The sequence below is a fragment of the Bradyrhizobium sp. NC92 genome, assembly GCF_025200865.1.
Classification (GTDB): Bacteria; Pseudomonadota; Alphaproteobacteria; order Rhizobiales; family Xanthobacteraceae; genus Bradyrhizobium.
The window spans coordinates 7,837,501-7,893,995 of sequence record NZ_CP104171.1; the positions used below are offsets into that span (position 1 = coordinate 7,837,501).

Annotated in this window: 52 protein-coding genes, 1 tRNA gene, 1 rRNA gene and 1 riboswitch (2 of these 55 only partly in view); of the genes, 27 read left to right on the forward strand and 27 right to left on the reverse strand. The window is 65.4% G+C overall.

Features of this window, described 5'->3' with window-relative positions:
* Together N2602_RS36430 and N2602_RS36435 are read right to left on the reverse strand one after the other, a co-directional pair.
* A tRNA-Ile gene (locus N2602_RS36430) sits at positions 1–2 on the reverse strand; it reaches 75 nt to the left of the window's first position.
* A 188-nt stretch (positions 3–190) separates the two neighbouring features.
* A 16S ribosomal RNA gene (locus tag N2602_RS36435) occupies positions 191–1,679 on the reverse strand.
* Positions 1,680–2,791: 1,112 nt separating this feature from the next.
* Between N2602_RS36435 and N2602_RS36440 the strand changes: the two genes are divergently transcribed.
* The 3 genes from N2602_RS36440 (at position 2,792) to N2602_RS36450 (ending at position 6,977) form a co-directional block, all read left to right on the forward strand.
* Positions 2,792–4,855, forward strand: coding sequence for a M23 family metallopeptidase (locus tag N2602_RS36440; protein WP_260381112.1), 2,064 nt, complete (start codon positions 2,792–2,794; stop codon positions 4,853–4,855).
* Between the two features lie 155 nt (positions 4,856–5,010).
* The gene (locus N2602_RS36445) at positions 5,011–6,630 is read left to right on the forward strand and encodes an SMP-30/gluconolactonase/LRE family protein (RefSeq protein ID WP_260381113.1); all 1,620 of its coding nucleotides are present in this window, start codon (positions 5,011–5,013) and stop codon (positions 6,628–6,630) included.
* A gap of 83 nt (positions 6,631–6,713) precedes the next feature.
* Positions 6,714–6,977, forward strand: coding sequence for a hypothetical protein (locus N2602_RS36450; protein WP_260381114.1), 264 nt, complete (start codon positions 6,714–6,716; stop codon positions 6,975–6,977).
* A gap of 189 nt (positions 6,978–7,166) precedes the next feature.
* Here N2602_RS36450 and N2602_RS36455 read toward each other — a convergent pair whose 3' ends face one another.
* Positions 7,167–7,979: an AraC family transcriptional regulator gene (locus N2602_RS36455; RefSeq protein ID WP_260381115.1), complete on the reverse strand. Its 813-nt coding sequence runs from the start codon at positions 7,977–7,979 to the stop codon at positions 7,167–7,169.
* Positions 7,980–8,012: 33 nt separating this feature from the next.
* On the opposite strand from N2602_RS36455, the gene N2602_RS36460 reads away from it, so the two are divergent.
* Positions 8,013–8,453 (forward strand): nuclear transport factor 2 family protein, encoded by a 441-nt coding sequence (locus N2602_RS36460; RefSeq protein ID WP_260381116.1) that lies wholly within the window; start codon positions 8,013–8,015, stop codon positions 8,451–8,453.
* Positions 8,454–8,495: 42 nt separating this feature from the next.
* On the opposite strand, the gene clpB is transcribed toward N2602_RS36460, so the two are convergent.
* A complete protein-coding gene (gene clpB / locus N2602_RS36465) occupies positions 8,496–11,135 on the reverse strand; it encodes an ATP-dependent chaperone ClpB (RefSeq protein ID WP_260381117.1) in 2,640 nt (879 codons plus the stop codon).
* A 242-nt stretch (positions 11,136–11,377) separates the two neighbouring features.
* Here clpB and N2602_RS36470 point away from each other — a divergent pair, with 242 nt between their 5' ends.
* On the forward strand, positions 11,378–12,166 hold the full coding sequence (locus N2602_RS36470; RefSeq protein ID WP_260381118.1) for an MOSC domain-containing protein: 789 nt from the start codon (positions 11,378–11,380) through the stop codon (positions 12,164–12,166).
* Between the two features lie 211 nt (positions 12,167–12,377).
* Here the strand turns inward: N2602_RS36470 and N2602_RS36475 are convergent, their stop codons facing one another.
* On the reverse strand, positions 12,378–13,022 hold the full coding sequence (locus N2602_RS36475; RefSeq protein WP_260381119.1) for a TIGR02594 family protein: 645 nt from the start codon (positions 13,020–13,022) through the stop codon (positions 12,378–12,380).
* A gap of 215 nt (positions 13,023–13,237) precedes the next feature.
* Between N2602_RS36475 and N2602_RS36480 the strand changes: the two genes are divergently transcribed.
* On the forward strand, positions 13,238–14,101 hold the full coding sequence (locus tag N2602_RS36480) for an alpha/beta fold hydrolase (protein WP_260381120.1): 864 nt from the start codon (positions 13,238–13,240) through the stop codon (positions 14,099–14,101).
* A gap of 117 nt (positions 14,102–14,218) precedes the next feature.
* Here N2602_RS36480 and metW read toward each other — a convergent pair whose 3' ends face one another.
* Together metW and N2602_RS36490 are read right to left on the reverse strand one after the other, a co-directional pair.
* On the reverse strand, positions 14,219–14,881 hold the full coding sequence (gene metW / locus N2602_RS36485; protein WP_197950253.1) for a methionine biosynthesis protein MetW: 663 nt from the start codon (positions 14,879–14,881) through the stop codon (positions 14,219–14,221).
* Positions 14,882–14,883: 2 nt separating this feature from the next.
* Complete coding sequence (locus tag N2602_RS36490) at positions 14,884–16,086, reverse strand: homoserine O-acetyltransferase (RefSeq protein WP_260383801.1); 1,203 nt, start codon at positions 16,084–16,086, stop codon at positions 14,884–14,886.
* Between the two features lie 93 nt (positions 16,087–16,179).
* Positions 16,180–16,259: riboswitch (SAM riboswitch) on the reverse strand.
* A gap of 156 nt (positions 16,260–16,415) precedes the next feature.
* On the opposite strand from N2602_RS36490, the gene N2602_RS36495 reads away from it, so the two are divergent.
* Genes N2602_RS36495 through N2602_RS36505 form a run of 3 tightly spaced genes read left to right on the forward strand, consistent with a single transcriptional unit; the run spans position 16,416 to position 19,327 of the window.
* Positions 16,416–17,264: a chorismate mutase gene (locus tag N2602_RS36495; protein ID WP_172789425.1), complete on the forward strand. Its 849-nt coding sequence runs from the start codon at positions 16,416–16,418 to the stop codon at positions 17,262–17,264.
* Between the two features lie 33 nt (positions 17,265–17,297).
* Complete coding sequence (hisC, locus tag N2602_RS36500) at positions 17,298–18,395, forward strand: histidinol-phosphate transaminase (protein ID WP_260381121.1); 1,098 nt, start codon at positions 17,298–17,300, stop codon at positions 18,393–18,395.
* Positions 18,392–19,327: a prephenate/arogenate dehydrogenase family protein gene (locus tag N2602_RS36505; protein WP_260381122.1), complete on the forward strand. Its 936-nt coding sequence runs from the start codon at positions 18,392–18,394 to the stop codon at positions 19,325–19,327. Before hisC ends, N2602_RS36505 begins: the two co-directional genes overlap by 4 nt.
* 117 nt (positions 19,328–19,444) lie before the next feature.
* Here N2602_RS36505 and N2602_RS36510 read toward each other — a convergent pair whose 3' ends face one another.
* Positions 19,445–20,629, reverse strand: a complete 1,185-nt coding sequence (locus N2602_RS36510) for a DUF2125 domain-containing protein (protein WP_260381123.1) — start codon at positions 20,627–20,629, stop codon at positions 19,445–19,447.
* Positions 20,630–20,739: 110 nt separating this feature from the next.
* Here N2602_RS36510 and N2602_RS36515 point away from each other — a divergent pair, with 110 nt between their 5' ends.
* The gene (locus N2602_RS36515; RefSeq protein WP_172789429.1) at positions 20,740–21,351 is read left to right on the forward strand and encodes a gamma-glutamylcyclotransferase; all 612 of its coding nucleotides are present in this window, start codon (positions 20,740–20,742) and stop codon (positions 21,349–21,351) included.
* Here the strand turns inward: N2602_RS36515 and N2602_RS36520 are convergent.
* From N2602_RS36520 to ftsE, 4 genes are all read right to left on the reverse strand, one after another.
* A complete protein-coding gene (locus tag N2602_RS36520; RefSeq protein WP_260381124.1) occupies positions 21,348–22,118 on the reverse strand; it encodes a 1-acyl-sn-glycerol-3-phosphate acyltransferase in 771 nt (256 codons plus the stop codon). The genes N2602_RS36515 and N2602_RS36520 overlap by 4 nt on opposite strands.
* An 11-nt stretch (positions 22,119–22,129) precedes the next feature.
* Complete coding sequence (locus N2602_RS36525) at positions 22,130–22,834, reverse strand: YdcF family protein (protein ID WP_172789431.1); 705 nt, start codon at positions 22,832–22,834, stop codon at positions 22,130–22,132.
* A 71-nt stretch (positions 22,835–22,905) separates the two neighbouring features.
* The gene (locus N2602_RS36530; RefSeq protein ID WP_172789432.1) at positions 22,906–23,874 is read right to left on the reverse strand and encodes an ABC transporter permease; all 969 of its coding nucleotides are present in this window, start codon (positions 23,872–23,874) and stop codon (positions 22,906–22,908) included.
* Entirely contained in the window at positions 23,867–24,526 is a 660-nt protein-coding gene (gene ftsE / locus N2602_RS36535; protein ID WP_018646542.1) for a cell division ATP-binding protein FtsE, read from the reverse strand. Before ftsE ends, N2602_RS36530 begins: the two co-directional genes overlap by 8 nt.
* A 181-nt stretch (positions 24,527–24,707) precedes the next feature.
* On the opposite strand from ftsE, the gene N2602_RS36540 reads away from it, so the two are divergent.
* Together N2602_RS36540 and N2602_RS36545 are read left to right on the forward strand one after the other, a co-directional pair.
* Entirely contained in the window at positions 24,708–25,586 is an 879-nt protein-coding gene (locus tag N2602_RS36540) for an MJ0042-type zinc finger domain-containing protein (RefSeq protein WP_260381125.1), read from the forward strand.
* A gap of 37 nt (positions 25,587–25,623) precedes the next feature.
* Positions 25,624–25,998, forward strand: coding sequence for a response regulator (locus tag N2602_RS36545; RefSeq protein ID WP_025033579.1), 375 nt, complete (start codon positions 25,624–25,626; stop codon positions 25,996–25,998).
* 164 nt (positions 25,999–26,162) lie between these two features.
* Here N2602_RS36545 and N2602_RS36550 read toward each other — a convergent pair whose 3' ends face one another.
* Positions 26,163–28,826, reverse strand: a complete 2,664-nt coding sequence (locus N2602_RS36550) for a TIGR02302 family protein (RefSeq protein ID WP_260381126.1) — start codon at positions 28,824–28,826, stop codon at positions 26,163–26,165.
* 169 nt (positions 28,827–28,995) lie between these two features.
* Here N2602_RS36550 and N2602_RS36555 point away from each other — a divergent pair, with 169 nt between their 5' ends.
* Both N2602_RS36555 and N2602_RS36560 read left to right on the forward strand, forming a co-directional pair.
* The gene (locus N2602_RS36555) at positions 28,996–29,379 is read left to right on the forward strand and encodes a carboxymuconolactone decarboxylase family protein (protein ID WP_260381127.1); all 384 of its coding nucleotides are present in this window, start codon (positions 28,996–28,998) and stop codon (positions 29,377–29,379) included.
* Positions 29,380–29,515: 136 nt separating this feature from the next.
* Positions 29,516–30,424, forward strand: a complete 909-nt coding sequence (locus tag N2602_RS36560; RefSeq protein ID WP_260381128.1) for an NAD(P)-dependent oxidoreductase — start codon at positions 29,516–29,518, stop codon at positions 30,422–30,424.
* A gap of 179 nt (positions 30,425–30,603) precedes the next feature.
* Here N2602_RS36560 and lysA read toward each other — a convergent pair whose 3' ends face one another.
* The 3 genes from lysA to argH form a co-directional block, all read right to left on the reverse strand.
* Positions 30,604–31,869 carry a diaminopimelate decarboxylase gene (gene lysA / locus N2602_RS36565; protein ID WP_260381129.1) on the reverse strand — a complete coding sequence of 422 codons (1,266 nt, stop codon included), beginning with the start codon at positions 31,867–31,869 and terminating at the stop codon, positions 30,604–30,606.
* Positions 31,870–31,892: 23 nt separating this feature from the next.
* The gene (lptM, locus tag N2602_RS36570; protein ID WP_260381130.1) at positions 31,893–32,186 is read right to left on the reverse strand and encodes an LPS translocon maturation chaperone LptM; all 294 of its coding nucleotides are present in this window, start codon (positions 32,184–32,186) and stop codon (positions 31,893–31,895) included.
* 93 nt (positions 32,187–32,279) lie between these two features.
* Entirely contained in the window at positions 32,280–33,677 is a 1,398-nt protein-coding gene (gene argH, locus N2602_RS36575) for an argininosuccinate lyase (protein WP_260381131.1), read from the reverse strand.
* Positions 33,678–33,777: 100 nt separating this feature from the next.
* Here argH and tlpA point away from each other — a divergent pair, with 100 nt between their 5' ends.
* Entirely contained in the window at positions 33,778–34,443 is a 666-nt protein-coding gene (tlpA, locus tag N2602_RS36580) for a thiol:disulfide interchange protein TlpA (protein ID WP_260383802.1), read from the forward strand.
* Between the two features lie 3 nt (positions 34,444–34,446).
* Here tlpA and N2602_RS36585 read toward each other — a convergent pair whose 3' ends face one another.
* The 6 genes from N2602_RS36585 to N2602_RS36610 form a co-directional block, all read right to left on the reverse strand.
* Positions 34,447–34,641 carry a hypothetical protein gene (locus N2602_RS36585; protein WP_172789441.1) on the reverse strand — a complete coding sequence of 65 codons (195 nt, stop codon included), beginning with the start codon at positions 34,639–34,641 and terminating at the stop codon, positions 34,447–34,449.
* A gap of 197 nt (positions 34,642–34,838) precedes the next feature.
* Positions 34,839–35,720: a 3-hydroxybutyryl-CoA dehydrogenase gene (locus tag N2602_RS36590; RefSeq protein ID WP_172785967.1), complete on the reverse strand. Its 882-nt coding sequence runs from the start codon at positions 35,718–35,720 to the stop codon at positions 34,839–34,841.
* 208 nt (positions 35,721–35,928) lie between these two features.
* Positions 35,929–36,873 carry an electron transfer flavoprotein subunit alpha/FixB family protein gene (locus N2602_RS36595; protein WP_260381132.1) on the reverse strand — a complete coding sequence of 315 codons (945 nt, stop codon included), beginning with the start codon at positions 36,871–36,873 and terminating at the stop codon, positions 35,929–35,931.
* Positions 36,873–37,622 (reverse strand): electron transfer flavoprotein subunit beta/FixA family protein, encoded by a 750-nt coding sequence (locus N2602_RS36600; RefSeq protein WP_260381133.1) that lies wholly within the window; start codon positions 37,620–37,622, stop codon positions 36,873–36,875. Before N2602_RS36600 ends, N2602_RS36595 begins: the two co-directional genes overlap by 1 nt.
* A gap of 125 nt (positions 37,623–37,747) precedes the next feature.
* Entirely contained in the window at positions 37,748–38,332 is a 585-nt protein-coding gene (locus N2602_RS36605) for a cob(I)yrinic acid a,c-diamide adenosyltransferase (protein ID WP_260381134.1), read from the reverse strand.
* Between the two features lie 2 nt (positions 38,333–38,334).
* Positions 38,335–38,529: a twin transmembrane helix small protein gene (locus N2602_RS36610; RefSeq protein WP_028178512.1), complete on the reverse strand. Its 195-nt coding sequence runs from the start codon at positions 38,527–38,529 to the stop codon at positions 38,335–38,337.
* Between the two features lie 235 nt (positions 38,530–38,764).
* Here N2602_RS36610 and N2602_RS36615 point away from each other — a divergent pair, with 235 nt between their 5' ends.
* Positions 38,765–39,658, forward strand: a complete 894-nt coding sequence (locus N2602_RS36615; RefSeq protein ID WP_172785971.1) for a YihY/virulence factor BrkB family protein — start codon at positions 38,765–38,767, stop codon at positions 39,656–39,658.
* Here the strand turns inward: N2602_RS36615 and N2602_RS36620 are convergent.
* On the reverse strand, positions 39,585–40,844 hold the full coding sequence (locus N2602_RS36620) for an ATP-binding protein (protein ID WP_260381135.1): 1,260 nt from the start codon (positions 40,842–40,844) through the stop codon (positions 39,585–39,587). The genes N2602_RS36615 and N2602_RS36620 overlap by 74 nt on opposite strands.
* A gap of 100 nt (positions 40,845–40,944) precedes the next feature.
* Positions 40,945–41,814: a tRNA glutamyl-Q(34) synthetase GluQRS gene (gene gluQRS, locus N2602_RS36625; protein ID WP_260383803.1), complete on the reverse strand. Its 870-nt coding sequence runs from the start codon at positions 41,812–41,814 to the stop codon at positions 40,945–40,947.
* A 192-nt stretch (positions 41,815–42,006) separates the two neighbouring features.
* Between gluQRS and N2602_RS36630 the strand changes: the two genes are divergently transcribed.
* Positions 42,007–42,660: a DNA-3-methyladenine glycosylase gene (locus tag N2602_RS36630; RefSeq protein ID WP_172786217.1), complete on the forward strand. Its 654-nt coding sequence runs from the start codon at positions 42,007–42,009 to the stop codon at positions 42,658–42,660.
* On the opposite strand, the gene N2602_RS36635 is transcribed toward N2602_RS36630, so the two are convergent.
* Positions 42,657–43,544 (reverse strand): LysR family transcriptional regulator, encoded by an 888-nt coding sequence (locus N2602_RS36635; protein WP_172785973.1) that lies wholly within the window; start codon positions 43,542–43,544, stop codon positions 42,657–42,659. The genes N2602_RS36630 and N2602_RS36635 overlap by 4 nt on opposite strands.
* Positions 43,545–43,724: 180 nt before the next feature.
* Here N2602_RS36635 and N2602_RS36640 point away from each other — a divergent pair, with 180 nt between their 5' ends.
* The 6 genes from N2602_RS36640 (at position 43,725) to N2602_RS36665 (ending at position 51,312) form a co-directional block, all read left to right on the forward strand.
* On the forward strand, positions 43,725–44,699 hold the full coding sequence (locus N2602_RS36640; protein WP_172785974.1) for a nitronate monooxygenase family protein: 975 nt from the start codon (positions 43,725–43,727) through the stop codon (positions 44,697–44,699).
* Positions 44,700–44,750: 51 nt separating this feature from the next.
* Positions 44,751–45,935 carry an ABC transporter substrate-binding protein gene (locus N2602_RS36645; protein WP_172785975.1) on the forward strand — a complete coding sequence of 395 codons (1,185 nt, stop codon included), beginning with the start codon at positions 44,751–44,753 and terminating at the stop codon, positions 45,933–45,935.
* Between the two features lie 23 nt (positions 45,936–45,958).
* A complete protein-coding gene (locus N2602_RS36650) occupies positions 45,959–47,485 on the forward strand; it encodes an acyl-CoA synthetase (RefSeq protein WP_260381136.1) in 1,527 nt (508 codons plus the stop codon).
* 163 nt (positions 47,486–47,648) lie between these two features.
* A complete protein-coding gene (locus N2602_RS36655; RefSeq protein ID WP_260381137.1) occupies positions 47,649–49,436 on the forward strand; it encodes an NAD(P)/FAD-dependent oxidoreductase in 1,788 nt (595 codons plus the stop codon).
* 137 nt (positions 49,437–49,573) lie between these two features.
* On the forward strand, positions 49,574–50,551 hold the full coding sequence (locus tag N2602_RS36660; RefSeq protein ID WP_260381138.1) for a peptidyl-alpha-hydroxyglycine alpha-amidating lyase family protein: 978 nt from the start codon (positions 49,574–49,576) through the stop codon (positions 50,549–50,551).
* A gap of 203 nt (positions 50,552–50,754) precedes the next feature.
* Entirely contained in the window at positions 50,755–51,312 is a 558-nt protein-coding gene (locus N2602_RS36665) for an HNH endonuclease (RefSeq protein WP_172785979.1), read from the forward strand.
* 21 nt (positions 51,313–51,333) lie between these two features.
* Here the strand turns inward: N2602_RS36665 and N2602_RS36670 are convergent, their stop codons facing one another.
* The gene (locus N2602_RS36670) at positions 51,334–52,215 is read right to left on the reverse strand and encodes a DMT family transporter (RefSeq protein ID WP_260381139.1); all 882 of its coding nucleotides are present in this window, start codon (positions 52,213–52,215) and stop codon (positions 51,334–51,336) included.
* A gap of 177 nt (positions 52,216–52,392) precedes the next feature.
* Between N2602_RS36670 and N2602_RS36675 the strand changes: the two genes are divergently transcribed.
* Complete coding sequence (locus tag N2602_RS36675; RefSeq protein WP_172785980.1) at positions 52,393–52,614, forward strand: dodecin; 222 nt, start codon at positions 52,393–52,395, stop codon at positions 52,612–52,614.
* A gap of 160 nt (positions 52,615–52,774) precedes the next feature.
* Positions 52,775–54,679, forward strand: coding sequence for a diguanylate cyclase domain-containing protein (locus tag N2602_RS36680; RefSeq protein ID WP_260381140.1), 1,905 nt, complete (start codon positions 52,775–52,777; stop codon positions 54,677–54,679).
* 101 nt (positions 54,680–54,780) lie between these two features.
* Here the strand turns inward: N2602_RS36680 and N2602_RS36685 are convergent, their stop codons facing one another.
* Entirely contained in the window at positions 54,781–55,233 is a 453-nt protein-coding gene (locus tag N2602_RS36685; RefSeq protein ID WP_260381141.1) for a YncE family protein, read from the reverse strand.
* Positions 55,234–55,380: 147 nt separating this feature from the next.
* On the opposite strand from N2602_RS36685, the gene N2602_RS36690 reads away from it, so the two are divergent.
* Complete coding sequence (locus tag N2602_RS36690; protein ID WP_246708857.1) at positions 55,381–56,412, forward strand: helix-turn-helix domain-containing protein; 1,032 nt, start codon at positions 55,381–55,383, stop codon at positions 56,410–56,412.
* Between the two features lie 49 nt (positions 56,413–56,461).
* Positions 56,462–56,495, forward strand: the 5' portion of a protein-coding gene (locus tag N2602_RS36695) for an HAD family phosphatase (protein ID WP_311738837.1). It continues 614 nt past the right edge of the window; only the first 34 of its 648 coding nucleotides appear in the window; the start codon lies at positions 56,462–56,464; its stop codon lies beyond the right edge, outside the window.

Genomic DNA, 56,495 nt, shown 5'->3' on the forward strand with positions numbered 1-56,495 from the left:
CCCTAACGCATATCCCGTCAGGGACCGTGGGATCCTGCTCGATGCAGGCCCAGCGCGTGTTCGTCCGCGAAGAAAGAGAAACGAAGACGGCGAAATCCCGCCAATGCAGCTCAACGATCTGGCGATCTGTTGGCCACTGATGTTTCTAAAACGGTTCGATAGAAGCAAGCTTCTGAAGAACCATCCTTAGAAAGGAGGTGATCCAGCCGCAGGTTCCCCTACGGCTACCTTGTTACGACTTCACCCCAGTCGCTGACCCTACCGTGGCCGGCTGCCTCCCTTGCGGGTTAGCGCACCGTCTTCAGGTAAAACCAACTCCCATGGTGTGACGGGCGGTGTGTACAAGGCCCGGGAACGTATTCACCGTGGCGTGCTGATCCACGATTACTAGCGATTCCAACTTCATGGGCTCGAGTTGCAGAGCCCAATCCGAACTGAGACGGCTTTTTGAGATTTGCGAAGGGTCGCCCCTTAGCATCCCATTGTCACCGCCATTGTAGCACGTGTGTAGCCCAGCCCGTAAGGGCCATGAGGACTTGACGTCATCCCCACCTTCCTCGCGGCTTATCACCGGCAGTCTCCTTAGAGTGCTCAACTAAATGGTAGCAACTAAGGACGGGGGTTGCGCTCGTTGCGGGACTTAACCCAACATCTCACGACACGAGCTGACGACAGCCATGCAGCACCTGTGCTCCAGGCTCCGAAGAGAGGGTCACATCTCTGCGACCGGTCCTGGACATGTCAAGGGCTGGTAAGGTTCTGCGCGTTGCGTCGAATTAAACCACATGCTCCACCGCTTGTGCGGGCCCCCGTCAATTCCTTTGAGTTTTAATCTTGCGACCGTACTCCCCAGGCGGAATGCTTAAAGCGTTAGCTGCGCCACTAGTGAGTAAACCCACTAACGGCTGGCATTCATCGTTTACGGCGTGGACTACCAGGGTATCTAATCCTGTTTGCTCCCCACGCTTTCGTGCCTCAGCGTCAGTACCGGGCCAGTGAGCCGCCTTCGCCACTGGTGTTCTTGCGAATATCTACGAATTTCACCTCTACACTCGCAGTTCCACTCACCTCTCCCGGACTCAAGATCTTCAGTATCAAAGGCAGTTCTGGAGTTGAGCTCCAGGATTTCACCCCTGACTTAAAGACCCGCCTACGCACCCTTTACGCCCAGTGATTCCGAGCAACGCTAGCCCCCTTCGTATTACCGCGGCTGCTGGCACGAAGTTAGCCGGGGCTTATTCTTGCGGTACCGTCATTATCTTCCCGCACAAAAGAGCTTTACAACCCTAGGGCCTTCATCACTCACGCGGCATGGCTGGATCAGGGTTGCCCCCATTGTCCAATATTCCCCACTGCTGCCTCCCGTAGGAGTTTGGGCCGTGTCTCAGTCCCAATGTGGCTGATCATCCTCTCAGACCAGCTACTGATCGTCGCCTTGGTGAGCCATTACCTCACCAACTAGCTAATCAGACGCGGGCCGATCTTTCGGCGATAAATCTTTCCCCGTAAGGGCTTATCCGGTATTAGCACAAGTTTCCCTGTGTTGTTCCGAACCAAAAGGTACGTTCCCACGCGTTACTCACCCGTCTGCCGCTGACGTATTGCTACGCCCGCTCGACTTGCATGTGTTAAGCCTGCCGCCAGCGTTCGCTCTGAGCCAGGATCAAACTCTCAAGTTGGACTTGAACTTTGAACCGGCTGATCACAACGTTTGACGAGGTCCCACCATTATCGACCGAAGTCGATGTGCTGCCCGCGATTCACATCGCTGGCAACGATGGTGTTTCCTTTAAAACGTGTACCGCCGAAGTCTTTCGTCCGGTCTCGATCAGAAAAGCCGAAGCTTTTCGGAAGCGAGACCCGCAAGGACTCCGCCGTCCACGTTTCTCTTTCTTCATCTTCACTTGTCAAACAGCCCGAGACCGGAGAGGCCTCAACCTTCCTGAGAGGAAGGGTTCCGACACCCTTACCGACGATGGATGAACTCCAACCGACTGGTGTCGGCTGTTGTGTCACTCAACAAGGTGAGGAGCATCAGTGGCGCGTTCGCTCGCCTTGGTCAGTGACCCGGCGGCGCCGCGCTCAGTGGTTGGGGTTATAGGCCCCACCTTCCGGCCTGTCAACGCCAATCGTCAACAAATCGTCGCACAGTGGAGCAGCGATAAAACATCCACGATTCCAGCCAGTTAGAAGGCCACCGGGCGCGTCGGACGATCCCGCCCGGCAAAAAATCTGAAAAAAGTTTGCCCGCCGGCGGGCTCCGGAAGGCGCCTTGGGGCCCCTCCCCGGACCCCTTCCTCGCCGCCCCCGCAACCCTGGGCAGGCGTGCCCCGTTCCCAGTCTGAGGGCTCCCGGCCAGACGCCCGCTCCCCCGCTGGATGGGGCCCTGTCCCCGCCCGGCCCGAGCTCCGCCAGTGGTCGCACGGAGGGTCTTTACGGCTCGGCGTTCAGGAAACTTTTTCCATATTTGGCGCCGTACTTGAGCCACAATCCCGCGGCGTTCTGATAAGAGACAAGCTTGAATCGCGGGGATGCCTGTGGGGGCTGCCGGCGATTTTCATGGGGTCAGAGGAAGGCGATCTTGCAAATGACGCGACCTTCCTTCGGCATTCGAAAGACATCGAGAGAGCTTTACCCGTCCAGCTGTTCGTAATTCCGGCCGGCCCCATCAAGGGGCGTTCTGGGCGCGGATGGCTGTGCGGCTTGCCTTTTCCGGCGATCCCCGTTCAAGAGGGCAGCCGGGACCAGGTTCGAGAACGGGCATCTTGGGTCGTTGATTGGGGGACTTGGGTTGAACCACAGGACGTCACGCGGCGCTTACGGGCGTGAGACCGGGATCATCGATCTCGGCCACGAGCCGCCGCTGTCCGTCGATGGTTCTGAAGCCGCCGTGATCGACCGCCGCCGCGTCTCGGTGCAATGGTTCAGCGGGACAATTTTGACCGGACTCTGCGGCGCAGCCCTGATCGGCGGCGCCGTTTTCGCTTCTCTCGATGGCGAGATGACCTTCGCCAAGGTGCCGGAGCGGGTCGAAGGCGCGCTGCGCGGAGCATTCGGCGCCGCCGATCGCGCCGCCACGCTGCACAAGAGCGACCGCCTGCCGCCGCCGAGCGAATCCACGGCCTCGCGCAACGTGATGCGCGTCTCGACCGTGGCCCGCGTCGGCAACCGTGACGTGATGCGGGTGCGTCCGTTCGTGCGGATCGCCGGCAATCTGTCGATGACGACGAGCGATCTGTCGGCGAAGATCCCGCCGTTCAACGCCCAGCGCCTGCTGACCGATGTCGGCTCCGACCCGAAGACGGCGTCCGACGATCCCAACAATCCCGAAGCCGTCGAGCCCGACGCGGAAGTGTCCTTCGTCACCAAGGACCTGTCGCCGGTGCTGCCGAAGGCCAAGATTTCCGCGGTGGTGGCACTCGACGACATCCTGATGCGGGTGCGCGATGCCGCCAATTGGCGCGGCAATGGCGGGGTGCGCTACGCCTCGCTCGCCAATGCGGCCGCCGACATCTCCGGCGCGACCGGTCCCTCCGAGATCAGAACCGCCTACGCAGCCGAGGTCTCGGCGTCGGATCCCTATGCCGGCTTCGAGACGCGCGTGGTGCCGGAAAACGTCACGCTGCTGCCCAAGACCAAGGAGCAGATCACCGGCGGCAATCCCAACGGCGAACGCGTCCACATGGTCAAGAAGGGCGACAGCGTCGCTTCGGTGCTGCGCGATCTCGGCGCCAATGCCGACGAGATCAAGGCGATCACCGCGACGCTCGGACCGCGCGGCCGCGACGGCGGCCTGAAGGAAGGCGAGAAGCTTCGCATCCTGATGGCGCCCGCGAGCCCCGGCGCCCGCCTGCAGCCGTATCGCGTCGTGGTTGCAAACGACACGATGGTGGAAGCGATCGCGGCCTTGTCCGACCTCGGCAAGTACGTCGCCGTCGACGTCTCCAGCATGAACACCGTCGCCGATACCGCGGCCAACGCCAGCAGCGACGACGACGATGACGATGACGGCTCCGGCGTGCGGCTCTACCAGAGCATCTACGAAACCGCGATGCGCAACAAGGTCCCGATGCCCGTCATCGAGGACATGATCAAGATCTACTCCTACGACGTCGATTTCCAGCGCAAGGTGCAGCCCGGAGATTCCTTCGACGTGTTCTACGCCGGCGAGGACGAGGGCGTGACGTCGAGCGAAAAGAACGAGGTGCTGTTCGCCTCGCTCACCGTCGGCGGCGAGACCAAGAAATACTACCGCTACCAGAGCCCCGACGACGGCCTGGTCGACTATTACGACGAGACCGGCAAGAGCGCGAAGAAGTTCCTGGTCAGAAAGCCCGTCAACAACGCCATCATGCGCTCCGGCTTCGGCGGCCGTCGCCACCCGATCCTCGGCTACGTCAAGATGCATACCGGCGTCGACTGGTCCACCAGCTACGGCACGCCGATCTTCGCCTCCGGCAACGGCGTGATCGAGAAGGCGGGCCCCGAGGGCGGCTACGGCAAGTACATCCGCATCAAGCATTCCAACGGCTACGAGACCGCCTACGGCCACATGTCGGCCTTCGCCAAGGGCATGGAGGTCGGCAAGAAGGTGCGGCAGGGCCAGGTGATTGGCTTCGTCGGCTCCTCCGGCCTGTCGACCGGCCCGCACGTCCATTACGAGATCCTGGTCAACGGCCGCTTCGTCGATCCGATGCGCGTGAAGCTGCCGCGCGGCCGTTCGCTGGAGGGCCCGATGCTGGCAAGCTTCGAGAAGGAGCGCGACCGGCTCGACGGCATGATGAGCGGCCGCGGCGGCGCTATCGCCCGCATGTCGGACGCGACCGGCGGGCCGCTGCAGGTCACCAACCGGTAAATCGGCAGCCCGCCGGTATCGGCCGGCATTTTCAAACGGAATTTCAAACAAGAAGGCTGCGCAGCCGGGCCGCTTTCGCGGCGTTTCAACGTCAAGTTTCGTTTGCCAAAGCCGCAGGACGGGCGAATACTTTCCAAAAAGCGGGAGGTCACGCCATGAAGAGCAGGCTCGCCTGCGCAGCCTTGGTTGCTGCGCTGTTCTCCACAACGAGCGCATCGGCCGACGGCTGGGAGGTCACGAGGCTGGTGCCGGGCTCGGCGTTCCACGGTGTGCACGGGCTCGGTGTCGACAAGGCCGGCCATTTGTTTGCCGGCAGCGTCGCTGGCGCTGCGCTCTATGAGGTCGACATCGCCGGCGGCAACGCCAAGGTTGCAATCCCAGCACCGGTCGGGATGGCCGACGACATCGCATTCGCACCCGACGGCACCATGGCCTGGACCGGCTTCCTCGCCGGCGATCTCTACGCGCGCAAGGGCGACGGACCGATCAAGAAGCTCGCGTCCGGGCTTCCCGGCATCAACTCGCTCGCCTTCCGCAAGGACGGCAGGCTCTACGCCACCACCGTCTTCCTCGGCGATGCGCTCTACGAGATCGACGTCGAGGGCGTCAAACCGCCACGCCAGATCATGGAGAAGATGGGCGGCCTCAACGGCTTCGAGTTCGGTCCCGATGACAAGCTCTATGGCCCGCTCTGGTTCAAGGGGCAGGTCGCAAGGGTCGACGTCGACAAGGCCGAGCTGACCGTCGTCGCCGACGGCTTCAAGGTCCCGGCCGCCGTGAACTTCGATTCCAAAGGCAACCTCTTTGTGATCGACACCGCGCTCGGCCAGCTGGTCCGGGTCGATCCGAAGTCCGGCGCCAAGACCATGGTCGCGCAGCTGAAGCCCTCGCTCGACAATCTCGCCATCGACGACAAGGACCGCATCTACGTCTCCAACATGGCCGACAACGGCATCCAGGAGGTCGATCCCGCGACCGGCCAGGCCAAGCAGATCATCATCGGCAAGCTCGCTTTGCCCGGCGGCATCGGTGTCACCTCGGAGAACGGCAAGGACACCATCCACGTCGCCGACTTGTTCGCCTATCGCACGGTGGACGGGGCGACCGGCGAGGTCACCGAGAAGGCGCGCATGCACGCTGCCGGCGTCACGCTCGAATATCCGATGAGCGCGACGGCAAAGGGCAACGACGTGGTCCTGTCGAGCTGGTTCACCGGCACCGTGCAGGTGGTCGACGGCAAGACCGGCGCGACGCGCGAGATGCTGCACGACTTCAAGGCGCCGCATGACGCGGTCGTGCTCGCCGACGGCAGCATCCTGGTGGCCGAGCTCGGCACCAAGTCGCTGGTCAAGGTGAGCGGCGAGCACGGCAAGGACCGCACCACGCTGATCGGCGCGCTCGAAGGCCCGGTCGGCCTCGTTCGCGGGAAATCCGACGAGGTCTACCTGACCGAGGCGTTTGCGGGCCTCGTCTCCAGGATCGACAGCAACGGTGAAAAGACCGTGATTGCCAAGGAGCTGAAGATGCCGGAAGGCATCGCAAGAGGTCCCGAAGGCCAGCTCATCGTGGCGGAGGTCGGCGCCAAGCGGCTGATCGAGATCGCACCGGAGAGCGGCAAGATCACCGAGATCGCCGCCAATCTCCCGATCGGCCTGACCGGCGCACCCGGCGGTTTGCCGACACATGTCCCCACCGGCGTTGCCGTCGGCGCGACGGGTACGATCTACTTCAGCTCGGACGTCGAGAATGCGATCTACAAGGTTGTGAAGAAGTAGGAATGGCGCGCACGGGCATGGCCCGGGAACCGGCACGCCGGTTCTCGGTTAGACGCTGACCGAAGCCAGCAGGAGGATCGCCCATGACGCGCCTCTCACGCGACGATGTCGTCAAGGCCGTGGACCGTGCCGACGACGTGACCATTGCCCAGATCATCGGAACCGGCGCGACCGCCGAAGAACTCGCTGAAGCCCAGGCCTGGCTCGCCAATGACGAGCCGATGATCAACGATCTGCGCCCGCTGGCGCAGGGCCGGGTACGCGAGCTGGTGGATATTTTGTCGGAGCTCGAGGAGGACGAGGAGGACGGCGTCGAGCCGCACTCCGCCTCGGCGCCCGGCAACTAGCGAGACAGCAAAACAAGACGCCCCGGAGAGGTGACCCTCCGGGGCGGATTTCATTTCAGATCCTCACCCTCCGGCTGATTCACGAGCTACTCGGACCGAGGTTCGAGGCCATGATGATCAGCATGTCGCGGAATCGACGGTACGGTCAGCATGCCGTCGTCGAGCGCCTGCAACAGCACGTTGAAGACGCTAACCCGCGCGCAGCCGTGCGAACAATTCCGACGGCATCATGCCGAACATGTCGCGAAAGGCCGTGCTGAAATGCGCGGAGCTGGAAAAGCCCGCGCCATGCGCGGCCTCGGTCAGCGATTGGCCTTGTGCGACCGCCCGCGCGGCAGCGCCGATCCGGGACCAGATGCGGTAGCGGCGGAGGGGCACACCCGTGACGTCCTTGAAAAGATGCAGGAAGCGCGAGGACGAAAGCCCGGCCTTGCGGCCCAGTTCAGCAAGCGTGTGCGAACCGCCGGGCTCCTCGCGCATCCGCTCGATGGCGGCGGCAATTCTCGCATCCGGCTGCGGATTTGATCCGATCCCAAGCATATCGCGGGCTGCTTGCCGGGCGTCCTCTGATGCGAGGCGTCGTTCCGCAATGTCGCGGAACAGCGCGACGACCGACCTCTCGTCGATCAGGTCGAACGCGACGTTTGATCCTACCTCCTTCATTCGTGAACGAAGCGCCTCGATATCGCGCCCGAGGGGATCGACATACAGAAAGGCGGTCGGTCCGGCGTCGATGCGGAGATGGTGCAGACTGTTGGGCGTGATCAGCACGCTGCGGGTCTGGCGATAAGACGGCGAGCGCGCCCTTGGATCGTTAGCTACGTCTATCGCCCCGTCGAGCGCGACGGCCAGCACGCCGGTGGCATTGCGGTGGGGAGTCAACCCGAAGGCTGGACCGAGATAGATCACCCGCGCGTCCCAATCGAGCATCCGCGCCTTCTTCGGTCCGCCGCTGGGCGGCGTGCTGATAGCCAGTTCCTGAAAGTCGGGGGGCGAGGTCATGCCTTATCATAGCGCACCAGCACAGCGCTGCCGATGACCCGGGAGATCACATCGATGAATAGAATTCTTGTAGATGACGCCGCACAAATCGCCGCGATACGCGCCGCCGTCACGCGCTACGCGACCGCCTGGCAGGCCGGTGACGGCGCCGCGATCGCCGCCTGCTACCACGATGAATTCATGCTGCATTATGCCGGCCATAACCCGCTCGCCGGCACTCACCACGGCAAGACGGCCGCTCTTGCCACTCTGGCCGAGGTCGCACGCCGCTCCAACCGAAAACTTCTCGGCATCGATGAAGTGATGGCCGGACCGCGGCGCGGCGCCATTCTCGCACGGGAATCATTCAGCCGGGACGGTCGCACGGCTGAACTGGAACGGCTGCTGGTCTATGCCGTGCGCGAAGGCCTGCTGAGCGAATGCTGGGTCTACGACCGCGATCAGGCAGTGGTGGACGCGTTCTTCGCGGATTGAAAAACGCCCTCCGCGAGTTTGGCACGAAGGGCGTGTATTTCATCAGTTCAGCTTCCGCTTCGCCACCGGCGCCTCGAACTGCGCGATCTCCGCGGTCTGCGGCGCCTTGCCGTTGAAGGTCAGAACGTTGCCTTCAGCCGAGATCGCGACGTTGTCGCCGTCTCTGACGTCGCCGGCGAGGATCATCTCGGCGAGCGGATCCTGGAGGTAGCGCTGGATCACCCGCTTCAGCGGCCTTGCGCCGTAGGCGGGATCCCAGCCCTTGGCAGCTAACCAGTCGCGGGCGGCGGCATCGAGGCTGAGCACGATCTTGCGATCGGTCAGGAGCTTCTGGAGACGCGCGAACTGGATCTCGACGATCCGGCCCATCTCGCTGCGCTGCAGACGGTGGAACAGGATGATCTCGTCGACGCGGTTGAGGAATTCGGGGCGGAAGTGCGCCCGCACCATTCCCATCACCTGCTCGCGCACGGCCGCGGTGTCCTCGCCCTCCGGCTGGTTCACCAGATATTCCGAACCGAGGTTGGAGGTCATGATGATCAGCGTGTTGCGGAAGTCGACGGTGCGGCCCTGGCCGTCGGTCAGGCGGCCGTCGTCGAGCACCTGCAACAGGACGTTGAAGACGTCAGGATGCGCCTTCTCGATCTCGTCGAACAGCACGACCTGGTAGGGCCGGCGCCGCACCGCTTCGGTGAGCGCACCGCCCTCGTCATAGCCGACATAGCCGGGAGGCGCGCCGATCAGCCGCGAGACCGAGTGCTTCTCCATGTATTCGGACATGTCGAGGCGGACCATCGCGGTCTCGTCGTTGAACAGGTACTCCGCCAAGGCTTTGGTCAGCTCGGTCTTGCCGACGCCGGTCGGCCCCAAGAACATGAACGAGCCGGTGGGGCGGTTCGGGTCCTGCAGGCCGGCGCGCGAGCGGCGCACGGCGGTTGCGACCGCACGCACGGCTTCGGCCTGGCCGACGACGCGCTTGCCGAGCTGCTCCTCCATCTTCAGGAGCTTCTCCTTCTCGCCTTCCAGCATCTTGTCGACGGGCACGCCGGTCCAGCGCGAGACCACCTGCGCGATATGGTTGGCGGTGACCGCCTCCTCCATCATCTCGCCAGAATTCTCCTTGGCCTCGATGTCCGCGAGCTGCTTCTCGAGCTGCGGGATCCGTCCATAGGCCAGCTCGCCGGCCTTCTGGAATTCGCCGCGGCGCTGCGCGTTGGCGAGCTCGACACGAAGTGCGTCGAGCTCGGCCTTCAGCTTCTGGGCATCGGAGAGCTTGCTCTTCTCCGCGCTCCAGCGCGCCGTCAGCGCCGCCGACTTCTCCTCGAGCTCGGCGAGATCCTTCTCCAGGGTCTGGAGCCGGGACTTGGAGCCGACATCGCTTTCCTTCTTCAGCGCCTCCTGCTCGATCTTGAGCCGGATGATCTCACGATCGAGCGAATCCAGCTCTTCCGGCTTGGAATCGACCTGCATCTTCAGCCGCGCCGCGGCCTCGTCCATGAGGTCGATCGCCTTGTCGGGCAGGAAGCGGTCGGTGATGTAGCGGTTGGACAGCGTCGTCGCCGCCACAAGCGCGGAATCGGTGATCCGCACGCCGTGATGCTGCTCGTACTTGTCCTTCAGCCCGCGCAGGATCGAGATGGTGTCCTCGACCGAGGGCTCGCTGACGAAGATCGGCTGGAAGCGCCGCGCCAGCGCGGCATCCTTCTCGACGTGCTTCTGGTATTCGTCGAGCGTGGTCGCGCCGATGCAGTGCAGCTCGCCGCGGGCGAGCGCGGGCTTGAGCAGGTTGGAGGCATCCATCGCGCCGTCGCCCTTGCCGGCGCCGATCAGCGTGTGCATCTCGTCGATGAACAGGATGAAGGTGCCCTCGCTGCCGGTCACCTCCTGCAGCACGGCCTTCAGCCGCTCCTCGAACTCGCCACGGTATTTCGCGCCTGCGATCAGGGCGCCGAGGTCGAGCGAGAGCAGCTTCTTGTCCTTGAGGCTCTCCGGCACGTCGCCGTTGACGATGCGTAGCGCGAGACCTTCCGCGATAGCAGTCTTGCCGACGCCGGGCTCGCCGATCAGGACGGGATTGTTCTTGGTCCTCCGCGAGAGCACCTGGATGGTGCGGCGGATTTCCTCGTCGCGGCCGATGACCGGATCGAGCTTGCCGTCGCGCGCGGCCTGGGTCAGGTCGCGGGCATATTTCTTCAGGGCGTCATAGGCGTTCTCGGCGGTCGCAGAGTCGGCCGTGCGGCCCTTGCGCAGCGCCTCGATCGCCGCGTTGAGGTTTTGCGGCGTGACGCCGCCCTTGTTGAGGATGGTGCCGGCCTCGCTGGTCTTCTCCAGCGTCAGCCCGAGCAAAAGCCGCTCGACCGTGACGAAGCTGTCGCCGGCCTTCTCGCCGGCCTTTTCGGCGGCATCGAAAGTGCGGGCCAGCTCGGGCGCGAGGTAGATCTGCCCGGCGCCGCCGCCGGAGACCTTCGGCACCTTGTTGAGGGCGTCCTCGGTCGCCTTCAGAATTGCACGGGAATTGCCGCCAGCGCGGTCGATCAGACCGGCGGCGAGCCCCTCATTGTCGTCCAGCAGGACCTTCAGCACGTGCAGGGTGGAAAACTGCTGGTGCCCCTCGCGCATCGCGAGCGACTGCGCGGACTGGATGAAGCCCCTGGAGCGTTCGGTATACTTCTCGATATTCATCTTTTCTGTCCCTCGGCCTGCCCTCGGGGCCCTCTCAGGCACCCCGAACGGCATCTTCATTGGGTTTCCGCCTGATGCGTTGACGTTCCTCAACACAGCAAGCGGTCGCTTATCAGCCGGCGCTGGCGCCGGCCTGACCCAGATGTGGGAAGCGTGCCCTCGGATCGGTAGAGGCAAGTTCACAATTTCGTGCGCTGATCCGCCCGCTTGGCGACGGCCCGCCGAATCCCTTAAGTAGCGGCATGACAGCCAGCCATACCGCCGAGATCACCGGCCTCTACCGCTATCCCGTCAAGGGCCTGACGCCGGAACGCCTGCTGCGCGCCCCTTTGCGGACCGGCCTGACCCTGCCGGCCGACCGCCGCTACGCCATCGAGAACGGCCCGAGCGGGTTCGACCCCGAGGCGCCCGAATGGAAACCGAAAATCCAGTTCCTGATGCTGGCGCGCAATGAGCGGCTGGCCGCGCTCGACAGCCGGTTCGACGACGAAACCAACGTGCTGACCATCCGCAAGGACGGCCAGATCGTCGCCTGCGGCGATCTCGAGAGCGCAGCCGGGCGCGCCGCCATCGAGGCCTATTTCCGCGACAACTTCCAGCCCGAGTTGAAGGGCCCGCCCAAAATTCTGTCCGGCCGCGACCATAGCTTCTCCGACGTCGCCCGCAAGGTCGTCTCCATCATCAATCTCGGCAGCGTCCGCGCCATCGAGACCATGCTCGGCGGCGTCGCCGTGCATCCCCTGCGCTTCCGCGCCAATCTCTACGTCAAGGGCTGGCCGGCCTGGTCGGAGCTCGACCTCGTCGGCCAGACGCTCGCGATCGGACAGGCCCGGCTGAAGGTGATCAAGCGCATCGTTCGCTGCCCGGCCACCAATGTCGACCCTGAAACCGCCAGGCGCGATCTCGAAATACCACCGACGCTCTCGCGCCATCTCGGCCACATGGATTGCGGCATCTATGCCGAGGTGATCGCCGACGGTGACGTCGGCGTGGGTGATGTGGTGGCGGTGGAAGAGCCGAGGCTGATCTAAGCTAACGTAGGGTGGGCAAAGCGAAGCGTGCCCACCGTTGAACGCTGACATACCGCCGGTGGGCACGGCGCTTGCGCGCCTTTGCCCACCCTACGGCACCTGTCTCCACGCACTCCGTCATTGCGAGGAGCGAAGCGACGAAGCAATCCAGAGTATTTCCGCGGAGGGATTCTGGATTGCTTCGCTTCGCTCGCAATGACGACGAAGAGCCTCAATTCGGCATCACATAGGCATAGATCCGGCCGCGCGAGACCGGGGCTTCGCGGACGCGGTTGCCGTTGTTGCCGGAGATCATGATCGGATTGCCCTGCGCGTCGATGCCGGTGATGATGCCGACATGACCGCCGCGGCCGCCGCGCGACATCACGGCGATGGCGCCGACCTGCGGACCGGAGATGCGCGTGCCGTAGCGCGCGAAGGAGCTCGCCATGTCGGAGCCTGAGCCCTTATGGCCGGTATGCTCAAGCACCATGTTCATGAAGCGCGCACACCACAGGCTGCCGCGTCCGGTCGGATTGCCGCCGATGTAGCGGCGCGCCTCGGATACCAGGCCCGATCCGCCACCGAAGCCGCCGCTCATGCCCGCGCCGCCCGCATTCGCGTTCGGATCGTAGCTCGCCTGGGTGTCGGCGAAACCGCTCGCCTGCAATTGCGCCGCGCTGCGCTCGAAGCGCGAGCCTCTCGCATGGTGGCGGTGATGATGATGTCTGGCGTGGTGCACGTACACGTGCCGCTCTGCGCTATGACGATGATGCGGCCGCGCCGAGGCCGGAGAACCGAACGCGGCGACCGCCGCGAAGAGAAGCGCCAGCGCGACAACACAACGCGACAGGCGATACGCAAACAACTCAACCATTCTTCATCCCTAGCTGACACCCCCACTTCCCGCCGGCCCGTGCAATGGCCGACATCCGTTTGGCCGTTAAGCCGCCCGATGTGGCGAGAAAAAGACGCGACGTCGGCGAATAGCTGCGATGATTTTGTGTTTGTGCTCGGCTGCGGCTGCCGCATTGCCGACAACAGCGTTAACTGCGATCCTGAAGCACGGCTTGAAACAGAGGGAAACGGTTAATGCCCCACGCCACGACCAGGGACGGCGTCCGCATTTATTTCGAGGAGGCGGGCCAGGGAACGCCGATCCTTTTTCTGCATGAGTTCGCGGCCGACTACACCAATTGGGAGCCGCAGATGCGCTACTTCTCGCGTGGCCATCGCTGCATCACCTATTCGGCGCGCGGCTACACGCCCTCGGACGTGCCTGACGGCGAGGTCTACACCTACACGCATTTCTACACCGATGCGCTCGCCGTGCTCGATCATCTCGGCATCGAGCGCGCCCATCTCGTCGGCCTGTCGATGGGCGCCTATTCCTCGCTGCAGATCGGGTTGAACGCACCGAAGCGCGCGCTGTCGATGACGCTGGCCGGCGTCGGCTCCGGCTCGGAGCTCGATAACCTCGAGGCCTGGCGCAAGCAGTGCCGCGCCAATGCCGAGCAGTTCGAGACGCTGGGCTCCGCCGAGGTCGCGAAAGTCACGCGCGAGGCGCCGAGCCGGATTCCGTTCCTGGTGAAGGACCCGCGCGGGCATGCCGATTTCTACGCCGCGCTGGCGCGGCACGATGCCAGGGGATCGGCGCGTACCATGCGCGGATTTCAGGGCGGCCGTCCCTCGATCTACACGATGACGGAGGCGATCGCGAAGGCGGCGACGCCGGCGCTGATCATCTGCGGCGACGAGGACGATCCGTGCATCGGGCCGAGCCTGTTCCTGAAGAAGCATCTGCCCGCGGCGGGGCTCGCGATGTTTCCGAAGTCGGGCCACGTGCTCAATCTGGAGGAGCCCGCGCTGTTCAACGAGAGCGTGGAGCGGTTCGTGACGCTGGTGGAAGCGGGGCGATGGCCGGTGCGGGATCCGCGGTCGCTGGCGGCGCATTAAGGCAGATGCGCTGCCCCGTACTCCGTCATTGCGAGCGCAGCGAAGCAATCCAGAATCCCTCCGCGGAGACAGCCTGGATTGCTTCGTCGCAAGAGCTCCTCGCAATGACGACGGGGACTATTTCCCCCCGCCCCGGCTCAGCAAGAACACCGCCTGCTCGCCGAACATGTTCCACACCCACCAGGGCAGGTTCAGCGGCACCGGGCGGCCGTAGAGATCGAGCGCGACCGAGCGCTCCATCTTGACGTTGATCTCGTCGCAGAGCTGCACGAAATCCTTGATGGTGCAGAAATGGATGTTGGCGGTGTCGTACCAGGTCGCCGGCAGATTCTCCGTGCGCGGCATGTGGCCGCCGATCAGGAGCTGGAGCCGCATCTTCCAGAACCCGAAATTCGGGAACGAGACGATGGCGCGGCGGCCGATGCGCAGCAGATTCTCCAGCACGACCTTCGGCTGCCGCGTCGCCTGCAGCGTCTGCGACAGGATCACGTAGTCGAAGGCATCGTCGGGATAATTGACGAGATCGGTATCGGCATCACCCTGCACCACCGCGAGCCCCTTGGCGACGCAGCGGTTGACGCCCTCGCGGGACAGCTCGATGCCGCGGCCGTCGATGCCGCGGGTCTCCAGCAGCTGAAGCAGATCGCCGTCGCCGCAGCCGACGTCGAGCACCTTCGAGCCCGGCTTGACCATCTCGGCGACCAGCAGATGATCGGCGCGAAACTGGCCGGACGGCGCGGCCGCAACGCCGTTCAGCGGCAGCACTTCCTGGACGGACATCGCTAGCGGTCCTCGAGGCTGAGCCCGCGGGCCTTGCCTGCCGATTGCAGGAAGGCGCGGGAGATGTCGAAGAATTCGGGCACGTCGAGCAGGAAGGCGTCATGGCCGCGATCGGTCTCGATCTCGGCGAACGACACCCGCGCGCTTGAGGCGTTCAGCGCGTGCACCAGCGCGCGCGATTCCGAGGTCGGGAACAGCCAGTCGCTGGTGAAGGAGACCACGCAGAAGCGGGTCTTGATGTCGGCGAAGGCCTTGGCCAGCACGCCGCCATGATCGGCGGCGATGTCGAAATAGTCCATCGCCCGCGTCAGATAGAGATAGGAATTGGCGTCGAAGCGCTCGACGAAGGACGAACCCTGGTAACGCAGATAGGATTCCACCTGGAAGTCGGCGTCGAACGAGAAGGTCGGCAGCTCGCGATCCTGCATGCGCCGGCCGAACTTGCGATGCAGCGCCGCGTCCGAGAGATAGGTGATGTGCGCCGCCATCCGCGCCACCGCGAGCCCGCGATGCGGATGGATGCCGCGATCGGCATAGCCGCCACCGTGCCAGTCGGGGTCGGCCATCACGGCCTGGCGGCCGAGCTCGTGGAAGGCGATGTTCTGCGCCGAGTGCCGCGTCGCGCAGGCAATCGCCAGCGCAGAAAACACACGCTCAGGATAGGCCGCGGTCCATTGCAGCACCTGCATGCCGCCCATCGAGCCGCCGACGACCGCAAACAGCGTGTCGATGCCAAGCCGGTCGATCAGCATCGCCTGCGCGCGCACCATGTCGGGGATGGTGATGACGGGGAAATCCAGGCCCCAGACCTTGCCGGTGGCGGGATTGATCGACGCCGGCCCGGTCGAGCCCATGCAGCCGCCGATCACGTTGGAGCAGATGATGAAGTAGTGCTTGGGATCGATGGGGCGGCCGGGGCCGACCAGCGTCTCCCACCAGCCCGGCTTGCCGGTGACGGGATGCACGTTGGCGACATGCTGGTCGCCGGTCAGCGCATGGCAGATCAGCACGGCATTGGAGCGATCGGCGTTGAGCTCGCCATAGGTCTGGTAGGCGATCTGGAACGGGGTGAGATCGACGCCGCAATCGAGCCGCAGCGGCTGCTCGGTGCCGAAATGCGCAATCAGCGAGCTTGGATGGTCCACCTCATGCGACCGCTCGTCGGCGCTGATCGCAGGACTCGGTATCGACTTGACGCTACCCATCTCGGACATGACCTCGTTTGCGACTGGCTGCTCGAGCGCGCCGCTGACATCAGGCCATGAAAAACCCGGCCTGAACGATAGGTTCGGCCGGGATCGGAAGCGTCCCCGGCCTGTTTAGCGAGTTTTTTAACGTGGCTGCAAGCCGGCCGGCTCAAATGACCACGGAACGGGCAAAAGCTACCGTCTTGGGCGGTTTTCGTCAAGTCGCGGCCCGGATCGGCCCAATTCGCCTCAGTCGCGTCGCCCGCAAAGCACGTCATTTCTCTTTGCTTTCGCCGCCACGACTGCCTAATCAGGACATCCCCCATCGGAACGATCGACGACCAGACATGTCCCAACGCCCGCCCGCGCCACCATCGCTGCAGGAACTGCGCAAGGAGATCGACGCGATCGACGAGGGCATGCATCGCCTCCTCATGCAGCGCGGCGACATCATCGACCGGCTGATCCAGGTGAAGCAGACCCAGGAGGTCGGCTCGGCGTTCCGCCCCGCGCGCGAGGCTTCCATGATGCGCGAGATCGTGCAGCGTCATCGCGGCATCCTGCCGCTCGACACGGTCGAGAGCATCTGGCGCGTCATCATCTCGACCTTCACCTATGTGCAGGCGCCGTTCTCCGTGCATGCCGACATCTCGGTGAGCGAACCGGCGATGCGCGATTCCGTGCGCTTCCATTTCGGCTTCACGGTGCCTTACGTCGCGCATTTCAGCGCGCAGGCCGCGGTCGAGGCGGTGGCGAAATCCAAGGGCGACCTGGCGCTGGTCTCGGCGACCTCGAGCCGCACGCCGTGGTGGCTGGAGCTGGAAGCCGACGGCGCGCCCAAGATCATCGCACGGATGCCCTTCGTCGAGCGTGCCGACCATCCGGCCTCGCTGCCGGTGTTCGCGATCTCGCGCGTCGCCGACAGCGCCCTGGTGACAGAGGTCGAGACCTTCAGCGTGCGCGTCTCCGGATGGAACGCCGAGGTCGCCCGCGCGCTGTCGCCGCTCGCCGAGATCGTTGCGGTGCCCGATACCGCCTTCGACGGCGCGGCGCTGCTGGTCTCGGTCACCAGCGCGACCAGCATCGACAAAATCAGGGCTGCCCTGATCGAGGCGGGGGCCTCGGTTCGCTCTGTGGCCCTCGTCGGCAGCCACGCAACGCGCTATACGGTGCCCCCGACCGGGCCGAAATCGTAAATCGCGAGCCGCCCAGCCTATCCGGAGTCCAAGATGTCCCGCCCCGTGCCGAATCCCGGCATTCTCGATATTGCGCCCTACACGCCCGGCAAGAGCCCGGTGCCGGAGCCGGGCCGCAAGGTGTTCAAGCTCTCCGCCAACGAGACGCCGTTCGGGCCCTCGCCCAAGGCGATCGAGGCGTTCAAGCGCGTGGCGGACCATCTGGAAGACTATCCGGAAGGCACCTCGCGTGTGCTGCGCGAGGCGATCGGCCGCTCGTTCGGGCTCGACCCCAACCGCATCATCTGCGGCGCCGGCTCGGACGAGATCCTCAATCTGCTCGCGCACACCTATCTCAGCCAAGGCGACGAGGCGATCTCCACCACGCACGGCTTCCTGGTCTACCCGATCGCGACCATGGCGGTCGGCGCCAGGAACGTCATCGCCAAGGAGACCAACCTCACCGCCGACGTCGACGCCATCCTGAAGGCGGTGACGCCGAAGACGAAGCTGGTCTGGCTCGCCAACCCCAACAACCCGACCGGCACCTATCTGCCGTTCGACGAGGTCAAGCGGCTGCGTGCCGGCCTGCCCTCGCACGTGCTGCTGGTGCTGGATGCCGCCTATTGCGATTACGTCTCGCGCAACGACTATGAGATGGGGATCGAGCTCGTCGCCACCACCGAGAACACGGTGGTGACGCACACCTTCTCCAAGATCCATGGCCTGGCTGCACTGCGCATCGGCTGGATGTTCGGGCCCGAGCACATCATCGACGCGGTCAACCGCATCCGCGGTCCCTTCAACGTGTCGACGCCGGCGATGTATGCCGCGGTCGCCGCGATCGAGGACACCGCGCATCAGGCGATGTCAAAGCAGTTCACCGAGACCTGGCGCAACTGGCTCACCGAGGAGATCGGCAAGCTCGGGCTGAAGGTGACGCCGAGCGTCGCCAATTTCGTGCTGATCCATTTCCCGACGGACAAGGGCAAGACCGCTGACGACGCCGACGCCTTCCTGACCAAGCGTGGACTCGTGCTGCGCGGCCTGAAGAACTACGGCCTGCCGCATGCGCTGCGCATGACGATCGGCACCGAGGAGGCCAACCGCCTCGTGGTCGACGGCTTGCGCGACTTCATGGGCGGCAAATGAGTGCGCAGGCGCACTTCCAGCGCGTTGCGCTGATCGGCTTCGGCCTGATCGGCGGCTCGATCGCGCGCGCTGCGAAGCTCCAGGGGCTGGCCGGTGAAATCGTCACCACCGCACGCTCCGAAAAGACGCGCGCACGCGTCGCCGAGCTCGGCATCGTGGATCAGGTCGTGGCGACCAATGCTGAGGCCGTGAAGGACGCCGATCTCGTCATCCTCTGCATTCCCGTCGGCGCCTGCGGACCCGTGGCGCAGGAGATCGCTGCCCATCTCAAGCTGGGGGCGATCGTCTCCGACGTTGGCTCGGTCAAGGGCGCGGTGGTCAGGGACATGGCCCCGCATCTGCCGAGCGGCATTCATTTCGTCCCGGCGCATCCGGTGGCGGGCACCGAGCATTCCGGGCCGGACTCTGGTTTCGCCGAGCTCTTCATCAACCGCTGGTGCATCCTGACCCCGCCCGAAGGCGTCGATGCCGCGGCGACCGACCGCCTGCGCGCGTTCTGGGCGGCGATGGGCGCCAAGGTCGAGGTGATGACGCCGGATCATCATGACCTCGTGCTCGCCATCACCAGCCATCTGCCGCATCTCATCGCCTACACCATCGTCGGCACCGCCGACGAGCTGGCGCAGGTGACGGAATCCGAGGTGATCAAATTCTCCGCCGGCGGCTTTCGCGATTTCACCCGTATCGCGGCCTCCGACCCGACGATGTGGCGCGACGTCTTCCTCGCCAACAAGGAGGCCGTGCTGGAGATGCTCGGCACCTTCACCGAGGATCTGGCAAAGCTCACCCGCGCGATCCGTCGCGGCGATGGGGAGGCGCTGTTCGACCACTTCACCCGCACCCGCGCCATCCGCCGCGGCATCGTCGAGATCGGCCAGGATTCAGCCGCGCCCGATTTCGGCCGGCCGCATGCGGCGCTGAAGAAGCCGTAGCGTCACCCCGTCATTCCGGGGCGCCCCGAAGGGGCGAGCCCGGAGGGCCGCAGCGCACGCTGTGAAATGGATTCCGGGTTCGATGCTACGCATCGCCCCGGAATGACGAGAGAGTCTTCAATACAGCGGCGGGATCTGGCCGACCTTGACCGGGCCGAGCAGCACGGCGCCATCGACGAATTTCAGCGGGAAGCTCCGCGCCTTCTTGCCTTCGAGCGTGCTCTCGGTGCCGATCGAATTGATGCCGGCGGCGACGCCGGCATTGGCGTTCTGCTTGATGACCTTGCCGAGGCCGGGCACGGCGCGGTCGAGTGCGCCGAACAGATTGTTGAGGTCCTGCGACTTCACGCCGGGCGCGAGGCGGTCGAGCGTTGCCTGCGGCACGCCCTCCTCCAGCATCTTCTCGATGCCGAGCGCCGGGATCACGCGCTCGAGGCCGGTCACCGTCATCTGCAATTCGCCGTCGAGCCGGCCATTGGGCGACAGGCCGAGCGTGCCGGCCGCGACCGCGATCATCTCGCCCTGCTGGATGCGCGACTGCACGATCTCGATATGACCGCCGGCGGCCTGGATCTCGCGGAAGCGCTGCGGCCAGGGCTTTGGCGTGAGGTCGGAGAGGCCGGTGATCTTGGCGCGAGTGTCCGCCTCGAACGGCTCGGCGAGCAGCGGATGCACGCCCTGGATGCTGCCCTGCGCGACATGGAGCACGGTCTCGATTACAGGATGATCCGATGGTGATCCGTCGGCGAGACGGCCATGCAGTTCGACTTGCTTGGCGCGCGCAAGCGGCACCTGCACGCTGCCATCGAGACGGTTGAGGCTGGGCTCGTCGAACACGATGGAAGCGCGATCCGGCACCGCCGGCAGGCCCGCCACGCTGGCGCGGCCCTTGCTCCAGTTCACAGTGAAAGTGTTTTGCGTGACGCCGTCGATCAGCGTCGCGGGCGCGGAGAATTCGGCGATGATGCGCTTGGGGTCGTAGACCTGGGCCACGACCAGGATGTTGTCGAGCTTGGCCGTGAACGGCGTCTTGCTCGCATTCTGCGAGACCAGGGCGACGCTGGCGCCGGAGCACTGGACCTCGAAGCGGAACGGGAAGCCGGCGATCGAGCGTTTGGCACAATCGTAGATGCGGCCGGCCTTGGCCTCCTGCGCCCGCCAGGCGTCGGCGGCGATTTCGGCCTGCGACGCCGCATAGAACCAGAAGCAGCTCCAGGCGACGGCAAGGACCAGGACGAGAACGGGGGCGATGAAGAGGCCCCAGCGGGAGCGGCGGCCTGTGGCAACGGTCATATTGGACATGCGGCGACCCTTTGACGCCAGATTCAGGCAAATGTAAGCGGTGCCGGCCTGCGACGAAAGGCGCAGAAATCGCTTCGCTTGGGCGCAGGGTTCTGGTAGCCGTGCCCGAAATGTCGGAAATCACCCTCCCCTCCGTCACCACAGCCACGGGCGACCTCTGGGTGTTCGGCTACGGCTCGCTGATGTGGCGGCCGGGCTTCGACTTCGAGGAGCGCGTCCCGGCGCGGCTGGTCGGCGAGCACCGCGCGCTCTGCGTCTATTCCTTCGTGCATCGCGGCACGCCGGAGAAGCCGGGCCTGGTGCTCGGGCTCGACCGCGGCGGCGCCTGCCGCGGCATCGCCTTCCGCGTCGCCGAGAAGAACCGTGCCGAGGTGGTCGCATATTTGCGCGCACGCGAGCAGGTCACCTCGGTCTATCGCGAGGTGATGCGCTCGGTGTGGCTGGAGAACGATGCGCGCCAGCGCGTCTCCGCACTCGCCTACGTCGTCGACCGCGGCCATGTGCAATATGCCGGCCGCCTCTCGCTCGCCGAGCAGCACCGCCACGTCGTCCAGGGCCACGGGCAGTCCGGCGCCAACCGCGATTACGTCACCGCAACGGTGAAGGCGATCGAGGCCGAAGGCTTTCGCGACACCCAGCTGCATCAGCTTGCATTGATGCTGCATGGTGATGCGCACTCGCTGCACGCGACGGATCGGCACGAAGATCGCGAAAGCCGCTAGCCGGTCGGCGCGTAGCTCGGCGCCGAGCCGATCAACCGCTCCTGCTCTTTCCGCCCTGCTTCGACGAGGCGACCGGTCGCGTCCTCGACCGCCGCTTGCACGCGCGCGAGAAACTCGTCCTTCGACAGACCCGGCGGCAACGGCTCGAGAAACTCCACCACCAGCGTGCCGGGATAGCGCATGAAAGTGCGTCGCGGCCAGAACAGGCCGGAATTGAGCGCGACCGGCAGGCACGGCACGCCGCAGGAGGAATAGATCTGTGCAAAGCCGGTCTTGTAGTCGGGCGGCGCGCCCGGCGCGCGGCGCGTGCCTTCCGGAAAGATCACGAGCTGCTTTCCGCTGCGCACCCCCTCGCGCGCGCGGCGCGTCATGTCCAGAAGCGCCTTCACGCCGGCATTGCGGTCGATCCCGATCATCCCGGTCTTGACCAGGAACTGGCCGAACACCGGGATCTGCATCAGCTGGCGCTTGAGGATGAAGATCGGCCGGTTGAAGAAACCCGGCAGCACGAAGGTCTCCCAGAACGACTGATGCTTGGCCACGATCAGCAGCGGTCCTGTCGGGATCTTCTCCACCCCGCGGAATTCCACCTTGATGTTGCAGACCACGCGCATCAGGACCAGCGTCGCCTTGGCCCACCATTCCGCCACCGTGAGCATTGCGCGCGGCGGCAATGCAAAGGTCGGCAGCGCAACGATCGCGAGAAGGACCAGCACGGCATAGAACAGTACGTTGAACACGAGCGAGCGCAGGAAAATCAGAAACATCGATGGTCCGATCAATTGGCCTGTGCGGTGGCGGGCCGCTTCGGTTGCTGACCTGCAGGCTGCTCCGACATCTCGGGCCAAAGGTCAATCCCGAAATCCTCCAGCCGCACCCTGAGCTCGGCCGCAACGTACTTGACGTATTCGGACAAGAGCAGCCGCAGCGTCGAGCCCGAGGTCCACCACGGCTCCTCGCGCCATTTTTCGCCGACCACCGCGAACGGGATCAGCGTCGTCCGTGGCATCGCATGCGAGAATTCCACCAGCGCGCGCGGCATGTGATAGTTCGAGGTGACCACGATCAGAGATGTAAATCGGCGCCCCTCGGCCCAGCGCCGCGCCTCCGCCGCGTTGCCGCGGGTTGACAGCGCGGTGCGGTCGAGATCGACGCAGCAGGTCATGAAGGACTGGTTCTCCGGCAAGGTCCGGGAGATGTCGCTCGCCGTCGAGGTCGGATGCACGCCGGAGATCAGAAGCCGCCTGCCGTAGCCGGCAGCCAGCAGCTCCATCGCATCCGATACCCGCGAGGAGCCGCCGGTCAGCACCACGATGCCGTCCGCCTTGCGGTCCGGCACCGTCTCGGCGCCGCGCAATTGCGACAGGAATGCAACGAACCCCGCCGCCGCGCCGACGAAGGCGAGCGCGATCGTCGACACGATTGTCGCGCGCAGCCAGCCGCGCGGCAGTTTCGGCGATCGATCGTCGGTCGGCGAGGTCATGCGATGTCGGTGATCCCTTCCCGATGTGATTTTATGACGTTTTGAGGCGAAGTGGAGTCCGGTTATCAAGCCTAGTCGACGTCATTCAACGTCGCGAACAGCGTCTGGCGCGAGGCGACCGCGGTGATGCCGCCGATCAGCACGGCCTGCACCGCGAGCACGATGTAGCCGGACGGGCGCAGCGAGAAGGTGCCGAGCAGCGCGGCGAACTGGTCGCCGACGGGCGTCCCGGAAAACCAGCCTGCGATGGACTCGGAGAAGCCGAACATCAGCATGGCGGCACCGCCGCCGATCACGCCGCCCTCCAGGCCCAGCCGGAGGAAATGACGCAGGAAGTGGTTGGCGATGTAGCGGTCGCCGGCGCCGACGAAATGCAGGACCTCGACGATCGGACGGTTGGCCGCCATGGCGCCGCGCGTCGCGAACGACACCGAGATGATGGTTGCGACGATGACGAGCGCGAGGATGCCGAGGCCGGCCAGCACCGTGGCGTTCGTCATCAGGCGCATGCGCTCGATCCAGGCGCGGTGATCGTCGACACTGGCGCCCGGCGCGACCTGCGCGACGCGCGCGCGCAAGGCGCCGAGATCGAGCGGCGTGCCCGGCTGCACGCGCGCGATGATCACGCGCGGTACCGGCAGATCGTCCATCGACAGGCCGGTGCCGAGCCAGGGCTCGAGCAGCTTGCCGCTCTCCTCCCTGGTGAACGGCTTGACCTCGACGATGCCGGCCTGCGCGCGCATCGCCTCCGCCACGGCTGCGGTGTCGCGCTCGAGGTCACGGCCGGCCTGCGGACGAATCTGGATCGTGATTTCGCTCGCGACATCCGACTGCCATTCGGCGGCGGAGGCACTCACCAGCAGCACCGTGCCGGTGGCTATCGAGGCGAGGAACGTCATGATGGCGACCACCGCAACCAGCGCTCTGCCGTGGATCGAGGCGCGCGGCACGATCGGCGACATGTTGCGCGCCTTGGCCGGAAGCTGCGGACGCTCCTGTCCGAGATCGACCAGCACGCCGCGCTCGTCCAGCCTACTCATAGACGTGCAGCCGTCCCTGGTGCAGCACCAGCCGCCGTGCTTCGTACTGGTCCATCAGCCCAATGTCGTGGGTGGCGATGATGACGGCGGTGCCTGATTTGTTGAGCTCGATGAAGAGTCGCAGCAGGCGGCGACCGAGCGTCGGATCGACGCTGCCGGTCGGCTCGTCCGCGAGCAGCAGCTGCGGCCGCGAAATCACGGCGCGCGCGATCGCCGCGCGCTGCTTCTCGCCGCCCGACAGGATCGGCGGCAGCGCGTCCATGCGATCGCCGAGGCCGACCCAGCGCAACAGGTCGATCACCTCCTTGCGGTAGCTCGACTCGCTGCGGCCCATGACGCGGAACGGCAGCGCGACGTTCTCATAAGTCGTCATGTGATCGAGCAGGCGGAAATCCTGGAGCACGATGCCGATGCGCTTGCGCAAATCCGCGATCTCGTCCTTGCCGAGCTGCGAGATGTCATGACCGAACAGATTGACGAGGCCCCGCGTCGGTCGATGCGACAGGAACAACAGGCGCAGCAGCGACGTCTTGCCGGCGCCGGACGGTCCGGTGAGAAACTGGAAGGAATGCGCGGGAATCTGGAAGCTGAGGTCGCGCAGGATCTCCGGCCCCAGACCGTAACGCAATCCGACATTTTCGAACCGAACCAAGCTCAGCTCCGTTCGAGAGGGGGCGCGGGTCGCATTGCGGCGCTCCGCCATACGCGATCAACGGGTTTTGCCGCCGTTATGGTTTCCGGTTCGTTAACGGTCGCCCTGTAGCATAAGGGGCGCCCGGTTCTCCGCGACCATGGCATCGTCAAGACCTTCGTTCATGCATCAAGGCTCGTCCATGCATATCGTCTGCCCCCATTGTATGACATCCTACGCCATCAAGCTCGCGAGCCTTGGGGCGAACGGGCGGGCGGTCCGCTGCTCCCGCTGCAAGGAGACCTGGATCGCCCATGCCGAGGACGCCATCGAGGAGGCATCCGTTCCGGCCATGGCCGCGGCCAGCCGGGCTGACGACCAGTCCGACCTCGCCGAACAATGGAACTCCTATGCCAAGGACGACGGCGCCACTGATGCACCCGTCGTCGATAGCCCCTCGATCGCCAGCGACTGGCCGGACGAGCACGCCCGCGAAACCGAGGACGAATGGTCAGCAGCGGCCCGGCAGGCCGAAGAGGAGGTCGCCGGCGCGCAGCACCAGTCCTGGTTCCGCGGCCTGTTCCCCCGCCGCGGCGCGCGGGTGAGCCGTCCGGTCGCCCCCGCGGCTCCGCGCAAATCCTATCTTGGCCTGCCCACCGCCTGTGCCGCGATGGGCGCGCTGGTGCTGGCACTGGTGATCTGGCGGGGCGACGTGGTGCGGCTGCTGCCCCAGACGGCGGCGTTCTACCAGATGGTCGGGCTCGAGGTGAACCTGCGGGGCCTCGCCTTCAAGGACGTCAAGCTCTCCAGCGAGACCGTGGACGGTAAGCAGGTGCTGGTGATCGAGGGCGTGATCGTCGGCGAGGGCAAGAAGCCGCTCGACATTCCGCGATTGCGCTTTGCCGTGCGCGACGCCCAAGGCGCGGAGATCTATGCCTGGAACGCGGTGCTGGAGCAGACCGTGCTGCGGCCCGGCGAGCGCGCCTTCTTCCGCTCACGCCTGGCCTCGCCGCCGCCGGAGGGCCGCAACATCGACGTTCGTTTCTTCAACCGGCGCGACATTGCCGGCGGCAGCGTATAATCGCCCCCGCAAGGGCGTTTGTCCCAAGGTTGGTCTCATGCCGAAAATCCTGATCGCCGACGACGAGGATTCGATGCGCACGCTGGTGGCGCGCGCCATCGCCATGGACGGCCATGAGACCGTCACCGCTCAGGACGGCGCCGAGGCACTGGAGATCCTGACCCGCGAGGATGGCGCCTTCGACCTGTTGCTCACCGACATCCAGATGCCGGTGATGGACGGCATCGCGCTGGCGCTCTCCGCCGCGCGCGATTTCCCTGACCTGACCATTTTGCTGATGACCGGCTTTGCCGACCAGCGCGAGCGCGCCTCGAACCTGAACGCGCTGGTGCATGACGTCGTGACCAAACCGTTCTCGGTCGCGGATATCCGCACGGCGGTTGCCGATGCGCTGGCCGCGAAGAAAGGTTAGCGTCCGAACGACAGCCGCCTTCGCCGTTGAAGGACTGGCGCGCAAGGCATCTACTTCGTCATTGCGAGGAGCCCTCGCGACGCAGCAATCCAGAATGCCTCGGCGGAAAAACTCTGGATTGCTTCGCTTCGCTCGCAATGACGAGGACGTAGCGGGCTATCTTCTCAAAACTCCTTCAGCAGCCGCTCGAGATAGTCGAGCTCGATCTGCGGCCGCGAGGGATCGCCGAGACGACGGCGGAGCTCTTCGAGAATGCGGCGGACACGCTGGGTGTCGATCTCGCCGGGAATCTTGACCGTATAATCGTCGCCATATTCGCGCCCATGAAGCGGCCGGCCGAGCGGATCGGTCTGGTTGCCGCCGCTCTGCTGACGGCCGGCGCGCTGGCCGGGGCCGTCGCCCTGGCCGTCGCCGTCGCCCTGCTGCATCGCCTCGGCCATCTTCTGCGCACCCTTGCGCATCGCGTCGAGTGCCTTGCCCTGCGAGTCCACGGCGCCGTCGGCATTGCCCTCGCCGAGCTTTGATCCGGCATCGCCCATGGCACCGTCGGCCGCATCCAGGCTGCCGTCGTCATCACCCTGGTCGCCGTCCTGATCGCCGTTCTGGCCGGGCTGGCCCTGATCGCCTTGCTGACCCTTCTGGCCCTTCTGTGCCTGCTGGCCTTTCTGCCCCTTCTGGGTGAGGCCGCGCTTGGCAAGCTCGTCCTGCAGCTTCTTCAGCCGGTCGCGCAGCCCCTGCTGGTCCTGCTGCAGCTCCGACATGGATTGATCGCCCTGCTGCTGCTTGCCGCGCGAGCGGTCGCGCCGGGAATCCTGGCCCTGCTTGAACGTCTTGTCGCGCAATTGCTGCTGCTTGCGGATCATGTCGCCGAGCTCATTGAGCGCCTGCTCCATGTCGCTCTCGCCGGACTGCCCCGGCTGCGCCATCTGGAGGCCTTCCAGCATCTGCTGGAGCTGGTCGAGCAACTGCTTGGCGGCATCCTTGTCGCCGGAGCGCGACAGGCGCTCCATCCGGTCGATCATGTTCTGCAGATCCTGCTGACGCAGGACCTTGGTGTTCGGATCGAGCGGCCGCGCCAGCTGCTGCGGGTCATTGTTGTTGCGGAACTGCTCGGCGAGCTGACGCATGAAATCGTTCAGTGCCTGACGCAGATCCTGCGTGAGCTTCTTGATCTCCTCGTCGCTCGCGCCACGCTCCAGCGCCTGCTTCAGCGCGTCCTGGGCCGCGCGCAACGCCTTCTCGACGTCGGAGATCTTGCCGTCCTCGATCGTCACCGCAAGCGCCCACAGGCTCGCCACGACCTCGCGCAGGGCATCATCGGTACGCGCGGCCTCGAGCTGTCGGGCCACGCTGTGCAGGCCGAGATATTGTCCGGGCTCCGGCGTGAACATCTCGGGCGCGATCATCAGCCCGTCGAGCGCGGCATATACGTCGGAATTCTTGTTGGCATCGAGCGCGAGGATGCGGCGCTGCTCGATCAATGCACGGGCCAGCGGCTTGGTGAAGAGCCGTTCGGGCAGGCGCATGTTGAACGGCTCGCTTGCGGCCTCGTTGCCGGCCTCGTCCTTGGCCGTGAGAGTGAGCGTAACCTCGGCGCCGGCATAGGGATCCTCGCTGAGATCCTTCACGGATTGCCCGACGCCGTTGCGGGTGCGCGCATTCGGCAGCGCGAGCGGGAATTGCGGCGGCTGGAACAGCGGCCGGGGCGCCGTCCTGCTGTCGCCGTCGCCGGCAGCGGGCTTCGCAGCATCCTTGGCACCGTCTTTGCCGCCGTCCCGGGCGTCGGTCGACCGCGTGGCGAATTTCGCCTCGGCGCCGGTGACGCCGTAATCGTCCTCGATCTTGTAGGAGAGCTGGAGCGCGCCGCGCGCCTGGCGCTCGGGGTCCTTGGCGAGCGCGATCGTCGGCGGACGGTCCGGCGTGGCGGCGAAGGCCCATTGCGGCTGGCCGGAGGGCGCCCGGACATGGGCGGTGCCGTCGCCGGAAATGGCGAAATGTTTTTCGTTGGTCCCCTTCGGGCTGGCTTCAGTCGGGGCGACCTCCTTGAGGCCGCCGGAGACGACGACATCCAGGTTGCCGCCGGAGGAGCGCACGATCAGGGTCGAGCCGGTGGGAACGGCGAGCGGGCCGCCGGCGGGCAATGCCGCAGCTTCCTTGTTGGCGGCCGATAGGATGACCGGCGGCTTGCCGGTGTAGAGCGGCGGCGTGACCCAGGCATCGACGCGAACATTGGCCGGCGCCAGCACCCCGTTCCAGTCGAAGGCGGCGCCAAGGCGCATCGCACGCTCGTCACCCGCGGCAAAGAAGGTGGCAACCAGCATCACCATGACGAGGGCACGCAGCGCCCAGGGGTCGTGAAGCGCGAGCCGCGGGTGCGGTACACCGGCGCGGATGCGCTTGATGGAGGCGAGCGTCCGCTCGCGCTGCGCCTGCCACAGCGCCAGCGCGACCGGGTCCTGCGAGGTCAGCGTGTCCGTGAGCGCGGTGGCCGGGCGGTGACGGATGCCGGAGCCACGGTCGAGCCGGGCGAGCGCTTCCTCGCGGCTCGGCCAGCGGAAGCGAATCAGCGGGAACAGGGCGGCCGCCGCGATCGCGGCGAAGAGGGCGAGGCCGACGGCCCTGGCCATGAACGGCAGCGCCAGCCAGAGGCCGGCCCAGGACACCACCAGGAACAGGCCGACGACGGTCAGAAGGCGCGCCGCGTTGGGCCAGGCACGCTCCCATGCGATGGCATAAGTTGCCCGATCAAGGGCCTGCGCCAGCTTCAGCCGCGACAGCGCATCACTGCCGCGGGTCGGGTCTGACGGCTCGGGGGTGACGCCGTTCAATCAACTCTCCAGGTTGCCCGGTAGAGAAGAGCCTATCACAACGGCAGCACTGAGGCATCCGTTCCTGTACGGGAGCGCCTCCTTTTCCCGCATAACACGAGGACGTGACTGGCCGGGTGCAACCCCGTAATTTCCGCGCGCCAATCTCGAGGGAAATGAAGGAAACGCCATGGACAAGAAGATGCACGACAAGGGCCTGGATGTCCGCAAAGCGGTGCTGGGCGAGGCCTATGTCAACAATGCCCTGAAGAACGTCGACGATTTCAACCGCCCGTTCCAGGAGATGCTCAACGAATATTGCTGGGGCACGGTGTGGGGCCGCGAGGAGCTGCCGCGCAAGACCCGCAGCATGCTGAACATCGCCATGATCGCGATCCTCAACCGCCAGCACGAGTTTCGCGCACATCTCAAGGGCGCGCTGACCAATGGCGTCACCCGCGAGGAGATCCGCGAGATCCTGATGCAGGTCGCGATCTATGGCGGCATGCCCGCCGCGGTCGACAGCTTCCGCATTGCGCGCGAGGTGTTCGCGGAGATCGACGCCAAGGCGTGAGACAGGCTGACCGCTCTGAATCGTATTGCTCCGTCATTGCGAGCGAAGCGAAGCAATCCAGACATCCTCCGCGGAAACATTCCTGGATTGCTTCGTCGCTTCGCTCCTCGCAATGACGACGGGAGGAAAGAACACCATGGACATCGGATTCATCGGGCTCGGAAACATGGGTTTCCCGATGGCGCGGCGGTTGATCGAGGCGGGACACAGGCTCGTCGTGTTCGACACGCGCAAGGAGGTCATGGACAGGCTGGTCGCGCGAGGTGCCAGTGCCGCGTCGTCGCCGAAGGACGTCGCCGATCAGGTCGCGACCGTGATGGCGAGCCTGCCCTCGCTGCAGGCTTCCCTGGACGTTGCCACCGGCGCTGGCGGCGTGATCGAGGGCAAGCGCGCCAAGCGTTTCGTCGATCTCTCAACCGTCGGCTCGGCGATGGCCGCGAAGATTCACGGCCTGCTCGCCAAGCGCGGCATCGTGCAGATCGACTGTCCCGTCTCCGGTGGCGTCGGCGGCGCCGAGAAGGGCACGCTTGCTGTGATGGTGTCGGGCCCGAAAGCCGAGTTCGAGCTGCTCAAGCCCGCGCTCGAGGTGATCGGAAAAGTGTTCTTCATCGGCGAGAAGCCGGGCGCGGCCCAAACCATGAAGCTCGCCAACAATTTCCTGTCGGCCACCGCGATCGTGGCGACGTCGGAAGCCGTGGTGATGGGCGTGAAAGCCGGGCTCGATCCCGCCGTGATGATCGACGTCATCAATGCCGGCTCGGGCATGAACACGGCGAGCCGCGACAAGTTTCCGCGCGCGGTGCTGCCGCGCACCTTCGACTTCGGCTTCGCCACGGGACTGATGGTGAAGGACGTGCGGCTGGCGCTGGAGGAGATGAAGCAGCTCGGCCTGTCGATGGAAGTTGCCGACGCGGTCGGGCGGTTGTGGGAGACCGTGATCAGCGCGGAAGGCGCCGAGTCCGATTTCACCGCGGCGATCAAGCCGATCGAGAAGAAAGCGGGCGTCGTGGTGGGCGGAGCGAAGGGCGGATTGGCGGGGAAGTAGCGCCGCCCCTCCGCTCGTCGTCCCGGGGCGCGCGAAGCGCGAGCCCGGGACCCATAACCACAGGGAGACGTTTGGCGAAGACTCGGAGTTACCGGCTTCGCGCGACAACCACTCCCTGTGGTTATGGGTCCCCGCCTTCGCGGGGGCGACACCGAGCTTATTGAGTGGACGTCGTCACCTCACAGCCACGGCGCCGGCGCATCCATCGCGATCAGCTGCTCGACCTCGATGCGCGGGCGCACCACGGCGTATTGGTCGCCCTTCACCAGCACCTCGGGCACCAAGGGCCGGGTGTTGTAGGTGCCGGCCTGCACCGCGCCATAGGCGCCCGCGGTCATGATGGCGAGGAGATCGCCGGGCACGGGCGTCGGCAGCGTGCGGTCGAGCGCGAGATAGTCCCCGGTCTCGCAGACCGGGCCGACGACATCGGCCTTGATGGTGGCGGCGCCCTTGGCGGGCTGCTTCACCGGCAGGATGTCGTGATGCGCCTCGTACAGCGTCGGGCGAATGAGGTCGTTCATCGCCGCATCGATGATGACGAAGTTCTTGCCGTCGCCGTGCTTCACATAGATCACCTTCGTCACCAGGATGCCGGCATTGCCGACGATCATGCGGCCCGGCTCGAACATCAGCGTGCAGCCGAGATTGTGGCTGACGCGCTTGACCATGGCGGCATAGGCGGCCGGCGCCGGGGGCGCCTCGCGGTCCATGTAATAGGGAATGCCGAGACCACCGCCGAAATCGACGTGGCTGATGTCGTGGCCGTCCGTCCGCAGCGTCTGCACGAATTCGGAGAGGATGCGGAACGCAGTCTCCATGCCGGAGAGATCGGTGATCTGGCTGCCGATATGCACGTCGGTGCCGGTCACCTTGATCCCGGGCAGCTTGGCTGCGCGCGCGTAGACCTCGCGGGCATGCACGATCGGAATGCCGAACTTGTTCTCGGACTTGCCGGTGGAAATTTTTGCGTGCGTGCCGGCATCGACGTCGGGATTGACGCGGAGCGAGATCCGCGCGGTTTTGCCCATCTCGACCGCGAGGCGCGACAGCAGCTCGAGCTCCGGCTCGGATTCGACGTTGAGGCAGAGGATGTCGGCGGCGAGCGCCGCGCGCAGCTCCGCTTCCGTCTTGCCGACGCCGGAGAAGACGATCTTGCTGGCGGGAATGCCTGCGGCCAAAGCGCGCTTGAGCTCGCCGCCCGAGACCACGTCGGCGCCGGCGCCGAGCTTGGCCAGCGTCCGCAACACCGACTGGTTGGAGTTCGCCTTCATGGCGTAGCAGACCAGCACCTTCTCGCCGGCAAAGGCCTCGGTGAAGACGCGGTAGTGCCGCTCCAGCGTTGCGGTCGAATAGCAATAGAACGGCGTGCCGACGGTGGCTGCCAGCTCGGACAGGTTCACCGCCTCGGCGTACAGCACGCCGTTGCGATAGTCGAAATGGTTCATGGCGCAGGCTCGGTTGTCCCGGCTTATTTCTTGCCGGGAGGTTCGTCCAGGAGCGGGTCGAGAATAAACGGTTTCTTCCGGCCCTTGGGCGCTGCGGGCGCGGCATCCGCGCCGGCAGTCGGGTCGAACAGGCTCGGCGCCTTCTGGGCTGCGGTCTCGGTATCGACGGGCGCGGCGCCGGCGGCCGCAGGCGCGTTGGAGGCGGTCGGCGGCAGATCCAGCGGGCCCTTGCGGCCGCAACCGGCAAGCGCGAGCGCCGTCAGGCTCAAGACAATGATGGCCCACCCCGAGCCGGCCGGGCGAAACTTTGACGTCACGACGAATTCCCCACTACGCGCGGCGCACCATACAGAGATTGGCGCGTTCTGGCGAGAGCCGGATGACCATGAAACATAAGCGAAATTTTGCCTTCAGCCCAATTTTTGCTCTTTTTCCAGCCGCTTCGCCCAGGCCTTGGCCTGGGACGTCACGTTCTTCGGCGCGGTGCCGCCGAAGCTGGTCCGGCTCTTCACCGACGATTCGACCGAGAGCACGCCGAGCACTTCCTTCGTGATCTTGGGCTCGATCGCCTGCATCTCCTTGAGCGGCAGCTCGTGCAGCGCGACGCCCCCCTCGGCGGCCTTGGCGACGATGCGGCCGGTGACGTGGTGGGCCTCGCGGAACGGCATCTTCAGCGTCCGCACCAGCCAGTCGGCAAGATCGGTCGCCGTGGCGTAGCCCTCGCCCGCGGCCGCCTTCATCTTGGCTTCGTCGGGAACGAGATCGCGGACCATGCCGGTCATGGCGCGGATTGCCAGCGACAGCGCGGCAAAGCCCTCGATGGCGCCCTGCTTGTCCTCCTGCATGTCCTTTTGATAGGCGAGCGGCAGGCCCTTCATGACGATCAGGAGGCCGTTGAGCGCGCCGATGACGCGGCCGGTCTTGGCCCGCACCAGCTCGGCGGCGTCCGGATTGCGCTTCTGCGGCATGATCGAGGAGCCGGTGGTGAACTTGTCGCTGAGCCGGATCATGCCGACCAGCGGCGAGGTCCAGATCACGATCTCCTCGGCAAAGCGCGACATATGCACGGCGCAGATCGAGGCCGCCGACAGCGTCTCCAGCACGAAGTCGCGGTCGGAGACGGCATCGAGCGAGTTCGCCATCGGCCGGTCGAACAGGAGCGCCTTCGCGGTGGCGTGGCGGTCGATCGGGAACGAGGTGCCGGCGAGTGCAGCCGCGCCCAGCGGCGATTCGTTCAGCCGCTTGCGGGCGTCCTGGAAGCGGCCGCGGTCGCGCGCGGCCATCTCGACATAGGCCAGCAGGTGATGGCCGAAAGTGACGGGCTGCGCCGTCTGCAGATGCGTGAAGCCGGGCATCACGGTTGCGGCGTGCTCCAGCGCGCGCTCCACCAGCGCCTGCTGGAACCCCGCGAGCGCGGCATCGGTCTCGTCGATGACGTCGCGGACGTACAGGCGGAAATCAGTCGCGACCTGGTCGTTGCGCGAGCGCGCGGTGTGCAGCCGTCCGGCGGCGGGGCCGATCAGCTCGGACAGGCGGCTCTCGACATTCATATGGATGTCCTCGAGCGCGCGCTTGAATTCGAAGCCGCCGTTGCCAATCTCTGACAGGATTGTGTCTAGACCCTTGCCGATATTTTTCGCATCAGAAGCCGTGATGATGCCTTGATTGGCCAACATCGCGGCGTGGGCCTTGGACGCGGCAATGTCCTGGGCGTAGAGGTGACGATCGACGTCGATGGAGACGTTGATCTCTTCCATGATCTCATCGGGACGTTCCGAGAACCGGCCGCCCCACATCTTGTTGCTCATGATCCCCTGCTCACGCCTGATTTGCCGCACGTTTGCTGGCCACGGCCAGCCGTACTAAGAGGCCCCTGATAGCCATATCTGCGACCGGATGACAAACGATATGCTCGACCAGAAGCCCTCAGCCACGCGCCGCATCCCGCTCGTCATCGCCACCGTGGCGATCGGCGGGCTGGCCGGCTTCGCCGCGCTGTACGGGTTCGGCCTGAGCCGGGCGCCTTCAGGCGATCCGACCTGCAAGGCGGCGGTGGCGACGGCGCAGAAGATCGCCCCGCTCGCCCATGGCGAGGTCGCGGCGCTGACCATGGCAAGCGCCCCGCTGAAACTGCCCGACCTCGCCTTCGAGGATTCCGACGGCAAGCCGAAGAAGCTGTCCGACTTCCGCGGCAAGACCCTACTGGTGAACCTCTGGGCGACCTGGTGCGTGCCTTGTCGAAAGGAGATGCCGGCGCTGGACGAGCTCCAGGGCAAGCTGTCGGGTCCGGATTTCGAGGTGGTGGCGATCAACATCGACACCCGCGACCCGGAGAAGCCGAAATCCTTCCTGAAAGAGGCCAATCTGACTCGGCTCGGCTATTTCAGCGACCAGAAAGCGAAGGTTTTTCAGGATCTTAAAGCAGTTGGACGGGCGCTGGGCATGCCCACCTCGGTGCTGGTCGACCCGCAGGGCTGCGAGATCGCGACGATCGCGGGGCCGGCGGAATGGGCGAGCGAGGACGCGCTCAAGCTGATCCGGGCGGCGACCGGCAAGGCCGCCGCGTCGCTTTGAAGCTCAGGCGGTGACGTTGAGATTGCCGCCGACGCCAGCGCCGACATTGGCGAGCGAGGGCTGGCCGGCGCCGAGCAGGGTCAGGACGGTGGATTTCTCCATATCCGCGTTCTGCTTGGTCAGCGTCGCCGCAATATTCGACTGCAACGCGCCTTGCTGTGCGGCCAGCATGGTGCTGACCATTGCCATCATGTCCATTACGCGAACCCTCGTACCGGCCGTAACCTAGGCGCGAGGGGTTAACGGGAGATGAAATGTCTCACGATCGACCTACGGCGGAGCGTACCGTAGCGTGGGCAAAGGCGCACTTGCGCCGTGCCCACCATCTGTCCGCAATTGGATTTGAAGCCGTGGGCACGCTTCGCTTTGCCCACCCTTACGGCGCCGGAAATGGGTCAGCGCGTCGGCACCGGCTTGGCGCCGCGGTAGTCGTAGAAGCCGCGCTGGGTCTTGCGGCCGAGCCAGCCGGCCTCGACGTATTTCACCAGCAGCGGGCACGGGCGGTACTTGGAGTCGGCCAACCCCTCGTGCAGCACCTGCATGATGGAGAGACAGGTGTCGAGGCCGATGAAATCGGCGAGCTCGAGCGGACCCATGGGATGGTGGGCGCCGAGCTTCATCGCCGCGTCGATCGCCTCGACGTTACCGACGCCTTCATACAGCGTGTAGATCGCCTCGTTGATCATCGGCAGCAGGATGCGGTTGACGATGAAGGCCGGGAAATCCTCGGAGACCGCGACCTGCTTGCCGAGCTTGCCGACGAATTCCTTGGCGGCCTCGAAGGTGGAATCGTCGGTGGCGATACCGCGGATGAGCTCGACCAGTTCCATCAACGGCACCGGATTCATGAAGTGAATGCCGATGAAGCGTTCCGGGCGGTCGGTGGCGGCGGCGAGGCGCGTGATCGAGATCGAGGACGTATCGGAAGCGACGATCGCCTCCGGCTTCAACACGGCGCAGAGCTCGTGGAAGATCTTGCGCTTGACCTCTTCCTTCTCGACCGCGGTCTCGATGACGAGATCGCAATCGGCGAGGTCGTCCAGCTTCTCGGCCAGCTTGATACGTGCGACCGCCTTGGCCTTGTCGTCCTCGGTGACGGCCTTCTTGGAGACCTGTCGCGCCAGATTGCCGTTGATGGTGGCCATGCCCGACTTGAGGCGGTCGGCCGAAACGTCGTTGAGCACCACGTCGAAGCCGGCGAGCGCCGCGACATGCGCGATGCCATTGCCCATCTGACCCGCGCCGATCACGCCGACCTTCTTGATCACTGCCGCCATAATGTCATCCACCGGAACGGCGCGCTGATCGCGCCCTGCCTATCCCCTGAGCCGGGAGGTCTGATTGACCAGAAGCCTGATTTAATCAGAACCTTGGCTCGAAACCTAGATTGGATCGCTTCGAAGGCGTGCCCCACGCGAAAGAAAACGCCTCAAAAATGAAACACCGGCCGGAGTTTATACCTCCGGCCGGTGTTTTGTACGGCTTTTACTTGCCGAGCTTGGCGAGTTCGTCCGTCAGCTCAGGAACCGCCTGGTAGAGGTCGGCGACCAGGCCGTAATCGGCGACCTGGAAGATCGGCGCGTCCTCGTCCTTGTTGATCGCGACGATCACCTTGGAGTCCTTCATGCCGGCCAGATGCTGGATGGCGCCGGAAATGCCGACCGCGACATAGAGCTCGGGGGCCACGACCTTGCCGGTCTGGCCGACCTGCCAGTCGTTCGGCGCATAGCCGGCGTCGACCGCGGCGCGCGAGGCACCGACACCGGCGCCCAGCTTGTCCGCGAGCGGCTCGATGTACTTGGCAAAATTCTCGCGGCTCTGCATGGCGCGGCCGCCGGAGACGATGATCTTGGCCGAGGTCAGCTCGGGACGATCGCTCTTGGCGACTTCCTCACCGACGAAGGTCGACAGGCCGGGATCGGCCGCCGCCGCCACGGTCTCGACCGGGGCGCTGCCGCCCTCGCCCGCCGCGGCGAAGGTGGAGGTGCGGACCGTGATGACCTTCTTGGCGTCCTTCGACTTCACCGTCTGGATGGCGTTGCCGGCATAGATCGGACGCTCATAGGTATCGGGCGCGACCACCTTGGTGATCTCCGACACCTGCATGACGTCGAGCAGAGCGGCGATGCGGGGCATCACGTTCTTGAAGCGCGAGGTCGCCGGCGCGACGATCGCGTCATAGCCGGACGCCAGCGACACGACCAGCGCAGCCAGCGGCTCGGCGAGATCGTGCGCGTAGAGGTCGCCATCGGCGAGCAGCACCTTCTTCACGCCGGCGAGCTTGGCAGCGGCATCTGCCGCGGCCTTGGCGTTCTGGCCGGCAACCAGCACCTCGACATCCGCGCCGAGCGCGGCTGCTGCGGTCAGGGCCTTGTTGGTGGCGTCCTTGAGCGACGCATTGTCGTGTTCGGCAATCAGAAGCGTCGTCATCAGAGCACCCCGGCTTCGTTCTTGAGTTTCGACACCAGCTCGGCGACGTCCTTTACCTTGACGCCGGCCTTGCGGCCCGCGGGCTCAGCTGTCTTCAGAACCTCGAGGCGCGCGGCGATGTCGACGCCGTAATCGGCGACCGTCTTCTCCGCGATCGGCTTCTTCTTCGCCTTCATGATGTTGGGCAGCGAGGCGTAGCGCGGCTCGTTGAGGCGGAGGTCGGTGGTGACGATCGCCGGTCCCTTCAGCTTCACGGTCTGGAGGCCGCCATCGACTTCGCGCGTCACCTTGAAGTCGGAGCCTTCGACCTCGAGCTTGGAGGCGAAGGTCGCCTGCGACCAGCCGAGCAGCGCGGCCAGCATCTGGCCGGTCTGGTTCGAGTCGTCGTCGATCGCCTGCTTGCCGAGAATGATCAGGCCCGGCTGCTCTTCTTCCGCAACCTTCTTCAGGATCTTGGCGACGGCGAGCGGCTCGACGGTGCCTTCTGCCTTCACCAGGATGCCGCGATCGGCGCCCATGGCCAGACCGGTGCGGATCGTCTCGGACGCCTGCGCCGGTCCGATCGAGACCACCACGACCTCGGTGGCCTTGCCGGCTTCCTTCAGGCGCAGCGCTTCCTCGACTGCGATTTCGTCGAAGGGGTTCATGGACATCTTGACGTTGGCGAGTTCAACGCCCGATCCATCGCCCTTGACGCGGACCTTGACGTTGTAATCGACCACCCGCTTTACCGGCACTAAGACCTTCATCGATCCTCTTTCACTCAATTTGGGAGGGGGGTTATCAACTGGCGCGGAACCTAAAGGCCTGATCTGCCCCGGTCAACGCGCGAACGGTTCTAATTTTGGCCTTCTGAATGCGGGAGCGCGATGGGTCAGCGGTTCTGGCCGGGAACCCAGAGCACGTCGCCGGCACCATTGCCGTTCACGGCCCGGCTGGCCACGAACAGAAAGTCGGACAGGCGGTTCATATATTGGATGCCAGCCGCGGTGACCGGCTCGCCCGGCTGGGCCGCCAGTTCCACGATCACGCGTTCCGCCCTGCGGCATATCGTGCGCGCAACATGCAGATGGGCCGCAGCCGGCGTGCCGCCGGGAAGCACGAAGGAGGTCAGCGGGGCAAGCTTTTCGTTGAGCGTATCGATGTCGCGCTCGAGCCGCTCGACCTGGCTCGCCACCACCCGCAGCCGCTCCGCCTTGCCCTTGTCCTTGTCTTGACGCTCCGGCACCGCGAGATCGGCACCAAGATCGAACAGATCGTTCTGGATCCGGCCGAGCATCGCGTCGAGCTCGGGCATCTCCCCGGTGTGGACCCTGACCACGCCGATCGCGGCATTGGTCTCGTCGACGGTGCCATAGGCCTCGATGCGCAGATCGTATTTCGGACGCCGCTCGCCGGTTCCGAGCGCCGTCGTGCCGTCGTCACCGGTCTTCGTGTAGATGCGGTTCAGCACCACCATGATCAACGCCCCATCGCCCAGACCGCGAGCATCGCGATGATGATCGCCACGAACTGAAGCAGCACGCGCCAGCGCATCAGCTTCTGCGAGGTGTTGGGCGAGCCGCCGCGCATCATGTTGATGAGCCCGAGCAGCAGCACCAGCGCCACGGCGCCGGCGGCCGCCGGCAGGATGAAAGTACTCAGGAGAGATGCCATTTGAGGGTAGATAACACCGTGCGCGCCGGTCCGCCATGGTGCCGCGACAGCCTCCGGCGTCATTCCGGGGCGATGCGAAGCATCGAGCCCGGAATGACAAGCGGGGCGCTTCGCGAACTGGCTTTTGGGCCAATAATATCAGATGGTAGCGCGATGATTTCCGATTTGCGCCCATTGCCTGTTCTCCCGATCTCTCCCTGCGCGCAGGGGGAGAGAGCAGCGCTGTAGGTGCCACGTGAAAGCGGTCCGCTACATCTACTGCGTGCTGGAGGACGCGTTCTATACGTTCCTGGCCGACGACGGCTGGGCGATCGCAAGCCACATCGCGCTGTCGACGCTGATGGCGCTGTTCCCGTTCCTGATCGTGCTGACCTCGCTCGCCGGCTTTTTCGGCTCCAAGGAACTTGCCGACCAAGCCGCCAGCCTGATGCTCCAGATCTGGCCCAAGCAGGTCGCCGATTCGATCTCGGGCGAGGTTCATGACGTGCTGACCACCACCCGCACCGGCATTCTGACCATCGGCGCGGCGCTGTCGGTCTATTTCGCCTCCAATGGCGTCGAGGCGCTCCGGGTGGCGCTCAACCGTGCCTATGCCGTGGTGGAGATGCGGAGCTGGTACTGGCTGCGGCTCGAATCCATCGTCTATACGCTGATCGCAGCTTTCACCGCGCTCGCCATGGCGTTCCTGATCGTGCTCGGTCCGCTGATCATCGAGGCCGCGCGGCGCCACATTCCATTGTTCGTGGAATCCAACGAAAGCATTCTCACCTGGCTGCGCTACGGCATCACCATCAGTGCGCTGGTGGTGGCGCTCATCATCCTGCATGTCTGGCTGCCGGCGGGGCGGCGCAGCTTCTTCCAGATTCTGCCCGGCATCGTCTTCACCATCGTGGCGTCGCTGATATCAGGCATCGTGTTCGGACAATATCTGGCGCGCTTCGCCAACAATTACGTGACGATGTATGCGGGGCTCGCCTCGGTGATCATCGCGCTGGTGTTTCTGTACTTCATCGCCGCGATCTTCGTTTACGGCGGCGAGTTGAACGCCGCGATCATCAAGTCGCGGCTTCCTCACGGCGTGTCGCTTCAAGCAGCGCAGTCGCTAGCGCCCGCGGAGACACAGGCTTGACCAGGAAGGCGTCGGCCCCGGCTTCGCGCGAGGCGGCCTCGTCCTCGCCGCGGCCGGACACGCCGATGATCGGGATCTGAGCCAGCGGTGTCGGCAGCTTTCGGATCCGCTGGATGGCCTCGATGCCGTCGATGCCCGGCAGCACCATGTCCATCAGCACCGCGTCGAACGCGCCCTGCTCCAGCCGCTTCACGGCGTCCTCGCCGCGCCCGATGAACTCGGCATGATGGCCGAGCTCGGTCAGGATGGTGTTGAGCACGACGCGGCCGAACGGGTTGTCCTCGACGCTGAGCACGCGGAGCGCAGCGACCGCCTCCGGCTCGCTGCCGTCCTTTGCCTTGCGGGTCTTGCCTGGTCCCGCCGCGTCCAGCGACACCGTCAATGTGAAGGTGGCTCCGCCACCCCGGCGCGGCGCGACGGTGATGTCGCCGCCCATCGCCTGCGCCAATTGCTTGACCGAGGAGAGTCCCAAGCCGGCGCCGCCGAAGCGTGAGGCAATGGTGACATTGGCCTGGGTGAAGGGGCGGAACAGCCGCTTGATCTCGGCCATGGTCAGGCCGATGCCGCTGTCGGACACCGCAAAGGCGACGCCGACCCTGCCTTTGCCCTTTGCTTTGCCTTTGGCGGGACGCCAAGGCTCGACCGCGAGCGCCACGCCGCCCTGGTCGGTGAATTTCACGGCGTTGTCGATCAGGTTCTCGAGCGCAGCGCGCAGCCGGACGGAATCACCGACCACGAGCGCGGGGATCTTCTCGGCGATCTCGACCTTGGCCTGGAGACCTTTCGCCGCGGCGCGGCCGGCCAGCGAATCGCCGGCGGTGCGGGCGAGCGCCTTGAGATCGAACAGGTCCTGCCGCGGCGTGCTGCCGCCCTTCCCCGTTTTGGCAGCATCCACGAACAGCGTGGCGAGGCTCGCCAGATGCTCGGCGCCGGCCTTGATGGTGTCGGCCCAGCGCCGCTCCCGCTCGCCGAGATCGGAGGTCGCGAGCAGGTCGCTGATCGCGAGAATGCCGGTCAGGGGGGTGCGGACCTCATGGGCAAAAGCGGCCAGCGCCGCCTGGACGACATCCGGCGCAACCGCCTTGGTGCCGCGCTTGCGCACCCGGCGGGCCGGCCCGGCCCGCTTCCGAAGCGGCCGCCGCCTGGATGTCCGGGTGGTGCGCACTGGACGCGTCTTCGCCGCCATGAATCCCCTTCGAAGTACCCTCTTCGAACCCCGCGCGGCCAAGCATGGCACGGAGGAACACCCGGAGTCACGGCGACGTTGAGCTAACCCCCAGAGAAACTTAACCTAATCCCACCAGCTGGCGGATCGCGGCAGGCGTGAGGCCGGCCGCGCGCAAGTCGCGCAGCCCGGTCGAGCGACCCGATTTCGACAGCTTCCGACCCGCCTCATCGCGAATCAGCCGGTGATGGCGATAGGCGGGCTCGGGCAGGCCGAGCAGGACCTGGAGCAGGCGGTGCACCGCGGTGGCGTGAAACAGGTCCTGCCCCCGCACGATCTCGCTGACGCCCTGGAGCGCGTCGTCGACGACAACCGAGAGATGGTAGCTGGTCGGCGTCTCCTTGCGGGCCAGGATGACGTCGCCCCAGGCCTCCGGCCGCGCCGGGACGATGCCGCGCTCGCCATCCGGCCCCTCGCCGAGCTCGTTCCAGCTCAGACCGGCGACGCGGCGGCAAGCGGCAGCCATGTCGAGCCGCAGCGCATAGGGCGCGCCCGAGGCGATCAGCTGCGAGCGCTCGTCGGCCGAGAGTGATTTGGCGTCGCCCGGATAAAGCGGCGCGCCGTCGGGATCGCGCGGCCACGGCCCGTCGACCTCGCGCGCCGCCACCAGCGTTGCGATCTCGGCCCGGCTTTCGAAGGCGGGATAGACGAGACCGAGCGCCGAGAGCTTTTCCAGCGCGGCGCGATATTCGGCGAGATGTTCGGACTGCCGCCGCACCGGTGTCTCCCAGGCAATTCCGAGCCAGGCGAGATCCTCGTAGATCGCCGTCTCATAGTCCGGCCGGCAGCGCGTCGCGTCGATGTCCTCGATCCGCAGCAACAACCGACCGCCCGTCTGTCGCGCGCGATCGAAGTTGAGCAGCGCGGAATAGGCGTGGCCGAGATGCAGGAAGCCGTTCGGGCTCGGGGCGAATCGGAAAACGGGTGGCATTGTGCGATAGATCTCGTCATGGCCGGGCTTGTCCCCGGCCATTCCCGTTCTTCGGTACCACAGACCGATCGTGTCAACCTCACGAACAAGCGCCACGACCACCGCTCATGCTACACAGTGCCTCGCGGTGAGAAAGACGTGGATGGCCGGGACAAGCCCGGCCATGACGCTGGAGAGAGCCTGCCAAACACCATGACCATCCACCTCGAAACCCAGTCCGATCTCGAAGAGGCCGTTCACGCGCTGATCAAGCGCGATCCGCGTCTCAAATCCGTGCTCGAGATCGCGGGCATGCCGGCATTGCGGCGGCGCGAGCCGGGTTTTACGGGGCTCGCCCACATCGTCTGCGGGCAACAGCTCTCCACCGCGAGTGCCGCGGCGATCTGGGGACGGCTGTCGGCGGCGTTCGATCCGTTCGATCATGAGGCAGTGCGCCGCGCCCGCACCGACCGGCTGGGACGGCTCGGCCTCTCTGCCGCCAAGATCAAGACGCTCAAGCATCTCGCCCGCGAGATCGCCGCGCAACGGCTGAACCTCGACGTGCTCGCGGAGGAGGATGCCGACGCGGCGCACCACACCCTGATCGCGCTGCCCGGCATCGGCCCCTGGACGGCCGACGTCTACCTCTTGTTCTGCCTCGGCCACGGCGATGCCTGGCCGGCCGGCGACCTCGCCGTGCAGGAAGGCATCCGCATCGGGCTCGGCCTCAAGGCGCGGCCGACGGAGAAGCAGATGGCGCCGATCGCCGAGCCCTGGCGTCCGCTGCGCGGTGCTGCGGCGCATCTGTGGTGGAGCTATTACCGCGCGGTGAAGAGGCGCGAGGGCGTGCTCGCGGGATCGGGCTAACCGCGCAGCCGCGCGCGGTCGGTCCGGGCGCATTCGGCGACGAAGTCGATCACGGCGCGCACCGCCGGCAGCTCGACGAGGTCGGGATGGGCCAGCAGCCAGAGATCCGCGACGCTGGCGAGCTTCTGCGGGGCGACGCGCACGAGATCGGAATAGGCTTCGGCGACGAAGCACGACAGCGCGGAGATTCCGATGCCGGCGCGGACCGCCGCCAGCATGTCCCCCTGGGACGAGCAGCGCATCGCCACCCTCGCCTGCCGCGTGACGACGTCGCTCCAACGCGCAAGCTGCGCATTGGACGTCTGGTCGGCGAAGCCGATGACGCTGTGCTCCTTCCAATCGCCGCGCCGTTCAGGCAGGGGCCGCCCGGCGGCATAATCGCGCGAGGCATAGAAGCCCGTGCCGAGACGGCCAATCTTGCGGCCGACCAGGTTCTCCTCGCCGCTGTCGAAGGGCCGCAGCACCACGTCGGCCTCACGCCGGCGCACGCTCGCCGGAAACGGATGGGTGATGATCTCGAGCTGGATATGATCGTGCGCACGCAGGAAGGCAGGCAGACGCGGCATCAGCCAGTGCGAGGCGAGCGTCGCGCCGATCGACAGCTTGACGATGCCGCGCGCCTTGTGTCCACCCGCGGCGACCGCGGTCTCGGCCCGCAGCGCTGCGGCCGCCATGGCCTCGGCGTGCTCGCGCAAGGTCCTCCCATCCGCGGTCAGCGCCAGGCCGTCGGCGGCGCGCGCCACCAATCGGGTGCCGAGCTGGGCTTCAAGCGCCGCGATCTTGCGGCTGACGGTGGGATGGCTGGTGTGCAGCCGGCGGGCCGCGGCGGTGAAGCTGCCGGTATCGGCGACCGCGACGAAGGTCTTGCAAAGGTCCCAATCCATCGGCGGCCCTGTTCATACCTGAATGATGATCCGTTCATTATTGAACGGCCCGGCCGCGCAGTCCAACCTTATAATGGGATCAAATCCGCGGCCCCGGGCGGCCTATCCGCCCGCGCGACAATCAAAACGGAAACGCCTCGTCATCCGCCCGCCGGCGGGGCCGCGTTTCGGGAGGACATGATGGCACTGCCCACTCTCTTGAAGGATTCGCTCGAGCTGCCAGTGGTCGGCTCGCCGCTGTTCATCGTCTCCGGCCCGGAACTGGTGATCGCCCAGTGCAAGGCCGGCGTCGTCGGCTCCTTTCCCGCGCTCAATGCCCGCCCCGTCGAGATGCTCGGCGAATGGCTGAGCCGGATCGAGGACGAGCTCGGCGAATACAAATCGCGCAATCCCGGCAAGAAGGTCGCGCCCTACGCCGTCAACCAGATCTGCCATGCCTCCAATGACCGGCTGATGAAGGACATGGAGACCTGCGTCAAGCACAAGGTGCCCATCATCATCACCTCGCTGCGGCCGCCGGCGGAGATCGTCGAGGCTGCGCATTCCTATGGCGGGCTGGTGTTCCACGACGTCATCAACGTCAAGCACGCGCGCAAAGCCGCCGAGCAGGGCGTCGACGGCCTGATCCTGGTCTGCGCCGGTGCGGGCGGACACGCCGGCACGCTGTCGCCGTTCGCGCTGGTGCGCGAGGTCAAGCAATGGTTTGGCGGCGCCATCCTGCTGTCGGGCGCGATCAGCGACGGCTATGCCATCGCCTCGGCGCTGACGCTGGGTGCAGACCTCGCCTATATGGGCACGCGCTTCATCGCGACGCAGGAAGCCAATGCGGATGAGACCTACAAGTCGGCGCTGACGCAGCACGCCGCGCACGACATCGTCTACACCAACCTGTTCACCGGTGTGCACGGCAATTATCTCGGCCCGTCGATCGCCGCCGCCGGCCTCGATCCGGACAATCTTCCCGCCGCAGACAAATCAAAGATGAATTTTGGCTCCGGCGGCAACATGAAGTCCAAGGCGTGGCGCGACATCTGGGGATCGGGCCAGGGCATCGGCCAGATCACCGATGTCCCCTCCGTCGCGGAGCTCGTCGAGCGCATGAAGCGTGAATTCGATCAGGCGAGAGAAGATTTCCTGATGCGCGTCAGCGCCTGAAGGCGTGGTCCGACAACAGGATTGGACTGGCAACAAAAACGGGAGGACATCATGAAGCTGGCAGCCGCATTGATCGGCCTGTCCCTGCTGGCGCTCGCCGGCGGCGGCGCCTATGCCGAAGGCACGGACGAGATCCGCATTGGACAGACCCTGCCCTATAGCGGCCCGGCCTCCGGCTTCGGCGCGATCGGCCGGACGCAGGAGGCGTTCTTCGAGAAGATCAATGCCGAAGGCGGCATCAACGGCCGGAAGGTCAAGTTCATCACGCTGGACGACGCCTATTCGCCGCCGAAGACGGTGGAGCAGACCCGCAAGCTCGTCGAGCAGGACGAGGTGCTGATGTTGTTCGGCTCGCTCGGCACCGCCACCAACAGCGCCGTGCAGCGCTACCTCAACGGCAAGAAGGTGCCGCAGCTGTTCGTGCTTTCGGGCGCGACCAAATGGGCCGATCCGCAGAAATATCCGTGGACCATGCCCGGCATGGCCGCCTATGAATCCGAGGGCGTAGTCTACGCCAAGCACGTGCTGCGCACCAAACCGGGCGCCAAGATCGCCATCCTCTCCCAGAACGACGATTTCGGCCGCGACTATGTCGCCGGCTTCAAGCGTGCGCTCGGCGACAAGGCCGCCGGCATGATCGTTGCGGAAGCAACCTACGAGACCAGCGCGCCGACGATCAGCTCGCAGCTCTCGACCCTGAAGTCATCGGGCGCCGACGTGCTGTTCGGTGTCGTGCTCGGCAAGTTCACCTCGCAGATGATCAAGGGCGTCGCCGAGATCGGCTGGAAGCCCGAGCTGTTCTTCGTGCCGACCTCGGCCTCGTCGATCTCTTTCCTGGAGCCGGCCGGGCTCGACAACGCCGTCGGCCTGATCTCGTCGAGCAACCAGAAGGACACGATGGACCCGCAATGGGCCAGCGATCCCGGCGTGAAGGAGTATTTCGCCTTCATGAAGCAGTACATGCCGAACGCGGACCTCTCCAACTCCAACTATGCGGCCGGCTACCACTACGCGACGCTGCTGATGACGGTGCTGAAGGGATGCAAGGATGATTTCAGCCGCGACAACATCCTGCGTCAGGCCGCTTCGCTGAAGGACGTGAAGCTGCCGCTGCTGCTGCCCGGCATGTCCGTCACCACCGGCGCCGACGACTATCTGCCGTTCCAGCAGCTGCAGCTGCGGCGCTTCAACGGCAAGAGCTGGGTCGGCTTCGGCGACGTGCTGGACGATCGCTAGCCTCGAACGGAATAGGACACACCATGATCATCAGCGGCGAACGCCGGATCGGCTATGACGAGATCCAGGCGCGCATCAAGCGCGCGGCGAGCGGGCTGCGTACCCTCGGCCTTGCCGAAGGCGCGCCGGTTGCCATGATGCTGCGCAACGATTTCGCCTTGTTCGAGGTGGTCGCCGCCTCCGCCGCACTGGGCAGCCCGGTGGTGCCGATCAACTGGCACCTGAAGGCCGAGGAGGTCCGCTACATCCTGACCGACAGCGGCGCGAAGATCCTGATCTGCCACGCCGACCTGCTGCCGCAAATTCGGGGCGGCATTCCGGAGGATGTCCGCCTGCTCGTGGTCGCGACACCGCCCGAGCTGGCGACGACCTTCGCCATTCCCCATGAGCTGACCGAGGTCCCGGCGGGCCTCACCGATTGGGACCGTTGGCGCGACGGCCACACCGAGACCCAGGAGCCGCCGCGGCGTGCCGCGGCGATGATCTACACCTCGGGGACCACGGGCATGCCGAAGGGCGTGCGGCGCATGCCGATGCCGCCGGAGCAGGCCGCCGCGTCCGAACGGGTCGGCGCGATCGCCTACGGCATCAAGCCGCGCGAGGGCCAGGTCGTGCTGATCAACGGGCCGATGTATCACTCGGCGCCGCATTCCTATGGCATGATGGCCTTCCGCAACGGCTGCACCATCGCCCTCCAGCCCCGCTTCGATGCCGAGGAGCTGCTGGCGCTGATCGAGCGCCACCGTGTGACGCATATCCACATGGTGCCGACCATGTTCGTGCGCCTGCTGCGCCTGCCCGACGCGGTCAGGCAGCGCTACGACCTGTCATCGCTGCGCTTCGTCGTGCATGGCGCGGCGCCCTGCCCGCCCGAGGTGAAGCGGGCCATGATCGAATGGTGGGGACCGGTCATCAACGAATATTTCGGCTCGACCGAGACCGGCATCCCGGTCTGGCACTCGGCCGAAGAAGCGCTGAAGAAGCCCGGCACGGTCGGCCGCGCCATCGAAGGCGGCATCGTCAAGATTTTTCGCGATGACGGTAGCCTCTGCGATGTCAATGAGGTCGGCGAGATCTACATGCGCCAGACCGCGGTGCCCGATTTCGACTACCACGGCAAGGCGCAGGCGCGCGCCGACGCCGGGCGCGACGGTCTCGTCAGCGTCGGCGACGTCGGCTATCTCGACGAGGACGGCTACCTGTTCCTGTGCGACCGCAAGCGCGACATGGTGATTTCGGGCGGCGTCAACATCTATCCCGCCGAGATCGAGAACGTGTTGATCGCCATGCGTGGGGTGCGCGATTGCGCCGTGTTCGGCATTCCCGACGCCGAATATGGCGAGCGGCTGTGCGCCTGCATCGAGCCCGAGACCGGCGCGCAGCTCTCCGCGGGCGCGGTGCAGGCTTTCCTGCGCGAGCGGCTGGCCAACTTCAAGGTACCGAAGGAGGTCAAGTTCCTGGATGCGCTGCCGCGCGAGGCAACCGGAAAGATCTTCAAGCGCAAGCTGCGCGATCCCTATTGGGCGGACCAGAGGCCGGGCGGCGCTTAAGTCGTTCTCCGGCCGCGTCCGCACGCGTGGAATTCCAGGCCATATTCCGTCCGGGCAGGGCCGCATGCCGGCCTCGCTCGGGTTCGCGGCTTTTGGCGGACGGCGAAACCGTATAGCGTTCGATCTCTGAGGAAACGCCGCGAAGACGGCCATGAGGTCGCGCATGCTGGACCGGACGCAGGATATTTCCATCGCCGCGCAAGGCTGGCTCGACGACTTCGAGCGCATCCTGGGCAGACCTGATCCCGCGACGCTGGACCCGCTCTTCCTCGCTGACGGCTTCTGGCGCGACGTGCTGGCGCTGAGCTGGAACCTGCAGACTGTCGCGGGCCGCGACGCGATCACGCAGGAGCTGACAGCGCGCGCGCCCAGGGCGGCGCCGACCCATTTCAGGATCGCTCCGAACCGGGCGCCGCCGCGCTCGGTGACGCGCGCCGGCACCAACAGCATCGAAGCGATCTTCCACTTCGAGACCGCGATCGGCCGCGGCAGCGGCATCGTGCGGCTCATCCCTGACACGGCCGACGGCGACCGCCTGAAGGCATGGACGCTACTGACCGCGCTCGACGAGCTCAAAGGCTTCGAGGAACAGCTCGGCACCTCGCGCCCGCGCGGCCAGGCCTATTCGCGCGACTTCCGCGGGCCGAACTGGCTCGACCAGCGCAATGCCGCGCGCGCCTATGCCGAGCGCGATCCCGCTGTGCTGGTGGTCGGCGGCGGGCAGGCCGGGCTCGCGATTGCGGCGCGGCTGAAGCAGCTGCAGGTCGATACCCTGATCGTCGATCGCGGGATGCGGATCGGCGACAATTGGCGGCAGCGCTATCACGCGCTGACCCTGCACAACCAGGTGCAGGTCAATCACCTGCCCTACATGCCGTTTCCGCCGAGCTGGCCGGTCTATATCCCCAAGGACAAGCTCGCCAACTGGTTCGAGGCCTATGTCGATGCCATGGAGCTGAACTTCTGGACCGGCACCGAGTTCGAGGGCGGTGCTTATGACGAGGCGAAGGGCCACTGGACCGTCACGCTCCAGTGCGCCGATGGCAGCAAGCGCACCATGCATCCGCGCCATGTGATCATGGCGACCGGCGTCAGCGGCATCGCCAACATTCCAGACATTCCGACGCTCGACAATTTCAAGGGCACGCTGCTGCATTCCAGCCGCTACGAGGACGGCGAGAATTGGCCCGGCAAGCGCGCGATCGTCATCGGCACCGGCAACAGCGGTCACGACATCGCGCAAGATCTTCATTCCAGCGGCGCCGAGGTGACGCTGGTGCAGCGCTCGCCCACGCTGGTCACCAACATCGAGCCGTCGGCGCAGCTGGCCTATGCGACCTACAATGAGGGCACGCTCGAGGACAATGATCTGATTGCGGCCTCGATGCCGACGCCGCTCGCGAGGAAGATGCATGTGATGCTGACCGAGCAGTCGAAGCAGCTCGACAGGGAGCTGCTCGACGGCCTCTCGCGCGTCGGCTTCAAGCTCGATTTCGGCGAGGCCGGCACCGGCTGGCAGTTCAAATACCTCACCCGCGGCGGCGGCTATTATTTCAACGTTGGCTGCTCCAACCTGATCGTCGAGGGCAAGATCGGGCTCAGGCAGTTTTCCGACATAGAAAGCTTCAACGCCGACGGCGCGCGGATGAGGGACGGCTCGATCATTGCCGCCGACCTGATCGTGCTCTCGACCGGTTACAAGCCGCAGGAATATCTGGTGCGCAAGCTGTTCGGCGATGGCATCGCCGACCGCGTCGGCCCGATCTGGGGTTTTGGCGACGGCTTCGAGCTGCGCAACATGTATGCGCGCACCAAGCAGCCCGGCCTCTGGTTCATCGCCGGGAGCCTCGCGCAATGCCGGATCAACTCGAAATATCTGGCGTTGCAGATCAAGGCGATCGAGGAAGGGATTTTGCCAAGGGCTGTGGCTACGCCGCTGAGCACAGCTTGAGCAACACCGTCATTGCGAGCGTAGCGAAGCAATCCAGAATGTTTCCGAGGCGACAGTCTGGATTGCTTCGCTGCGCTCGCAATGACGACGCGGATGCAGACGTGCACGGAAGAAGCAACTAAAGGAAAGGACCACCCATGCCAGCCATTCTCGGCAGCGGCGAGCATCGCTACCGCGTCGTCGACAACTTCGCGAAATTGCCGGACGGCTGGCAGCTCACCGACGTCGCCTCGGTCGCGGTCGACAGCAAGGACCGCGTCTACGTCTTCAACCGTGGCGCCCACCCGATGGTGGTGCTGGACCGCGAGGGCAATTTCCTGCGCAGTTTCGGCGAAGGCCTGTTCTCGCGCGCGCACGGCCTGCATATCGACGCCGACGACAATCTCTATTGCACCGATGACGGCGACCACACCGTGCGCAAATGCACCACCGACGGCAAGGTGCTACTGACGATCGGCATCCCCGCAAAGCCGGCACCGTTCATGAGCGGCGAGCCGTTCCATCGCTGCACCCACACCGCCCAGTCGCCGAAGGGCGAGATCTACGTTTCCGACGGCTATGGCAATGCGCGCGTGCACAAATTCACACCCGATGGCAAGCTGATCAAGAGCTGGGGCGAGCCGGGCACCGATCCCGGCCAGTTCAACATCGTGCACAATATCGCGACCGATGCCGACGGCTGGGTCTATGTCGCCGATCGCGAGAACCACCGCGTCCAGGTGTTCGACGGCGAGGGCAAGTACGAGACGCAGTGGAACAATCTGCACCGCCCCTGCGCGCTGTGCCGCTGCGGCGGGGCCAAGAGCCCGACCTTCGTGATCGGCGAGCTCGGCCCCGGCCTTGCCATCAACCGCAATGTGCCCAATCTCGGCCCGCGGCTGTCGATCGTGGACGCCAGGGGAAATCGCATCGCGCGGCTCGGCGGCGAGGAGGGACCAGGCGTCGCCAGCGGCAAATTCCTGGCGCCACACGGCGTCGCGCTCGACTCGAAGGGCGATATCTATGTCGGCGAGGTCGGCGTCACCAACTGGGAGACCAGCTTTCCGGACGAGGAGATGCCGGCCGCGGTGCGCGCAACGCGATGCCTGCAGAAGCTGGAGCGGGTACCGGAATGAGGATCGGCGCCTGCCCGGCGGTTCCGCGCCAGGCCTCGCCCGGCCCTCTCCGAATCACGGCGTTTTTGGGCAGTTCGCCACCCCGCCGCCGCATTGGCCGCGGCTGAATAAGTCGCTCAACGGGCTTCACAATCCCGTCACGCTGCATGTAGTATGTCAATACATGCTGCTTCGCAGCGTACATTGGAGGCCGGGAGCGTTACTTGAACGCACATGTCTCGCAAGGCAGTTGGCCGGTGTTGGTGCTGAATGCGGACTTCCGGCCGCTGAGTTACTACCCACTGTCGTTGTGGTCGTGGCAAGACGCGATCAAGGCGGTGTTCCTCGACCGCGTCAACATCGTCGCACATTACGATCAGGCGGTTCGAAGTCCCACGCTGGAAATGCAGCTGCCCAGCGTCGTCTCGCTCAAGTCCTTCGTCAAGCCAACCACCCACCCCGCCTTCACCCGGTTCAACGTCTTCCTGCGCGATCGTTTCGCCTGCCAATATTGCGGCTCGCCCGAAGACCTCACCTTCGATCACATCGTCCCGCGCAGCAAAGGCGGACAGACTACCTGGGAGAACGTGGTCGCGGCGTGCTCGCCGTGTAATTTGCGCAAGGGCAATCTCACGCCGGCGCAGGCAAAGATGTTTCCGCGCCAGACCGCGTTCGCACCGACCGTGCACCAGCTCCACCGCAACGGCCGCCTCTTCCCGCCGAACTATCTGCACGACAGCTGGCTGGACTATCTGTACTGGGATACGGAGCTGGATCCGTAGGGTTCGAGCTGGTGCGCTCCGCTACCCCCGCTGCAACGCCAGCGTCACGCCGCCGAGCGTGAGCGCCATCGCCGTCCATTCGCGATAGCCCAGCGGCTCGCCGAGAATGATGGCGGCGGAGACCACGCCGATCACGGGCACGATCAACATGCCGGTCGAGGCCGAGGTCGGTGGCAGACGGCGCAGCGTCTCGAACCAGGTGACGTAGCAGAGGCCCATCGGCACCAGCGTCATATAGACGAAGCAGCCGAGTCCCACCGGAGTGATCGCGGTGATGTCGGGACGCTCGAACAGCACGCCGAGGACCAGCATCGTGGCGCAACCGAGCCCGACCTGCCAGGCGACGACGACCAGCGGCGGCATCGGCAGCGGCTTGCGGTTGAGCACGTTGCCGAGCGCGAACAGGATGGCGCAGAGCAGCGCCAGCACAATGCCCAGCAGCTTGTCGGCGCCGAACGCAAGACCGTTGCCGCTCAGGAGCAGCGTGATGCCGGCAACGCCGAGAACGAGCCCGAAAACGTCCCGTCGGGCCGGCCGCGTGTGCAGCACCGGCCAGGCGAACAGCATCGCCCAGATCGGCATGGTATAGGCGAGCAGCGCACCCTCGCTCACGCTCACATATTTCATCGCGACCGTGCCGAGACCCATCCAGGCCAGGACGTTGGTGAAGGTCGCAAGCAGCAGCCGCGGGATCGCCTCGCGCGGAACGGCGAAGGATACCTTCCGGCTCAGCACCAGGGTGCCGAGAATGAGCGAGGCGCACACGCCCGCAAGACCGCGGGCGAACAAGGGCGGCCATTGCTGCAGCAACAGCTTCATCAGCGGCCAGTTCAACGCCCAGCCGAACGCCGTCACGCAGAGGCAGAGAGAGCCGATCGTCCTGTCGCGTCGCGCCGTGTCCATAACCAGCGCTTAGCAGGCCAGCGCCAGCCGCTCCACCTCGGCTGGTGCATGCGGGCCATCGCGGAGCAAGGAACCCGAAGCTTCGACGACCGTTCAGACCGTGGGCCAGGCACGCTCGCCTGCGCACGTTCCGCCATACATGTTTCGGATGGCAACATATCAAACAAGGGAAAGGCCATGCCCACACCCGAGCACGATCACGTCTACAAGATCCTGGACCTCGTCGGATCGTCTGAGACCTCGATCGAGGATGCGATCAAGAACGCCATCAGCCGCGCCTCGAAGACTGTTCGCGAGATAAGATGGTTCGAGGTCGTGCAGACGCGCGGCCATGTCGAGAACGGCGCCGTGCGTCATTTTCAGGTGACGCTGCGCGTCGGCTTCACGTTGGAAGGATGAAGCCTTAGGCTGGAGCGTGGTTAACATCCGCTGACGCGAATGAACCAAGATATATCGATGGTTCCCCCGGTCCAGTACAGACCCCGCACAATCATCGCGGATATTGCAATAGGCCGTTAAGGCGAAAGTGAGAGGTTTGCTCCGATTTGGAGCAAGCCTGATGGTCACGAGCCGCGAACTCGGCAAGACGCGCCTTCCGCTCTGGGCGGCCGGATTCGTCGTGCTGATTTGCGTGACCATCCTCGGCCTGAGTGCCTGGCGCGAATGGGAGGCGCGCAACGCCGATCTGAGGAACGCCGAGATCGACGTCGCCAACGTTGCTCATTCGCTGATCCAGCATGCGGACGACACGTTCGAGCTTGCCGATACGATTCTTGTCGGGCTGGTCCACCGGCTCGAACTCGACGGGACGGGTCCGGACACGATTACGAAGCTCCAGGCCTATCTGCCGACCCGCAAATCATCGGACCGCATCCGCGGCATCTTCGTCTATGATGGGACCGGCCGCTGGCTCGCCACGACGGAGCGCCTCGACTTCTCCAAGCTCAACAACAGCGACCGCGAATATTTCCAGCGCCATCGCGATTCTCCGGACGCGGGCACGCTGATCGGGCGGCCCATCAAGAGCCGCTCCGGCGGCCAGTGGATCATCACGGCATCCCGCCGGATCAACGATTCCGACGGCGGCTTCGCCGGCGTTGCCCTGCTCACGATCGACGTCAGCTATTTCGTCAAGTTCTACGAGCGGTTCGACATCGGGCCGAACGGCTCGGCATCTCTGCTCAACGGCAGCGGCATCATGCTGGCGCGCAGCCGCGACGAAAGCGGCGCCTTCGTCGGACGCGACCTGTCCGATGCGCCCTTGTTCAGAAGCTGGAAGAGCCGCCCCGCCGCGGCGGTTTATTATTTCAAATCGCCGCTCGATGGCGTGGCGCGGCTGAGCTATTACCAGCGCAGCAGCCGCTATCCGCTGATGGTGCTGGCGAGCAAGTCGCAGGACGACGTGCTCGCCCCCTGGCGGCGCGCAGCAGCAACACGCATGAGCTTCGTTCTCGGACTCGTGCTCTTGATCGCGGTGATCGGCTACTATCTCGTCCGTCAGCTACTACAGCGGCAGCGCACGGCACAGGCCCTGGTCGCCAAGGAAGCCAATTTCCGCCTGCTGGCCGAACAATCCAGCGACATGGTAACCCGCATCGGGCTCGATAACCGGCTGCTCTACGTCTCTCCCTCCTGCGCGCGCATCACCGGCCGGTCGGCCGAAGAACTGCTGGGCACCTCGGCCCTCGCCGGCATTCACGCGGACGACATGGAACGGGTTGAGCAGGCCATCGCCGCGCTGAAGAAAGGCGAGGCGGAGGAAGCGCGGTTCGTCTATCGGCAGCGTCATCGCGACAGGGGCGAGATCTGGGCCGAGGCGGCGCTACATGTGACCGTGGCGTCCGACAGCGGCGTGGTCGACGGCGTCGTCGCAGTCGTGCGCGACATGACCGAGCAGAAGGATCTTCAGGACAGGCTCGCCTCGCTGGCAACCACCGACGGTCTCACCGGCCTCGCCAACCGCCGCGCCTTCGACGACCGCCTTGCCGACGAATGGGCGCGGGCTCGCCGCGACGGAACGCAGCTCTCGCTGCTGCTGATCGATGTCGATCATTTCAAGAAATTCAACGACCTCTACGGGCATCTGGCGGGCGACGCCTGCTTGCGCGCGCTGGCCCGGATTCTATCCGCCCAGGCCAGGCGTCCAGCCGACCTCGCGGCGCGCTATGGCGGCGAGGAATTCGCCGTGCTGCTGCCGAACACCTGCCCCGAAGGCTGCGCCGAGGTTGGAGCAGCGATTCGCCAGGCGTTGCACGATCTCGCCATGCTGCATGCGCAAAATCCGCCTTCCCGGCTCGTGACTGCGAGCGTCGGCGGCGCCGCGGCTCTTCCGTCCCAGACTGCGATGGATTCTAGCACGCTGGTCGCCGCCGCCGACCGTGCGCTCTACGCCGCCAAGGAGAGCGGCCGAGACCGGCTGGTGATGTCGGGCCAGGTGATCCCATGGCCCGCGAAAACCGCGTGAGCTGCACGGCCGGATTTGCCGCTCGCGATCCGGCAGGATATGACCGTAGGCAACGGCTCGATACTTGGCCGGTCCGAGAGATTCTGCTGTGACCGATGCGATCAAGCTCGTCCTTGTTCGACATGGACAACGTCCTGTGCGACTACGGACAGGGTCACGTTTGCCGTGACCGTGTTCGTCAGAGCATTGATGACCACGAGTTGGCTGGACTGCGTCGTGACGTAGATCCGCGACCCGTCCGGGCTGGCCGCAACACTCAAGGGGGCTCCTGAGACCGAAACCGTCGTCACCACCGATTGCGACGCTGCATCGATCACCGTGACGCTGCCACTGCCTTGATTGGCCATATAGATCCGGCTTTCGTCCGAAGATATCGTGATGCCGGAGGGGGCGCTTCCGACCCCGACCGTGCCGATGACGGTGTTCGACGCGGCGTCGATGATCGAGATGTTTGAAGAGTTCTCGTTGGCGACATAGACCCGGGTCCTTGCCCAACGTCTCAGCGCGAGGCAAGATCCACCTAAATCTCGTAATAGTTGCACAATGTCATTCACTCCCTCTACCTCGCCTCGCTTGCACACCGATTTCCGAATGGCTACATCCAGACGCGACATTGGCTTGCCGCCGATCTCGGGAATTCAGTTGCGTGCGGTTCTTCCGCGTCGTGAGGGGATGTGGACGACACAGCGTTGAACGTGAGCATGGCGGCAGACATTCCCGGGCGCGGCCCGGAGGCGCTCGCGCGGTTGCGCGCGATGACGATCGACATCTGCGAGGTCATTCCGCATACCGCGGAGGACGATTTTCATGTCACCACCGTGACGATGATGACTCGCAACGCGTTGCTGATCGACACGCGTGCCACCGACCAGGATTATGACCGCTCGGCCGCACACGTCGCCCGCGGCGTCATGGATCATTTTCAGATCACCCTCTGCCTTGAGGGCGAGATGAAGTTCGGCTCGGGCCGGCGCGAGGTCACGCTGCGGCCCGGCGACATCGTCCTCATCGACATGGCGCAACCGAACCGGACCGCGCTGCGCGCCGCGGGCGGCCGCACCCGCCTGATGTCGATCGTCCTGCAACGCGCGATGCTGGCACCGCGGCTCGCCCATCCGGATGCGGCGACGGCAACTCTGCTGCCCTCGAACCATCCTCATGCCCGCCTGCTCGCCAGCCACTACGCCGCGCTCGCCTTGCGCTCCGGGCCCGGGACAGACACCGCGACCGGCCATGCCGAGGCCACGGTCGAGGCGATCGCCGACCTCGTCGCGGCCGCAGCCGGCGGGACGGCTGAAATCGTCGCGGGCCTCGAGCGCGCCGAGCGCCATCTTTACATCACGCTGATCAAGCGCCACATCGCGAACAATCTCGAAACCGATGCGCTCACCGCGGAAGAGCTCTGCCGCCATTTCCAGATATCGCGCGCGACCCTCTACCGGCTGTTCGAGGCCGAGGGCGGACTTGCCCATTATGTGCGGGAGCAGCGGCTCAATCTGGCGTTTCGGCGGTTGATATCGCCGTCCGCGCAGGACGGCCGCCTGATCGAGCTCGCCGTCGACATGCGCTTCAGCAGCGATTCCACCTTCATTCGCGCATTCCGCCGCAAGTTCGGCCTGACGCCGGGCGAACTCAGGGAGTTGGCCGACGCCTGGCTGCGTGAGACCGGAGCGGTGCCGGCCGTCGACACGGTGCTGCATCAACTCGCACGGCGGCGCGGATCGCGGCCGTAGCGGGATTTGTCGCCCGCGTTCCGGCGGGATATGAGTGCACTCACGGCCGATGTTCGGCCAATCCGCGAGTGCCGCCGTGACTG

Coding starts and splice junctions, on each gene's coding strand:
- N2602_RS36445 (WP_260381113.1), top strand. CDS start 5,011: ATGAAGAGCAGGCTCGCCTGCGCAGCCTTGGTTGCTGCGCTGTTCTCC.
- N2602_RS36450 (WP_260381114.1), top strand. CDS start 6,714: ATGACGCGCCTCTCACGCGACGATGTCGTCAAGGCCGTGGACCGTGCC.
- N2602_RS36455 (WP_260381115.1), bottom strand. CDS start 7,979: ATGACCTCGCCCCCCGACTTTCAGGAACTGGCTATCAGCACGCCGCCC.
- N2602_RS36460 (WP_260381116.1), top strand. CDS start 8,013: ATGACCCGGGAGATCACATCGATGAATAGAATTCTTGTAGATGACGCC.
- clpB (WP_260381117.1), bottom strand. CDS start 11,135: ATGAATATCGAGAAGTATACCGAACGCTCCAGGGGCTTCATCCAGTCC.
- N2602_RS36470 (WP_260381118.1), top strand. CDS start 11,378: ATGACAGCCAGCCATACCGCCGAGATCACCGGCCTCTACCGCTATCCC.
- N2602_RS36475 (WP_260381119.1), bottom strand. CDS start 13,022: ATGGTTGAGTTGTTTGCGTATCGCCTGTCGCGTTGTGTTGTCGCGCTG.
- N2602_RS36480 (WP_260381120.1), top strand. CDS start 13,238: ATGCCCCACGCCACGACCAGGGACGGCGTCCGCATTTATTTCGAGGAG.
- metW (WP_197950253.1), bottom strand. CDS start 14,881: ATGTCCGTCCAGGAAGTGCTGCCGCTGAACGGCGTTGCGGCCGCGCCG.
- N2602_RS36490 (WP_260383801.1), bottom strand. CDS start 16,086: ATGGGTAGCGTCAAGTCGATACCGAGTCCTGCGATCAGCGCCGACGAG.
- N2602_RS36495 (WP_172789425.1), top strand. CDS start 16,416: ATGTCCCAACGCCCGCCCGCGCCACCATCGCTGCAGGAACTGCGCAAG.
- hisC (WP_260381121.1), top strand. CDS start 17,298: ATGTCCCGCCCCGTGCCGAATCCCGGCATTCTCGATATTGCGCCCTAC.
- N2602_RS36505 (WP_260381122.1), top strand. CDS start 18,392: ATGAGTGCGCAGGCGCACTTCCAGCGCGTTGCGCTGATCGGCTTCGGC.
- N2602_RS36510 (WP_260381123.1), bottom strand. CDS start 20,629: ATGTCCAATATGACCGTTGCCACAGGCCGCCGCTCCCGCTGGGGCCTC.
- N2602_RS36515 (WP_172789429.1), top strand. CDS start 20,740: ATGTCGGAAATCACCCTCCCCTCCGTCACCACAGCCACGGGCGACCTC.
- N2602_RS36520 (WP_260381124.1), bottom strand. CDS start 22,118: ATGTTTCTGATTTTCCTGCGCTCGCTCGTGTTCAACGTACTGTTCTAT.
- N2602_RS36525 (WP_172789431.1), bottom strand. CDS start 22,834: ATGACCTCGCCGACCGACGATCGATCGCCGAAACTGCCGCGCGGCTGG.
- N2602_RS36530 (WP_172789432.1), bottom strand. CDS start 23,874: ATGAGTAGGCTGGACGAGCGCGGCGTGCTGGTCGATCTCGGACAGGAG.
- N2602_RS36540 (WP_260381125.1), top strand. CDS start 24,708: ATGCATATCGTCTGCCCCCATTGTATGACATCCTACGCCATCAAGCTC.
- N2602_RS36545 (WP_025033579.1), top strand. CDS start 25,624: ATGCCGAAAATCCTGATCGCCGACGACGAGGATTCGATGCGCACGCTG.
- N2602_RS36555 (WP_260381127.1), top strand. CDS start 28,996: ATGGACAAGAAGATGCACGACAAGGGCCTGGATGTCCGCAAAGCGGTG.
- N2602_RS36560 (WP_260381128.1), top strand. CDS start 29,516: ATGGACATCGGATTCATCGGGCTCGGAAACATGGGTTTCCCGATGGCG.
- lysA (WP_260381129.1), bottom strand. CDS start 31,869: ATGAACCATTTCGACTATCGCAACGGCGTGCTGTACGCCGAGGCGGTG.
- argH (WP_260381131.1), bottom strand. CDS start 33,677: ATGAGCAACAAGATGTGGGGCGGCCGGTTCTCGGAACGTCCCGATGAG.
- tlpA (WP_260383802.1), top strand. CDS start 33,778: ATGCTCGACCAGAAGCCCTCAGCCACGCGCCGCATCCCGCTCGTCATC.
- N2602_RS36585 (WP_172789441.1), bottom strand. CDS start 34,641: ATGGACATGATGGCAATGGTCAGCACCATGCTGGCCGCACAGCAAGGC.
- N2602_RS36590 (WP_172785967.1), bottom strand. CDS start 35,720: ATGGCGGCAGTGATCAAGAAGGTCGGCGTGATCGGCGCGGGTCAGATG.
- N2602_RS36595 (WP_260381132.1), bottom strand. CDS start 36,873: ATGACGACGCTTCTGATTGCCGAACACGACAATGCGTCGCTCAAGGAC.
- N2602_RS36600 (WP_260381133.1), bottom strand. CDS start 37,622: ATGAAGGTCTTAGTGCCGGTAAAGCGGGTGGTCGATTACAACGTCAAG.
- N2602_RS36605 (WP_260381134.1), bottom strand. CDS start 38,332: ATGGTGGTGCTGAACCGCATCTACACGAAGACCGGTGACGACGGCACG.
- N2602_RS36610 (WP_028178512.1), bottom strand. CDS start 38,529: ATGGCATCTCTCCTGAGTACTTTCATCCTGCCGGCGGCCGCCGGCGCC.
- N2602_RS36620 (WP_260381135.1), bottom strand. CDS start 40,844: ATGGCGGCGAAGACGCGTCCAGTGCGCACCACCCGGACATCCAGGCGG.
- gluQRS (WP_260383803.1), bottom strand. CDS start 41,814: ATGCCACCCGTTTTCCGATTCGCCCCGAGCCCGAACGGCTTCCTGCAT.
- N2602_RS36630 (WP_172786217.1), top strand. CDS start 42,007: ATGACCATCCACCTCGAAACCCAGTCCGATCTCGAAGAGGCCGTTCAC.
- N2602_RS36635 (WP_172785973.1), bottom strand. CDS start 43,544: ATGGATTGGGACCTTTGCAAGACCTTCGTCGCGGTCGCCGATACCGGC.
- N2602_RS36640 (WP_172785974.1), top strand. CDS start 43,725: ATGGCACTGCCCACTCTCTTGAAGGATTCGCTCGAGCTGCCAGTGGTC.
- N2602_RS36645 (WP_172785975.1), top strand. CDS start 44,751: ATGAAGCTGGCAGCCGCATTGATCGGCCTGTCCCTGCTGGCGCTCGCC.
- N2602_RS36650 (WP_260381136.1), top strand. CDS start 45,959: ATGATCATCAGCGGCGAACGCCGGATCGGCTATGACGAGATCCAGGCG.
- N2602_RS36655 (WP_260381137.1), top strand. CDS start 47,649: ATGCTGGACCGGACGCAGGATATTTCCATCGCCGCGCAAGGCTGGCTC.
- N2602_RS36660 (WP_260381138.1), top strand. CDS start 49,574: ATGCCAGCCATTCTCGGCAGCGGCGAGCATCGCTACCGCGTCGTCGAC.
- N2602_RS36670 (WP_260381139.1), bottom strand. CDS start 52,215: ATGGACACGGCGCGACGCGACAGGACGATCGGCTCTCTCTGCCTCTGC.
- N2602_RS36675 (WP_172785980.1), top strand. CDS start 52,393: ATGCCCACACCCGAGCACGATCACGTCTACAAGATCCTGGACCTCGTC.
- N2602_RS36680 (WP_260381140.1), top strand. CDS start 52,775: ATGGTCACGAGCCGCGAACTCGGCAAGACGCGCCTTCCGCTCTGGGCG.
- N2602_RS36690 (WP_246708857.1), top strand. CDS start 55,381: ATGGCGGCAGACATTCCCGGGCGCGGCCCGGAGGCGCTCGCGCGGTTG.